A 57,671-nucleotide genomic window follows, 5' to 3' on the forward strand; every position below is an offset into this window, starting at 1 on the left:
TGCCGGTATCGGCTACATCCTGTGAGGAACCGACCATGAACCAAGTCGCATTGGTAACCGGCGCCGGCCAGGGCTTGGGCCAGCGCTTCTGCGCGCAACTGCTTGCCGCAGGCTTTGACGTGGTGGTCTCGGACCGTGACCTGGCGCTCGCTCAGGCCAGCGCCGAACAACTGCAGCAAGCCCGGCAAGGGCAGGGCGGCCGTACCCTCGCGGTCAAGCTCGATGTCGCCAGCAAGGCCGATTTCGAGCAGGCGCTGGCCCAGGTGCTGGAGCACTTTGGCGCCCTGCACGTGGTGGTCAACAACGCTGCGGTGACCAAGACCACGCCGCTGATGCAGATCAGCCCAGAAGAATTCGACGCCGTGGTTGGCTTGAACCTGCGCAGCGTGTTCCTCGGTTGCCAGGTGTTCGGCGCGTACCTGGCCGAGGCCGGTTACGGGCGGATCATCAACATGGCCTCGCTGGCCGGGCAGAACGGCGGCACCGCGACCGGCGCGCACTACGCGGCAAGCAAGGGCGCGATCGTCACCCTGACCAAGATCTTCGCCAAGGAGTTCGCTGCCCGTGGCGTCACGGTCAACGCCATCGCCCCCGGCCCGATCGATTCGCCGGCGGTGCATGCCGCGGTGCCCGCCGAGCGCCTGCCAGGGTTACTGGCGAACATCCCGGTGCAGCGCCTGGGGGACGCCGGTTTTCTGGGCGACCTGATCGTGCAACTGGCGCGGCCCGAAGCCTACTTCACCACCGGGGCGACCTGGGACGTGAACGGCGGCCTGTTCATGCGTTGATTTTTTTTGCGGGGCGCTGCGCGCCTCCTGTCGTTACATGGGACACCGGCCATGAATGAACAATTGTTGAACGTAGTCGTGCGCAAGCGCGAGATCCAAGGGGCCGACGTGGTCGTCCTCGACCTGGGGCGCGCTGATGGCGCGGCGTTGCCGGCCTTCGAGGCGGGCGCGCATGTCGATATCCACGTCGCGCCCGGCGTGGTGCGCCAGTATTCGCTGTGCAGTGACCCGGCCGATGCTTCGGTGTATCGCTTAGGCGTGCTGAAAGACCCGGCTTCACGCGGCGGCTCGGTGGGCGTGCACGAGACCTTGCTGGAAGGGCGCGAGCTGCAGATCAGCGCGCCGCGCAACCTGTTCCCGCTGGCGCCGCAGGCCAGCCGTTCGATCCTGCTGGGCGGTGGTATCGGCATCACGCCGATGATCGCCATGGCCCACGCCCTGCACCAGCAGGGCGCGGATTTTGAACTGCATTATTGCGGGCGCTCGCGCAGCCGCAGTGCGTTTCTCGAGGCGCTGGCGGCGGCGCCGTTCGCCGCGCGGGTGGTCACTCACTTCGATGATGAAGACCCGGCACAGCGGCTGAACCTGGAGGCGGTGCTGGGCGCTGCCAGCCAGGGCACCCACCTGTATACCTGCGGCCCGTCCGGCTTCATGGACTGGGTGATTGAGGGCGCGCGTCGGCAGGGTTATGCCGAAGACCACATCCACAAGGAGTACTTCCAGGTCGAGGTCGACGCCAGTGGCCAAGGTTTTGAAGTGGTGGCGGCGCGCAGCAACAAGACCGTGCAGGTGGCCGAGGGGCAGACCATCCTCGAAGCGCTTGCCCAGGTTGGCATCAAGATCGACATTTCTTGCGAGCAGGGCGTCTGCGGGACCTGCATGTGCGAAGTGCTCGAAGGCGAGCCGGACCACCGCGATGTGTACCTGACCGATGAAGAAAAAGCCGCGAACGACCAGATCCTGGTGTGCTGCTCGCGGGCCAAGTCCAACAAGCTGGTGCTGGATATCTGAGGAGCATGACCATGGTAGATGTAAGCCAGTTTCGCAATGCAATGGCGCTGCTCGGTGGCGCCGTATCGGTCATCACCACCGATGGCCCCGCAGGCCGTTTCGGTTTTACCGCGTCGGCGGTGTGCAGCGTGACCGACGCGCCGCCCACGTTGTTGGTGTGCATGAACCGCGCCTCGTATTCGAATGAGCAATTCAAGGCCAACGGCGCGCTGTGCGTGAACGTGCTGGCCGGTACCCATCAGGAGCTGTCGGGGGCGTTTGCCAACCGCAACCTGAGCACGGAAGAGCGCTTTGCGACCACGCACTGGACCGTGCTGGAGAGCGGCGCGCCGGTGATGCAGGAGGCGCTGGTCAACTTCGACTGCCGCATTGCCCAGGTGCATGAGGTGGGTTCGCACAGCATTTTCTACTGCGAGATCCAGGACATCCGCCATGGTGGGGCGGACGATGGGCTGGTGTATTTCAACCGCGCCTATCACCGGGTATGCGAGGCCTCGAAGGCGTGCTGAGCAGCTTGCGCTGACCCTGTGTAGGAGCAGCCTTGTGCTGCGAAGAGGCCGGTGAAAGCACCGGCGATGTGTGCTCTCGAAGGCGTGCTGAGCAGCTTGCGCTGACCCTGTGTAGGAGCAGCCTTGTGCTGCGAAGAGGCCGGTGAAAGTACCGGCGCTGTGTGCCGTTTGCACTGGCCTCTTCGCAGCACAAGGCTGCTCCTACAGCTGCGAAGTGGCCGGTGAAAGTACGCGCGCTGTGTGCCGTTTGCACTGGCCTCTTCGCAGCACAAGGCTGCTCCTACAGCTGCGAAGAGGCCGGTGAAAGTACCGGCGCTGTGTGCCGTTTGCACTGGCCTCTTCGCAGCACAAGGCTGCTCCTACAGGAAGGGAATTGGGCGTTAAGGGGTTTCGAGGTTATGGAACACCACTTCCAGCATCCGGTTCAGGCGCTGCACCTGCGCTTCGGTCAGCCCCTTGAAACTGCGCTGGAACAGTTCGCGCGTCACGTCCTGCATGCGCTCGATGTTCTGCAGGCCGACTTCGGTGATCCGCACCTGGGTCACGCGCCCATCCTCCGGGCTTGGCGCGGTATCGACCAGGCCGTCGTCCTTCATGCGGTAGACGATCTTGGTGATGGTCGACAGCTTGGCGATGGCGTGGGTGGAGATCTCGGAAATGCTCGATTCACCGTTCTCGTTGAGGATCCACAGCACGCGCCAGCGCGGCACGTCGAGGTCGATCTTCTTGAGCAGACGTTCCATGTTCTGGGTGTAGCGGCCATGCACGCGCGCCAGCCAGTAGAAGGGGAAATCTTCCTTGCGAAATTCATCGCTGGCCGGGTCGTGGTGGCTGTGGCCTGTGTTTTTCGAGTTGCTCATCGATTCACTACTTGTGCGGAAATAGTCGCGACATCATAGACGTTTCCGCGCATTTGGCTACCGTAAAGCGGGCGCATAATACTGGAATGTTCAGTTGACATTTCAAGTAATCGGCACGCATTTTATCGGCTGGGCCCAGGCCCGGCATCCATTCTTGAAGAGGGCTGCACAACAATGACAATCATCGTAGAAACCCTTGATCTGGGCGGCACCGGCCCCCGGGTCGTGGTCAAGGACACCATCGATGTCGCCGGTACCGCGACCCGCGCCAGCAGCCAGGCGTTAGAGGATGCGCCGTTGGCCGAGCGGCATGCCGACGTGGTCAGCCAGTTGCTGGCGGGCGGTGCCCGGCTGACCGGCAAGGTGAGCCTGCACGAACTGGCGTTCGGCACGACCGGCATCAACCGCTATACCGGCACGGCCGCCAACCCGCGCTTTCCGGGGCGCATACCCGGTGGCTCGTCCAGCGGCTCGGCTGCTGCGGTGGCCGCTGGCCTGGCGGATTTCAGCCTGGGCACCGACACCGGTGGCTCGGTGCGTGTCCCGGCCTGTTGCTGTGGCGTGTTCGGCCTCAAGCCGACGTTTGGCCGGGTAAGCCGTAAAGGCGTGATGCCGGCCCGCACCAGCCTCGACTGCGTTGGCCCGTTCGCCGCGAGCCTGCCGATGCTGGTACGCGCCATGAGCATGATCGACCCCAGTTTCGTCCCCGCCCAGGTACCGGCCAAGGCGCGCATCGGCGTATTGCGGGTGACCGCCGAGGCCGCCATCCACAAAGTGGTGCACGGGGCCCTGAGCGCCAGTGGCTTGCCGTTGGGCAATGTCGAACTCAAACACTTTGGCGCCGCCTATGACGCCGGCATGGTCGTGATCAACCGCGAGACGTTCGAAGGCTGTGGCCACCTTCTGCAAACCGGCAAGGTCGGCAGCGATATCGCCGGGCGCCTGGCGGCAGCGGGGCAGACCACTGACACGGCGCTGGCCGAGGCGGAGGAAGTGCGTCGACGCTTTACTGAAGAAGTCGACCAGGCCCTGGCCAACTTCGATGTCCTGGCCCTGCCGACCATGCCGGACTTCCCACTGCGCCTGGAGGACGCCGCCGATACCCGCGCGGTGCTGGGCATGACCTCGCTGGTGCGGCCGTTCAACCTGTCGGGGCACCCGGCATTGAGCATTCCGCTGGGCAGCGAGGCCGGTTTGCCGGTCGGCCTGCAACTGGTGGCGGCCAAAGGCGCCGACGAGAAATTGCTGGCAGTGGCCGAGCGCTTGCTGCTGAACCTGTACGCCGGCAACGATCATTGAGGCCACGATTGCGATGACCGATATCCTCGAACTCCAGGCCCGCCTGCGCAGCTTTGAACACCAGCAGGCCATCCGCGTCTGCATCAACCGCTACATGGCGTTGTGCGACCAACTGGACGCGCAATCCCCGCTCGATGAACTGGCGCAGCTGTTTTGCCGTGACGCGGTGTGGGAGGGCAAGGGCGCCAAGTACGCCGAGAGCTTTGGCGGCTACCGCGGGCGCGAAGCGATCCGGGCGATGTTCGCCACCTACATGAAGACCCCGGCGCATTTCGCCTTGAATGTGCACTTTCTGACCAGTGAGGTTATCGAGGTGGCCGGCGAGGAAGGGCTGGGGCGCTGGGTGATGTTGCAGACCAGTACCTTTGCCGACGGCGCTTCGCACCTCAATGCTGCCCGGCTGACCGTGCGCTTTGCGCTGGAAGAGGGCCAGTGGCGCATGGCGCATTTCCAGACCGAGAACCTGTTCAGCCGACCAGTGACGGCGTGGAACAGCGACGCGCCTTTGCCGGTGCCAGAGCGGTAGTCACTGTTGCTGGGGCTGCAAAGCAGCCCCAGATCTTCAGCTCAGAAGGTACTGACGAACACCACCTGGCCATACAGGTTGTCGTGGTTGTTGCCCAACTGCGTCCCCCCTTGCTCCACGCTACGATCCGGCTGATACAACCCCACCAGCGGCACGATCATCAGGTGATCATTGAGGGTCCACTCGGCATAGATATCCAGCTCGCGTCCGTCCACATTGCCCAGGTTGCGATCGATGGTGTCGAAATGGAACCCCATCACGCCAAGGTTCAACGTCGGCGTCGGGCTGACCGTCAGGCCGACCTTCTGCACCCGCGCATTGCTGTTGAACGGCCCGGCATAGTTACCGGCCACCTCACCCTGGAACCAGGTACCCAACCCGCGCCCGAGGCCATAGAACAGCGTGTCGTACTGCTCGGAAAAGCGGCTGTAGCGGTAGCTCAGGTTCGGTTGCCAGGGCAGGTCGGCGAAGGTCCAGCCGGCTTCCAGGTACCAGGCGTCCTCGGTGGCGGTATGGGGTTTGTCCTGTTTGGCGTATTCCCCGGACAAAAACAGGTTTTCTACCCCGGCATTGCCCTGGCCACGCAGGCTGTAAGTCTTCATGCCATCGCGTTCCAGTTGCAGCGGTGAGGCGTACTGCTCGTCGACATGGGTAGTGCCGATATAGGTCAGGCCGACGGTGCCGGCGTCCGCCACGTGCTCAAGGGTGGCCACGTGCAGTTCGGTGTTGGCCTGGGCGCGGTTGTCTGACTGCAGCCACATCAGGTCGCCGCGCCAACCACTGCTGCCGCCCAGGCGCAGCACGGCGGTCTTGTCGAAGCTCTTGCGAGCGGCGAGGTAGTACGCACCGCCCCGGTTGAACTGACCATCGGCAAGGCCATGGCCGACGTTCAGCGAGTCACCCTGAAGCAGAAACCCATCGCCCACGGCGACCATCTGCTTGCCGAACGACAGGTCGATACCGTCCTCGCCCAGGATCGGCACCAGGTTGCCGGACTTCCAGCCCACGTAGGCATCCTCGATCTTGCTGGTGCGTTCGCTGCCATCGCTGAAGCCGGCAGCATCACCGTCGCCCCAAGTCGCCGAGCTGAGCATGGCGAAGGCGCCGTACAGCGAACCGACGCTGCCCAGGGCCTGGTCGGCGCTCAAGCCATACTTGATATAGCCTTCCCGCCACGAGGTGGAGCCGGGTTGGTCGCGGGCGATGGCGTAGCTGCGTTCGCTGTGGAATGCACCGAACACGGCTTCCACATTGGCGTTCAGATGGCGTTCGGCATCGCTGTACAGCTCGTGCGCGGACGCACTCAGCGAAGCCCCGGCCAGGAGTGCGGCCAAGGTTAGGCGGAACGGGCGGTGGTGCATGGTCTGGCTTCCTTTGTCATGGTTTTGGCAGAAGTTCCGAAGACGTGCCAATGATCATGAAGCAAGCCCAGCCTTGGGCTTTTGCCCTGGCTGCCAGTTGACTTTGGCGGTGTGCCAAGCTGATGGGGCGGGCGTTGAAAACGCAGAAGGCCCCATTGCGGGGCCTTCGTGGGTAAACGTGGTTACTTGAGGCCGGCGAGGAAACACGTCACCGACTGGCGTTCGCCCGCGTCCGGCAACCCTGCATAAGGCATGTAGGTGCCGGGTACTGCCGCCTGTGGCTGGGCAATGAAGGCGCCGATGCTTTGTGCCGTCCAGGCCGCCTGGCGGGTTTTCATGGCCTGAGAGTAATTGGCCCCTGGCACGGTACCGGGGGTACGGCCCACCACGTCGTGCAGGTTGGGGCCCATCATCACTGGGCCATCCTTTTGCGCCGAATGGCACGCGGCGCAGTCACGCGCGAACACCTGTTCGCCCTGTTGGCGCTGCGGGGCCGCGCAGTCTTCGGCCAGGGCCAGCGGGCTGGCCAGCGCGGCAAGGAGGAAGGGCATTACGAACTTGCTGGATACGACGGTCGACATCACGCACGGTTCCTGGGTAGGGCAGCGCGGGGCTGCTTCTTGTTGGTGTTCTGCTTGATTGTGTGCGAGTACAGGCGGGCGGGTTTTGTTGTGCCTGCCAGGGTGTTTGCTGGGCTTGTCAGTTGGCGTGACGCTTGCGGTACTCGCCTGGGGTCATGCCAAACCGGCCTTTGAATGCGGTGCTGAAGTAACTCGAATCGGAAAACCCCCAGGCATACCCCAGCGACGACACCTTCTGATCCATCGACGGGTTGCGCAGGCTTTCGGCGCAGAAGTCGAGGCGGCGGTTGCGGATGTACTGGGCGATGACCAGGTCGTGTTTGGCGAAGATGCGGTACAGGCTGCGCATGGAGATGCCTACTTCGCGGGCAATGAACTCAGGTGTCAGGCTTTCGCAGGTGATGCGCTGGTCAATCAGTGCCAGGGCCTTGCGGAACATCCGCTCGTGGCTGCCGGGCACCGAGTCCTGGGTGATGGCGGGGCGCAGCAAGGCGATCAGCGCCTCCAGTACGGCCTGGCTTTCGTTGTTGGCCATGTGCTGGGTGCGGCCGGCTTCGAGCATCATCTGGCGGGCCATGCTGGCCAATGGGGTTTGCGCTTCGATGCGTTTGGCGCAGGCCACGTTGACGCCGCGGGTGCCGCTTTCGACCTGAGTGCGCGGCAAAATCAGCGACAACTGGCGCGAGCGCTGGTGGAAGTGCATGTCCAGCGGGGCACTGGCGTCGATCAGGGTCAGGTCGCCGGGCCGCAGCTCTATGCGTGCATCCTGGTGCTCGATATGCGAGGTGCCGGCCATCTGCAAGACGGCATAGTAGTTGTCGGCACCGCTGGAGCGTATTTCCCGCGGGCCGCGGAACAGGTTGACGTGGGTCATGTCGACGATGCTCATGGAAATCTGGCCTACCTGGCACTTTTCGAGCTGGCCGACGAAGCCTGCGTCGAGCTTGCGGGCGTTGAAGTGGCCGCAGGCATCGTTGACCTGGCTGAGCCAGGCCTGGAAGTGATCGTCGGTAACACGGGTTGCTGGTGTCATGGGGGCCTCGCGCGGTAAGACGTGGAACGGTTCGCTTGGGCGAACTCTTGGATGGGTGCCTTAAAGCATTACAATTCACTTGAATTTTCAAGCAAAAAACGGGCCTGAGAGGTGGGGGTGTAGCAGGGGGTATTAGCTAGTGCATTGTTTTAATTGAGATTAATTTTATTTTTGATGAGTGTGTTGGCAGTGGTAGTGGTGTGATTAGTGCGCTGGAATGCGCTGCGATGTAGCCAATTGATACAGGTTTGTTTCCAGATGTTGCACTTTGGCAGGTTGAGTGAGGGCGACGAGGTGCCTGCCTCAGGTTGTGAGGTGGGGCGTAGATCGAGCGCCGCCCGCGCGGCGCTTCGCAGCACAAGGCTGCTCCTACATCTGTTTCGGGCCAGTCATTCCTGTTCCATGGGCGCGCGGCCCCTTAGCGCCCACCTCAATATCGAGGTGGACCAACAAGGCGGTCGCGCGCAAATATCACAGGCCGCACTGGCCCGAAACAGATGTGGAGCAGCCTTGTGCTGCGAAGCGCCGCGCGGGCGGCGCTCGATCTCACAGGCGCCGAAAATCCTGCGACGAACACCCCCAACCCCCACCCGACAACCAAAAAAAAGCCCGCTGACAGGGCGGGCTGAAGGCACAACGCTTGCGTGATTCAGTGGCCAAGCCCATCGCTGATGGCAATGCCCTTGGCCTGCATCGCTTCGATCAACCCGGCGCGCACATGCGGCAGGTTGAGCATGCTGTTCTGACGTACTCGATGTACTTCCTCGCCGCTGTACGGCGGCCATTGCTCGGGTGAGCTGTTGCCGGCCATCCCATCCCGCGCCAGCAGCCAATTAAGCAAATCGGCAATCTGCTGATCATTAAGCGCCGACTGGGAAATCCCCGGCACCCGCACCAGAAACTCGCGCCCGCCCGGCACCCGCAGGAAGTTGCCGACAAACCCCTGCATGCGCGGCGTGTCGTTGGCCGCCGAGCCTTCGCCGTTGTCGCGGTGGCAGCCGGCGCATTGCAACTGATAATTCACCGGCACCGAGTAACCGGCCTGGGCAATCGGCACCGGTGGCACCTCGTTGCCCGGCGCCGGGCGCTGGTTGGGGTTGGGCAGGGTCCTGGCCTGGGCGACAGGCGCCAGCAGGCACAGGATCAACACCGCGGTCAGGGCCTTCACGGCGCTAGACCGCCACACCGCGGATGATGGTAACGGTGCAGTTGTAGATCTTCGACTCAGCCCCCAGGCACCAGTTGATGTCGTTGTTGTTGAACGGGCGATACAAGGGTTGTTCATCGTCGTTGCGCGAGCAGGCGCACTGGCCGCACGCGTGCTTACCGCAGCAGTCGTTGTACGAGATGATGTAGTTCTTGCCATCTGCCGGGTTGCGGCAGGTGCCGATCCAGGTCACCAGCGAGGCATCGGTGCCGGGCGGGCAGGAGGTAATCGAACCGCCGCAGCACGAGCACAGGAAACCGTCGATCGAGCAGTTGCGCCAGTAGTCACAGCTGGTCGGGTCGCCTGGGTCGCCCATTTTCGGCTGCTCGGCAGCCAGCGCCTTGGCGGTGCGGTCGATCGGCAGCAGCACCGGCAGGGCAGCGCCAGCGACGATCAGCGAGCCCAGGCGCGCCAGCACCTTGCGCCGTGAAGTGGTGTCGGCGACATGACGGCTGGAGCGTTCAAACAGTTTGTCGAGAAAACTCATGGTGTGCTCCGCGATCAGTGTTGCGCGCTGTGTGGGTGGGCATGGTCATGGTCATGGTCGTGAGCATGGCCGTGCGCGTGGTTGCCGTGCAGGTACTGCTGCAGGCTCGCGCTGCCCAGGTGCACGGTCTCGAACAGGCTGTCCAGGTGCTCGCGGGAGTTGACCAGGCCCTTGGCGCGCAGGGTGCCGGCCTGGTCGATCAACACGGCGTACGGCAGCTTGCCAATCTGGTAGGTCATGCCGATCTCGGGGCCGACCACGTAGGTGGCTTGCTGCAAGTCGTTGGCGTCGATCAGGGCCTGCTGTTCGGCAAAATCACCGTCGCTGACATAGATCACGTCCAGCTCGCCGCTGTTGTCCTTGGCGATCGACTTGATCGCAGGCAGCAGCGATTTGCACACCGGGCAGCCGGGCGCGAGGAAGAACAGCAGTTGCGAGCGTTCGCCGCGGTAGCCGATGTTAACCGGGCGGCCATGGCGGTCGGCGGCGGTGACCTGTGGGGCGGGGTCGTTGACCGTCACGCCTTTGTCTACCATCAGCGCACCGGCAGGCGCGATGCGGCCATGCAGCACGCCGATCTGGCGCACCAGGGCCATGACCGTGAACGCCACCGCGATCAGCAGCAGCCAGAGCAGAATGTTCGATGCGATAAGCAGTTGCATGGGTTATCTCCCAGTCAATTTGGCAAGACGCGGCTGGTTGGCCAGCAGGCCATCCACCGCCACATGAATCAGCAGCGCCACGGCACTGGCCGCAATCACCACGAAAATATCCAGGGCACCGAGTGCACGCTCGGCCATGGGCAGCGCCGCCAGGCCGGCTAACAGGGCGATCACCAGGTTGCGCAGCAACAGCACTGGGCGCAGTGGCTGGGCAGCGCCGGGGCCTGAACAGCCGCAATCGATGTCGCGGCGGCCACGCCACAGGTTGATGCCGATGGCGCTGGCATACAGCGCCATCAACAGCACCACCGCCAACGCCGCGCTGGCTCGCCCACCGGGTAGCAGCAAGGCCAGCGCCAGGGCCAGTTCGGCCAGTGCAAGGCTTGCCGTGGCTACCGGTGCCAGGGGTGCTGGCAGCAGTTGGTAGGCGCGCACGATGGCGCTGAACGCGCGCAGGTCACGTAGCTTGTGGCTGGCGGCACTGGCCAGCAGCGTCGCCAAAGCGGTACTGCTGGCAATCACGAGAACAGGGTCGAGCATGGTCGGGTCTCCTGTTTACCAAGGGGCCAAGGTGAGCACGGGCGTGTCGGCGATCTGGTCCATGGCACCACTGTGCTTGCCGGTGGCCAGGTCGAAGAACTGCACGCCGCCTTCCAGGTCGGTGGCCACCAGAATGGGCGCCTTGTCATGGCTGGCCTGCAGGCTCCAGACCGGCTTGGGCGAGTCGAGCGTGCCGAGTTTCTTGCCCGTCTTCAGGTCGAACGCCCAGATGGTGGTGCTCGGGTCTTCCCATTTGCCATCGGTATGCTGGTCATGCATCAGCGCATACAGCCGGTTCAGGCCTGGCGCCAAGGCCAGGGCTTGCCAGCCACCCGGCGCCCAGCCTTGCTTGCGTTCTTCGTCGCTGACCAGCGACCAGGTGGGCTGCGGCTTGGCCTTGCCCCCTTCGAAACTTACCGGGTACACCTCGCCATGGGTGGTGGTGAAATAGTAGGTGTCGCCGTTGGCGATGGCGCGCTCGTTGAGGCGGACCTTGTTTGGGTCGAAGAACGGCGTCTGGGTGCGCGAGACTTCCTTGCCGTCATCATCCAGTGTCACCACTAGCAGTTGGCCGTCACCGCACAGTGACGCGAAGCTGCGTTTGCCGACTGGGTAGTTGAGCACGCAGCCGCTGATGGCGACTTCGCTGGCGACCGTGTGCGTCTGAGTATTGACCACGGTCACCGATGTCGACGGCGTCAGGTTGAAGACATACGCCAGTTTGCTGTCGGCGCTGACACCCATCGCGTACTTCTCGGTGAGCGTGGAGGCGCGCTTGGCGGGCAGTACCACTTCCCATTGCGGGCGCAGGGTCTGGGTGTCCCAGGCCACCAGCACATCGGTGCGTTCGCCGTAGGTGCCACGCGAGTAGAACAGGTTGGCCGAGTACAGGGTGCGGTTGTCCGGGCTCAACGCTGTTGGGGCGACGAAGGCGTTGGTGGTCATGCCGAGCATGCGCTTGGCCTTGGGGTCGACCACCACCACCTTGCCGGCGATGGGGTTCTTGAAGTCCACATCGAGGATGTAGACACGGTGGGGGTCCGGCGGGAACGGCAGGTTGTTCTGGCCGATCTCTTCGGCGGGCAGGTCGGCCCGCACCGCGCTTGTGCTCGCAGCCAGGGCCAAGGCCAGGGCTGCCGAGATGCTAAGCCTGTCTACGCGACGCATTGGCTATCTCCGATGTTGTTATGGGTTATGCAGATATCGCAGTGATCGCAGTGTGCCGCCTGGGCCGGCGTGGTGATTTGGCCAGCGTGACATTCTCTTGAGGCTCCCTGACAAAACGCCAGTCGGGGCTGGCAGGCAAGTAGGCAGGGGCCTGAAGATCGGCCCGCACACACTTTTGCGCTGCCTTCCAGGAGTCATGTCATGAGCGATATCCAGCTGTTACCTGCCGTGGTCGAGTTCCTCGCCAGGCCCCATGGCCATTTCATCGAGGGCCAATACCAGGCGGGTGAGGCGGGGCCGTCAGTCGATATCCACGACCCCTCCAGTGGCACAGTCATCAGCCGGGTTGCCGAGGCCAGCGAGGCGGAAGTAGCACGTGCGGTGCACAGTGCCCGGCAGGCCTTCAAGGGCAGTTGGGCTGAGGTTTCGCCCTATCAGAAAGGCGTGGTGCTCAACCGCTTGGCTGACCTGATCGAGGCCAATGCCGAAGAGCTGGCACAGCTCGAGACCCTGTGTTCCGGCAAGTCGATCAACCTCTCGCGGGGGTTGGAGATCGCTCAAAGTGTAGTCTTCCTGCGTTACTTCGCGGGTTGGGCGACCAAGATCACTGGGCAGACCATGACCCCGTCGCTGCCTTCATTCGGTGGCGAGCGCTACACCGCCTTTACCCTGCGTGAGCCGGTGGGCGTGGTCGCGGGGATCGTGCCGTGGAATTTCTCGGTGATGATCGGTATCTGGAAGATCGCCTCTGCCTTGGTAACCGGTTGCACCATCGTGATCAAACCCAGCGAATTCACGCCGCTGACGCTGCTGCGCATCGCCGAACTGGCGGTCGAGGCAGGGGTGCCGGCGGGGGCGTTCAACGTAGTCAATGGGCGCGGGCAGGCGGGCCAGCTGTTGATTGAGCACCCGCTCGTGGCCAAGGTCGCGTTCACAGGCTCGGTGCCGACCGGTATCGCCGTCGGCAAGGCCGCGATGGCAGCGAACCTGACCCGCGCCACGCTGGAACTGGGGGGCAAGAACCCGGCAGCCTTGCTGGCCGATGTGGACGTGGACGGCGCCGTGGCAGGCATCCTGCAGACGGCCTTTGTGCACCAGGGGCAAGTGTGCGCATCGCCGGAGCGGGTGTATGTGCACCGCAGCAAGGTTCAGGAATTTACCCGCAAGCTGGGTGAAGCGCTGGGGCAGTTGAAGATTGGTTCGGCGCTGGACCCCGACGCCCAGTTCGGCCCTTTGGCCAATGCTGCGCACCTGCAGAAGATTCTCGGCTTCTTCGAGCGTGCCCGGGCCAGCAACACGGTGGTCTGTGGGGCGAAGGCGCTCGACCGGCCGGGCTACTTCGTCGAGCCTACGGTGGTGCTGGCCAATGACCCCAGTGACCCCTTGCTGCACGAGGAAACGTTCGGCCCGATCGTCTGTGTGCTGCCGTTCGACGATGAAGAGCAGTTGCTGGCGTTGATGAACGACAGTCCTTATGGCCTGACCGCCAGCCTGTGGACCAACGACCTGTCCAAGGCGCTGCGGCTGATCCCGCAGATCGAAGCGGGCACGGTGTGGGTGAACATGCACACCTTCCTCGACCCGGCGGTGCCGTTTGGTGGGTCGAAGGCATCGGGGGTAGGGCGGGAGTTTGGCAGTGCGTTCATCGAGGATTACACCGAGCTCAAATCGGTGATGATCAGGTACTGAGCAAAGCTAGCAATCGTTTAATCGTGTAGGAGCAGCCTTGTGCTGCGAAGAGGCCGGTGACACCAGCAAATGCTCACTGTGTTATCACCGGCCTCTTCGCAGCACAAGGCTGCTCCTACAACGCGGGGGCTCTAGAATGGTCGTTTTACCCGAGCCCGCAACGCCATGTTGCCCATCGAACTGCTGCCGACCACCGCTGATCAGGCCCCTCTGATCCGCAACTGGCTACTGCGTTGCTATGCGCAAGACTCGCCCGCCTTCATTCGGCAAAGGACAGTGCAGCAAAATTTTGTGAACCACTTCACAAAATCCGAGTGACCGGCATAATGCCATCACCTCTGTACAAGACCCGGTCGCGCAGCGCCGGGGTCCTTTTCGTGCCCGTCGAAGGTCCAGGTTAATTTCATGTCGCTAGTCGCAAGCCCCGACATCATGTATCGGCTGTTGATCCAGAGCGTGGTGGACTATGCCATCTACCTGCTCACCCCCGAAGGCATTGTTGCCAACTGGAACCCCGGCGCCCAGCGGGCCAAGGGGTACCTTGCCGACGAGATCGTCGGCCAGCATTACTCGTTGTTCTACAGCGAGGCCGAACGGGCTGCTGGGCTGCCCGCGCATAACCTTGAGCAGGCGCGTTGCACGGGGCGCTTCGAAGAGGTGGGTGTGCGGCTGCGCAAGGATGGCTCGGCCTTCCATGCGCATGTGGTGATCGACGCGGTGCATGACGATGACGGCCGCCTGGTGGGGTTCGCCAAGGTCACCCGCGACATCTCCGAACGCCACCAGCAGGAGCTGGAGCTGCTCAAAGCCAAGGAACTGGCCGAACAGTACAGCCAAGAGATGGCCAAGCTGTCGCAGTTTCTCGACTCGGTCATTGCCAACATCCCGGCCAGTGTCATGGTCCAGGACCTGGAGAGCCAGCGCATCCTGCTGGCCAACCAGCAGGCCGAACGCCTGTTTGGTGTGCCGGGTTCGAGCATGATTGGGCAACTGCCTGCCCAAAGCCTGGCGCCGGCTGCAGCCGATTACCTGGAGCAACAGCTCGCTCGCGGGGCACGCAGCACCAAGGGCTATGCCGCGGAAACCCGGGTCGACACCCAGTGCGGGCCACGCACCCTGCGCAGCCGTACGCTGCTCAGCCAGCACCGCGAGGGCCAGGCCGACTATGTGCTGTTCGTGGCCGAAGATGCCACTGAAGAGTTGGCGGCCCACGCGCAGATCCACCATATGGCGCACCACGATGCCCTCACCGGGCTGCCCAACCGCACGCTGTTCCATGAGCGTTTGCGCCAAGCCTTGGTACGCGGTGATGAGAACGCCAAGCTGACCGCTGCCCTGTGCCTGGACCTGGACAATTTCAAGAACATCAACGATTCGTTAGGTCACGCGTTCGGCGACAAGCTGCTGCGTGAGCTAGGCAAGCGCTTGCGCCGCGAACTGCGCGAGCACGACACGTTGGCCCGCCTGGGCGGTGACGAGTTTGCCATCGTGCTCACGGGGCTGGATGGCCGTGATGCCGCGTGCAATACCGCGCAGCGCCTGATCAATGCCATTTGCCCGCCGTTTCAGATCGAGGGGCATCAGTTCACGGTGGGTGTGAGTATCGGCGTGGCGATCGCCCCGGATGACAACGACCAGGCCGAGCAACTGCTGGGCTATGCCGACATGGCGTTGTACGAAGCCAAGCGCAATGGCCGCAACCGGTACGAGTGCTTCAATGTCGAGCTGGATGTCGCCGCCCGCCAACGCCGCCTGGTCGAAACCGACCTGCGTACGGCGCTGCACCTTGGTCAACTGCAGTTGCACTACCAGCCGGTGGTCGACCAGCAGACCAGCAGTGTGACGGGGTATGAGGCGTTGTTGCGCTGGGAGCATCCGACCCGCGGCATGGTCATGCCCATGGACTTCATCCCCATCGCCGAAGAGACCGGGCTGATTCACGAGCTCGGCATCCGCGCGCTGAACCTCGCGTGCCAGGAGGCGGCCAGCTGGGACAGCGAACAGACAGTGTCGGTCAACCTGTCCCCGGTGCAGTTCAAGAATGCCAACCTGGTTCACACCGTGGCTTTGGCCCTGTCTGATTCGGGCTTGCCGGCGCGGCGCCTGGAGCTGGAGATCACCGAGTCGGTGTTGTTGGGCAACAGTGAGGAGAACGTGCGCACCTTGCGGGCGTTGAAAGACCTGGGTGTGTCGATTTCGCTGGACGACTTCGGTACCGGGTATTCGTCGCTGGGGTATTTGCGTTCGTTCCCGTTCGACCGGATCAAGATCGACAAGTCGTTCGTGCATGACATGTGCGACAGCCGCGAAGCCATGTCGATCATCCGCGCCATTACCGACCTGTCCAACAGCCTGATGATCAAGACCACGGCCGAGGGTGTGGAGTCAGAAGAGCAGATGCGGCGCCTGGCGGCAGAGGGGTGCTCGCACTTCCAGGGCTACCTGTATGGGCGGCCTGTGCCGGCGAGTGAGCGGTTGAAGCAGGTGGCGTTGCTGTGGGGCTAGGTGATGCCCGGCGCCCCCGCGCGATCCCTGTAGGAGCAGCCTTGTGCTGCGAAGAGGCCGGTGATAACACAGTGAATCTTTAGTGCCATCACCGGCCTCTTCGCAGCACAAGGCTGCTCCTACACAGTGGGCCAGTATCAGCTATTCCAGTCAGGCGCAAAGTCGGGGCTGACCACGCGCTGATCTTTCGGCAAACCCGCAATCAATGCCCGGTCTTCATCATCCAGCCGCACGTCCAGCGCCGCCAAATTCGCCAACTGGTTCTCGCGGCTGCTGGCCTTGGGAATCACTGCGACGCCGTCCTGGTCGAGCAACCACTTCAGTGCCACCTGGCTCGGCAGGACGCCATGCTTGCGGGCAATCGCCTGGATCACCTCTTGTTGCGCCGCCTGCCCGCGTGCCAGCGGGGTGTAGGCCGTGAGCAGCAAGTCGTGGCGGCGTGCATAGTCGAGCAACGGCTGCTGGTCGAGCAGCACGTGGTACTCCACCTGAATGGCCGACAACGGCGCGCCCAGCGTCTCGACCACTTGGCGCAGCAGGCCAAGCGGGAAGTTGGCGACACCAATGCTGCGCGCCTTGCCTTCGTCACGCAGGGCTACCAGGGTCTCGATGCTGCGGGCCAGGTCCCAGTCCTTGCCCGGCCAGTGGATGTGGAACAGGTCGACCTGCTCGGTGCCCAGCACGCGCAGGCTGTCTTCCAGCGACTGACGCATGGCCTTGGGGTCCAGGCGGTCCCACCAGACCTTGGTGGTCAGGTGGATCTGCTCGCGTGGCACGTCGCTCTCGCGCAGGGCTTGGCCCACGGCCGCTTCATTGTTGTAGGCGGTGGCGGTGTCGATGTGTCGGTAGCCCAGGTCCAGGGCCTGGCGCACAGCCTGGGTGCACTCGCTGCCGGTCATCGGCCAGGTGCCCAGGCCGATGCAGGGCAGGTCCAGGCCGTTAGGGGTGGTGAGCCTTCGCATGACAGTTCCTTGTAGTGGTTACAGAGTCCGTAGGGGATGGTCTTCGATCAGCCCGGCGCGGACCATGCGCGGCGGGGCGAAAGTGGTCGATCAGCGAACGGAAATTGCGTTTGGCCTGGACAAGCGCCAATTGAACTTCCTTATCCTCGTCTATCTCTTCTAGAATTCGAGCTGTTTCATCCGCCAGGCCAGCCCTGTGCGGCTTTCCCTGGGCGCAGCATCCGGCCGCGCCGCCGTCGAGAACGCCATGAGTTCCAGCACACCGCTGTCCGGAGTCAACCAACCGCTGCGTGGCATCGCCCTGGTGGTGGTGGCGACGTTCCTGTTCGCCAGCCACGATGCCCTGTCCAAGTTCCTCGGCGGCCTGTACCCGATCATCATGGTGGTGTGGGCGCGTTATGTGGTGCACACCCTGCTGATGGCCGGGATCTTCCTGCCCAAGTCTGGCCTCAATGTACTGCGCACCCGTCGCCCGCTGTTGCAGACCCTGCGTGCCCTGAGCCTGCTCAGCACCAGCCTGCTGTTCACCACCGGCCTGCAGTACCTGCCGCTGGCGGAGGCCACGGCGGTCAACTTCCTCGCGCCCGTGCTGGTCACGGCCTTGTCGGCACCCCTGCTCAAGGAGCGGGTGACGGTGGGGCAGTGGGTGGCGGTGGTGATGGGCTTTATCGGGGTACTGGTGGTGGTGCACCCCGGTGGTGCGATGTTCACGCCGGCGATCCTGTACCCCTTCGGCTCGGCGCTGGGCTTCTGCTTCTATCAGTTGCTGACGCGAATTCTGGCTGCCCATGACAGCCCCACCACCAGCAACTTCTATGCAGGGCTGTGCAACACCCTGGCGATGAGTGCGCTGGTGCCGTTTTTCTGGGAGGTGCCGCGCTGGGACCACGCGCTGTTGATGCTGGCGCTGGGTGGTTTCGGCATGACTGCCCACCTGCTGCTGACCCAGGCGTTTCGCCATGCTGCACCGGCGCTGCTGGCGCCGTTCAGCTACTGCCAGATCGTGTTTGCCGGGCTGCTTGGGCTGCTGTTCTACAGCCAGGTGCCAGACAGCCTGAGCCTGGTGGGGATCTCGATCATCTGCATCAGTGGCCTGGGCGCGGCGTGGATGCAGCGGAGCAAGTGACACGGCCTGGGTTCATGGCGATGCCATGAACTGCAGGATCCGCTCGCGCAACCAGCGCTCGGCCGGGTCGTTGTCCTGGGCGCCACTCCAGACCATCGACAATTCTGCCTCGGTGATTTCGAAGGGCGCTGGGTCGGCGCGCAAGCTGCCGTCATCGGCCAGGGCGCAAGCGGCGTAGTCCGGTACTGTGGCGATCAGTTCGGTGTTGCGCAGCAGCGCGCGCAGGCTGCCGAACTGCGGCACGGCCAGCACCACCTTGCGGCATCGGCCGATACGCGCCAGGTCCAGGTCGATGTTGCCGCTCATGTCGCCAGAAAACGACACCATCACATGCGGGCGGGCGCAGTACTCGTCGAGGGTCAGTGGCCCCGGTCGATCGTCGGCGCGTAGCACGCGCACGCCAATGTCGCGCAACTTGCGGCGCTTGGCGTTGGCCGGCAGGTCGGTGGTGTAGCTCACGCCCACCGAAATCTCGCCGCTGGAGAGCAGGCCTGGCATCAACAGGAAGTTGGCCCGCCGCACCACCACGCTGATTTCGGGTGCCTCTTCGCGCAAGGCTTGAAGCAGGGCAGGGAGCAGGCCGAACTCGGCGTCGTCCGAAAGCCCGAGGCGGAATACGTTGCAGCTGTTGGCGGGGTCGAACGCCCGCGCACGGCTGATGGCGGAAGAAATCACATCCATGGCCGGCCCCAGCTCGGTGAAAATCTGCATCGCCCGTGGCGTGGGCTCCATGGCCCGACCGTTGCGGATCAGCAGCGGGTCGTCGAACAGCTCGCGCAGGCGGGCGAGGGCGGCGCTGACGGTGGACTGGGTGATGAACAGTTTTTCGCCGACGCGGGTCAGGTTGCGTTCGATCATCAGGGCTTCGAACAGCACCAGCAGGTTCATGTCGACGCGGCGCAGGTCGTTGCGGTTCATGGGGGTTGGCTCACGGGGTCTGAGGGGATTGGCGGTGTATTGAAGCACGGAGCTGGCCCGATGGCCTTGTATGGATGTGCGGGCCTCTTCGCGGGGCAAGCCCGCTCCCACAGGTTTGGTACGGGGCTCGATCTACCTGTGGGAGCGGGCTTGCCCCGCGAAGAGGCCGGCACGGCAAAACGCTGACAGAGCCAGCCTATTACCCCGTAATACTCGCTCTATTAGAAGTCTGCCCAAGCTCGGCTAGTCTTTCCCCTGGCCCTGTGAATTCCGCGGCCGGGGCGCGCCTGAGCACCTGTGTTCAAGACCGTAGCGCTCCGCCGTGACAGCTTCGCAAGCCCCGTGTCGGCAAGACACCGACCAGACCTGATGAGGGGTAGGCACGAGCCCAAGCGCTCGGCTGATAGAACACCTGGCATAGACCGGAAATCTGGATAACCGACCCAAAGGTACCCACAGATGTCGAACGAATCGAAATGCCCGTTCCATCAAACCGCAGGTGGCGGCACCACCAACCGTGACTGGTGGCCTGACCAGCTCAACCTGAGAATCCTTCACCAACATACCGCCAAATCCGATCCGATGGACCCGGATTTCGACTACGCCAACGCCTTCAAGAGCCTCGATTTCCAGGCCCTGAAGCAAGACCTGACGGCCCTGATGACCGACTCCCAGGACTGGTGGCCCGCCGACTTCGGCCACTACGGCCCGCTGTTCATCCGTATGGCCTGGCACAGCGCCGGGACCTACCGCATTGGCGATGGCCGCGGCGGCGCCGGTTCCGGTCAGCAGCGATTCGCCCCGCTCAACAGCTGGCCGGACAACGTCAGCCTGGACAAGGCCCGGCGTCTGCTGTGGCCGATCAAGCAGAAGTACGGCAACAAGATTTCCTGGGCTGACCTGATCGTCCTCACCGGCAACGTCGCGCTGGAGTCCATGGGCTTCAAGACCTTTGGTTTCTCTGGCGGGCGTGCCGATGTGTGGGAGCCGGATGAAGACGTGTACTGGGGCTCGGAAAAGGTCTGGCTGGGCGGCGATACCCGCTACGGCAAGGAGCAGGTCAAGGCCCAGGAACCCGGCCAGGGTGACTTGGTGGCCGAACCCGCCAAGCACGGTGAAGAACAGAGCCGCAACCTGCAGGCAGAGCGCAACCTGGAAAACCCGCTGGCCGCCGTGCAGATGGGCCTGATCTACGTCAACCCGGAGGGCCCGGAAGGCAACCCTGACCCGGTCGCTTCGGGCAAAGACATCCGCGAAACCTTCGGCCGCATGGCCATGAACGATGAGGAGACCGTGGCGCTGATCGCCGGGGGCCATGCGTTCGGCAAGACCCATGGCGCAGGCCCCGCCGACAATGTGGGGGCCGAGCCCGAGGCTGCGGGCCTGGAGATGCAGGGCCTGGGTTGGGCCAACAAGTTCGGCTCCGGTAAAGGCCCCGACACCATCACCAGCGGCCTGGAAGTGACCTGGACCTCAACCCCGACCAAATGGAGCAACGAGTACCTCAACAACCTGTTCAATTTCGAGTGGGAGCTGACCAAGAGCCCGGCCGGTGCGCACCAGTGGCGGCCGAAGGAAGGCAAAGGCGCAGGCACCGTGCCGGATGCCCATGACCCCAGCAAAACCCATGCGCCGTCCATGCTCACCTCCGACCTGGCGCTGCGCTTTGACCCGATCTACGAGCCGATTGCCCGCCGCTTCAAGGACAACCCCGACCAATTGGCGGACGCCTTTGCCCGTGCCTGGTACAAGCTGATCCACCGCGACATGGGCCCGCTGGCGCGCTATCTCGGGCCAGAAATGCCCAACGAGGAATTGCTGTGGCAAGACCCGCTGCCTAAAGCCGACCCGGCGTCGCTGGGCGAGCAGGATGTCGCTGCGCTCAAAGCCAAGATCTTGGCTTCAGGCTTGAGCGTGGGCGAGTTGGTATCGACCGCTTGGGCTTCAGCTTCGACCTTCCGTGGGTCTGACAAGCGCGGTGGTGCCAACGGTGCACGCTTGCGTCTGGCACCGCAGAAAGACTGGGCTGCGAACCAGGGCGTAGGCAAGGTCTTGGCAGCGCTGGAGAAGATCCAGGGCGAGTTCAGCAACGGTGGCAAGAAGGTCTCCCTGGCCGACCTGATCGTGCTGGCAGGTACCGCCGCCGTCGAGAAGGCTGCCAAGGATGCGGGTTACAGTGGCAGCGTCGGCTTCCGCCCCGGCCGCGTCGATGCGTCTCAGGAGCAGACCGATGTCGAGTCGTTCGCCGTGCTGGAACCGTTGGCCGATGGCTTCCGCAACTTCACCAAGGACCGCTACAGCGTCAAAGCCGAGAAGCTGCTGTTGGACAAGGCCCAACTGCTGACCCTGACGGCGCCCGAGCTGACCGCGCTGATCGGCGGCCTGCGTGTGCTGGGCGCCAACCATGGCGGCAGCAAGGACGGGGTGTTCACCGACAAGCCGGGTACGTTGAGCAACGACTTCTTCCGCAACCTGCTGGACATGGGCGTGGAATGGACGCCGACGTCAGCCGACAACGAGCGCTTTGAAGGCCGGGACCGCAAGACCGGGCAGGTTAAATGGACGGGCAGCCGTGTTGACCTGGTGTTCGGTTCGCATGCCCAGTTGCGGGCGTTGAGCGAGGTGTATGGCAGCAGCGATGGCAAGGACAGGTTTGTGAAGGCCTTCGTTGCAGCTTGGGTAAAAGTGATGGAGCTGGACCGCTTTGATCTGAAATAAAGCGTGCCTGAAACCCCACAGCCTGTGTAGGAGCAGCCTTGTGCTGCGAAGAGGCCGGTACAGATAGCCGCAATTCGGGCTGCCTGTGCCGGCCTCTTCGCAGCACAAGGCTGCTCCTACACGTCGGTGGCCATCCCGCCAATTCCAGGTCGGATAGATACAAAAGCGTCCTCGTTCGTTCTGTTGCAATGCTTCTCAGGCGGCCGGCCTGAAACAGCGTGCTCACAACGACAAGGAACCCGACCATGCACATGCCAAAAACCCTGAAGATCCGCAACGGCGACAAGGTCAAAGCGACCTTCTCCGCTCAGGAATACGCAGCCCGCCACGCCCGCCTGCGGGCCTACATGGCCGAGCAGGACATCGAAGCGGCGATCTTTACCTCGTACCACAACGTCAATTACTACAGTGATTTCCTCTACTGCTCGTTTGGCCGCCCCTATGCACTGGTGGTGACCCAGGACAAGGTCGTCTCGATCAGCGCCAACATCGATGGCGGCCAGCCTTGGCGGCGCACGGTCGGCACCGACAACATCGTCTACACCGACTGGCAACGCGACAACTTCTTCGTCGCCATTCAACAAGCGCTGCCGCTGGCCTCACGCATCGGCGTGGAATACGACCACCTCAACCTGCAAAACCACGCCAAGCTCGCCGCCTGCTACCCCAAGGCCGAGTTGCTGGACATCGGCGCCCCGTGCATGCGCATGCGCATGATCAAGTCCGCAGAAGAGCAGGCGTTGATCCGGCACGGCGCGCGGGTGGCCGATATCGGCGGCGCGGCAGTGGTCGAGGCCCTGCGTGAGCATGTGCCCGAGTACGAAGTGGCGCTGCATGCCACCCAGGCGATGGTTCGCGAGATCGCCAAGTCTTTCCCCGACGGCGAGCTGATGGACACCTGGACCTGGTTCCAGTCCGGGCTCAACACCGACGGCGCGCACAACCCGGTCACCAGCCGCACGGTGGGCAAGGGTGAGATCCTCAGCCTCAATTGCTTCCCGATGATCGCCGGCTATTACACCGCCCTTGAGCGCACCTTGTTCCTCGACCATTGCCCGGATGATCACCTGCGCCTGTGGCAGGCCAACGTCGAGGTGCATGAGGCTGGGCTGAAACTGGTGCGCCCGGGCATGCGCTGCAGTGACATTGCCCGTGAGCTGAACGAGATCTTCCTGCGTCACGACCTGCTGCAGTACCGCACGTTTGGCTATGGCCACTCGTTTGGGACGTTGAGCCACTACTACGGTCGCGAGGCGGGGCTTGAGCTGCGCGAAGACATCGACACCGTGCTGGAGCCGGGCATGGTGGTGTCGATCGAGCCGATGATCATGCTGCCCGAAGGGCGGCCGGGTGCTGGCGGCTACCGCGAGCACGATATCCTCATCGTCAACGACAGCGGCACCGAAAACATCACCAAGTTCCCGTACGGGCCGGAGCACAACATCATCCACAAATGATGCTCGGTGCCGGCCCCTGTAGGAGCGGGTTTACCCGCGAAGAGGCCGGCACCAACAACAATAAAATCACTGTATGACCACCAGACCCTGCCTCCAATTAGAAGAACCAGAGGGTACCCGTCATGTCCAGCACCACCCTGAACGCCTCAACCCTCGGCAACGTTGCGCACAGCGCCGAACGCCAGGCCCTGCGCAAGGCCGCGCGCGCCAGTTTCATGGGCAACTTCGTCGAATGGTTCGACTACGCCGCCTACGGCTACCTCGCCACCATCATTGCCGCCACGTTTTTCCCGCAAACCGACAAAACTACCGGCCTGCTGGCGACCTTCGCGGTGTTCGCCCTGTCGTTTCTCGTTCGCCCGCTGGGCGGCGTGGTCTGGGGCCACTTTGGTGATCGCCATGGGCGACGCAATGCGCTGTCGTTGTCGATCCTGATCATGTCGATCTCGACCTTCTGCATCGGGCTGCTGCCCGGCTACGCGCAGATCGGCCTATGGGCACCGTGCCTGTTGCTGGTGATACGCCTGGTGCAGGGCTTTTCGGCGTCGGGCGAATACGCGGGGGCATCGGCCTTCCTGGCCGAATACGCGCCCCAGGGCCGGCGTGGCCTGTACACCAGTATCGTGCCGGCCAGCACGGCAGCGGGGTTGCTGTTCGGTGCGGCGTTTGTGGCGGTGCTGCATGAGCTACTCAGCACCGAGGACCTGCACAGCTGGGGCTGGCGCCTGCCGTTCCTGCTGGCTGCACCGTTCGGGCTGGTGGGCCGTTACATCCGCATGAGCCTGCAGGACACCCCCAAGTTTCTGGAGATGGAGCAGCGTCTTGAGAACAAGGCCTGCATGACCCCGGCACCGATTCGCGAGTTGCTGACCCAGCATCGCCGCAGCCTAGGCATCGGTATCGGCGTCACGTGCCTTAACGCGGTGGCGTTCTACCTGCTGCTCAGCTATATGCCGACGTACCTGTCTACTGAGCTGGGCATGACCGAGCGAGATGCCTTCATTGCCTCGACGGTTTCATTGGCCACTTACATCGGCCTGATTTTCCTGATGGGGCGGCTGTCGGATCAGTTTGGCCGCAAGACCATGCTGGTGATCGCCTCGCTGCTGTTTTTGGGGCTCACCGTGCCCTTGTTCACGTTGCTCGATGGGCAACCGCTGCTGGTGATTCTGGCCATCCAGATTCTGTTTGGCGCGATGCTGGCGATGAACGATGGGACCTTGCCGTGCCTGTTGGCCGAGATCTTCCCGACGCGGGTGCGCTTCAGTGGTTTCGCCCTGAGCTTCAACGTGGCCAATGCCTTGTTTGGCGGGACGGCGCCGTTCATTGCCACCTGGCTGATACAGGTGACCGGCAGCAAGCTGGCGCCGGCGGGGTACCTGTTGGCCGCAGCACTGGTGGCGCTGGTGGCGATGCTGATGTGCCGGGAGACGGCGTATGCGGCCCTGAAGGACTGATTCAATCTGGGCCGGCCTCTTCGCGGGCAAGCCCGCTCCCACCGGTCCCCCACCGCGCTCAAGGTGAGTGGGAATCCTGTGGGAGCGGGCTTGCCCGCGAAGAGGCCAGCACTGTTTGATATCAGTGCAACGAAGCCTGCCGCCGCTCCCCCAGCGGCGACAGCCCAAAAAACCGGCTGTAACTCTTGGAAAAATGCGCCGGCGAGCTGAACCCACAGGCCAGCGCCACTTCACGCACCTGCACATCGCTACGCAACAACAGCTCCCGCGCCCGCGACAGCCGCAACTCCAGGTAATACTGGCTGGGCGTGCGCTGCAGGTATTTATGAAACAACCGCTCCAATTGGCGCACGGTCACTTCATTGAGGCTGGCCAGCTCCTCCAGCGCCAGTGGCTCCTCCAGGTTGGCTTCCATGATCGCCACCACTTGGCTCAACTTGGGCTGGGCGCTGCCGAGCAGGGTGCGCAGGGGCACCCGCTGGCGTTCGCGCTCGCCACGCACACGGTCGCACAGCAGCAGTTCGGCGGCCTTGGCGGCGATGTCTTGGCCGCCTTCTTCCCGGGCCACCAGTTGCAGCATCATGTCCATGGCCGCCACACCACCCGAGCAGGTGTAGCGGTCGCGGTCCAGTTCGAACAGCTGGCCAGAAATGACGATACCGGGAAACTGCTCCTGCAACGTCTGCATGTCTTCCCAGTGGATGGTGCAGCGGTAGCCCTTGAGCAACTCGGCCTTGGCCAGCAGGTAACTGCCCGTGCAGATGCCGCCCAACGGCAGGCGTTGACGGGCCAGCTGGCGTAGCCAGTCGATCAAGGGCCGGTTGCCACGGCTGCGATCGATCGGGTTGGCCCCGACCACCAGCAGGGCGTCCAGCGCCGGGGCGTTGCCGATGCTGTAGTCAGGCAACACGCGCATGCCGTTGCTGGCCGCCACCGGTTCATCGCTGGCGGCGATCAGCACGCTGCGGTACATCGGCCGGCGGGCCGCCAGGTTGGCCATGCGCAGGGTCTCCACCGCCGACGCCAGGCCGATGGTGGTGAAATTGGGCAAGATCAGAAAACCGAAGGTCTTGGCGGGCGAAGGCGTTACGATTGCAGAAACGGGGTGGACCATTGCGATCTTCCTGTGCAAGCTGAGGCGTGATTCGTCGGGGGCAGTGAGAAAAACAGGCCTCGCATGATTCTTGTTGTTATAGGTCGTTACCCGGTCGATCTTACACCCCGGGCTGGTGGCCAGGAATGGACCTGAATGCAGACAGAAGGTGAACCTACGTGAACCCCGAATCCATGCTGGCGGCGCTGCCAGGTTTTGCCCTCGCGCCTGAGGCGATCCAGGTATTGCCCGATGCCGCGGCGTACCGTCGCTGCCTGCTCGAGCGCATCGCGGCGGCGACCCGACGCATCGTCATCGTCGCCCTGTACCTGCAGGAAGACGAGGCCGGGCAGGAAGTGCTCGATGCCCTGTACCAGGCCAAGGCCGCGCGGCCAGGCCTGGAAATCACCATTGTGGTTGACTGGTTCCGTGCCCGCCGTGGCCTGCTGGGGGGCGGGCGGCAGCCGGGTAATGCGGCCTGGTACCAGGCCCAGCGCCAATTGCGGGGGCTGGATGTAGTGATCCACGGCGTTCCGGTGCAAACCCGCGAGCTGTTTGGTGTGTTGCACTTGAAAGGCAGCATCATCGACGACTGTGTGATCTACACCGGTGCCAGCCTCAATAACGTGTACCTGCACCGTTTCGACCGCTATCGCCTGGATCGCTATCACCTGTTCCAGTCGCCTGCGCTGGCCGATGCCATGGTCGACCTGGTTCGACGTTTGCTGCACCACACCGCCACACCGCGGCTGGACTTGCCGGCACCACCCGCGACCCGCAGCTTGCGCGGTGACATCCGGCGTTTGCGCGCGCGGCTGCGGCGCATGGTCTATGAGGTACCCGCCGGCGAAGCGGGGCAGGGCTTGCGGGTCATCCCGCTGCTTGGCGTTGGGCGGGGCAACCCGCTCAACAAAGCACTTTGCGCACTGCTGGCCGCTGCACGCACGCAGATCATCATCAGCACGCCTTATTTCAACCCGCCTCGGGTATTGATGCGCGAAATCGACCACGCGCTGGACCGTGGCGTGCGCGTGGAGTTGATCGTCGGCGATCGCACGGCCAATGACTTCTATATAGCCCCGGGTGAGCCGTTCAGTGCTAGCGGCGCGTTGCCCTACTTGTACGAGGACAACCTGCGCGCCTTTGCCCGCCGTCGCCAGGCCGCGCTTGCCAATGGCCAGCTCGAGGTGCGGATTTGGAACGACCCCGGGCACACCTTCCATGCCAAGGGGCTGTGGATCGACCAGCGTTATTCGCTGCTGACCGGTAACAACCTCAACCCGCGTGGGTTCAACCTGGACCTTGAGAATGGCTTGCTTATCGATGACCCAGCAGGGCAGTGGTTGGTACCTCGAGACGTGGAATTGACGGGGATACGCCAGCACGCACGGAAAATCGATTCAGCGGCCGAGCTTGGGGTCAAGGCCGAGCACCCCAAGGAGGTGCGCAAGCTCTTGCGGCGGTTGCGCTATAGCCGCCTGGAACCGTTGATCAAACGGGTGCTTTAACGGTGTGGGAGGGGCTCTGAAAAAGTGTGGCAAGCGCATACAATCAGCCCATTTCCCACGTTAACCAGATAGGCCAAACCGTCTATGGCGCTTGATCCACCCACGATGCTGACGATTACGATCGCCCTGGCAGCCGCTGCTGCTTTGTACCTGGCGATCGAATGGCGCAGCGTTCGCGAGGCTTCACTCCTGTTTTGGAGCGCGGGCTTCGCCACTATTACCGTTGGCTCCACTCTGGCCCTGTTGCGTGGCATTGGCTTGCTGTTGATCGGCATCTGGTTCGCCAACGGGTTGCTGGTGGTGGCGCATGCGTTTTTCCTGATGGGGGTGTTGCGCTTTACCCAGAACCGCCTGTCGCGCACCTGGCTGCTGATGGTGCCGGTGTGGTTCGCCTTACTGCTGCTGCCCGCGGGGCCGGAGTGGTCGAAGGTGATGCTGATGGTCAACTCGTTGCTGGTGGCGCTGTTGACCCTCAAGGCCAGCTTTTTGTTGAAGCCCCACGGCAGGTCGCTGAGCGTGGGCGCGGTGCAATTGCGCTATGTGTTGCTGATCCATGGGCTGTTCTATGTGGCGAAGGCGATCATTGCGATCACGCCGGGCACCTTGATTGACCTGGCGACCTTTGGCGGGCTGATCATTCAGATTTCCCTGGTCGAGGGGGCGATGGCGATCATGTTGATTGCGCTGTCGATGACGGGGACGGTGCGTTATCGCCGTGAAGAACGTATCGCCAGGCTGGCGGCGCGCGATCCGTTGACGGCGCTGTACAACCGGCGGGCGCTGGAAGTGCGGGCGCCGCACTTTTTCAAAGAGGTCAGCCCGGCGCGGCCGGGGGCCTTGCTGTTGATCGATATCGACAACTTCAAGCTGGTCAACGATTTGCACGGGCACATTGCGGGGGATCGGCTGTTGATCGCCTTGAGCGAGATGATTCGTGCGGTGTTGCCGGAGCGGTCGCTGGCGGCGCGGCTTGGGGGGGATGAGTTTGTGATTCTGCTCAGTGAGGCGACGCGGGAGCGGGTGGTGGAGCTGGGTAGCCAGTTGCGTGAGCGGTTTCAGCTGTTTGCTGGGCAGACGGTGCCTACGCCGCAGGCGGTTACGTTGAGTATTGGGGCTAATGTGTTTGATCAGCCGCCGGTGAGTTTGGCGGCGTTGATTGAGCAGGGGGATGTGGCGTTGTATGAGTCGAAGCGCGGGGGGCGTGACAGTATTCGGCTGGTTGAGCGGGAGGGTTTGGTTTCTTGATCGTTGGTGTGGGTGTTGGTGTTGGTTTTGAGGGGGTGGTTGATCCAGCATTGGGGCGACGCTTAGTCACCTTTCCGCCCTTACGGCGGGTCACTTTTTGGCAAACGCCCCAAAAAGTAACCAAAAAGGGCTGCGCTCCATCATACGGCCCCTACGCTGCGCTTCGGGGTCCCCTCGCTACGGCCTTGCTCCCGGGAGGACCGCGCTGCAGGGCCCATCCTGGGCCCCAGCGCTTGACGGGCATCCTTGCCCGTCACCTCCCTCCGCAAGGCCTGCGCTCGGCCTCCTGAGTCGCTGAAGGTCAAAAGCCAGATCAAGATCAAGATCAAGATCAACAGCCAGATCAAGATCAAAAGCCAGCTCGAGAGCTGGCGCTAGACATCGTTTTCAGGTCACTACCTGGTAGCACGGCACATAGGCGGCACCACCCGGCAACTTCATGCGGTGCTGGTCGACGAATGCTTGTAACAATCGCCCCAGTGGCTCCAATACTGCGCTGTCGCCGCGGATCTGGTAGGGGCCGTGTTCTTCGATCAGGCGGATGCCTTTGTCCTTGACGTTGCCGGCAACGATGCCGGAAAACGCTCGGCGCAGGTTGGCGGCCAGTTCATGGGGCGGTAGCTCGCGGCGCAGGGCGAGTTCGGCCATGTTGGCGTGGGTCGGGTCGAACGGGTGCTGGAAGCCCTCGTCGATCTTCAGCAGCCAGTTGAAGTGGAAGGCGTCGTTGCGTTCGCGGCGGAACTGTTTGACCTCCTTGAGGCCTTCGACCATGTGGCGCGCGACTTCGGCTGGGTCATCGATGATGATCTGGTAGTGGCTTTGCGCGGCTTCACCGAGGGTGGCGCCGACGAAGGCGTGCAGTTGCAGCAGGAACTGCTCGGCACTGCGCGGGCCAGTGAGCACGACCGGGAAGGGCAGGCCTTGGTTGTCCGGGTGCATGAGGATGCCGAGCAGGTAGAGGAACTCTTCGGCAGTACCGGCGCCGCCCGGGAAGATGATGATGCCGTGGCCGACACGCACGAAGGCTTCCAAGCGCTTCTCGATGTCCGGCAAGATCACCAGCTCGTTGACGATCGGGTTGGGCGCTTCGGCGGCGATGATGCCCGGCTCGGTCAGGCCCAGGTAACGGCTGCCGTGCATACGCTGCTTGGCGTGGGCGATGGTGGCGCCTTTCATCGGGCCTTTCATTACGCCAGGGCCGCAGCCGGTGCAGACGTCCAGCTTGCGCAGGCCCAGTTCGTGGCCGACCTTTTTGGTGTATTGGTATTCCTCGCTGCTGATCGAGTGGCCGCCCCAGCACACCACCATCTTCGGCTCCACGCCTGGGCGTAGGGTGCGGGCGTTGCGCAGCAGGTGGAACACGTAATCGGTGATGCCCTGGGAGCTTTCCAGGTCGATGCGCTGGCTGGCCAGCTCGCTTTCGGTATAAACGATGTCGCGCAGGGCGCTGAACAGCATTTCACGGGTGCTGGCGATCATTTCGCCATCGACGAAGGCATCGGCGGGGGCATTCAGCAGCTCAAGGCGTACGCCCCGGTCTTGCTGGTGGATACGCACCTCGAAGTCCTTGTAGGCCTCGAGAATGGTTTTGGCGTTGTCGACATGCGCGCCGGTGTTGAGGATGGCCAGCGCGCACTGGCGGAACAGGGTGTAGAGGCTACCGGTACCGACTTCGCTCAGTTGCTGGACTTCACGTTGCGACAGCGTCTCCAGGCTGCCTTTGGGGCTGACGGATGCATTTATGACATGGCGTTGGGGCATCTAAGTCTTTCCTGTGCAGGTAAAACATCCTTCTTAGACAACACCATAAGTCATGCGAAGAGCTTTTGCACACCCAGCGTAATTGCCAGCCCGCCCCCCACCAGCCAAAGGTTCAGTATCGCCCCGGTCAGCAGCGCCCGTGGCCCTGCCTGGCGGATCTGGCTGAAGCGTGTCTCCATCCCCAGCGCCGTCATGGCCATGGTCAGGGCAAAGGTGTCGAGGCTATTGATCGCCTGGGTCACACTGCCAGGCAGCACCTGCAGCGAGTTCACCAGCACCAGCGCCAGGAAGCCGAAAGCGAACCAGGGCATGGCGATGCGGCCGTTGCCTTGCGCCTGGCCCGGCTGGCGCGAGCGGCTGATCCACAGGCCCACCACCAGCAGCACCGGCACCAGCAGCATCACCCGGGTCATCTTGACGATGGTGGCGATGTGCGTCGCCTCGGGGCTGACGTTGCTGGCTGCACCTACCACCTGGGCCACTTCGTGGATCGTGCCGCCCAGGAACAGGCCCGCGCCCAGGGTATCCAGGTGCAGCCAGCCGGCATTGATCGCCAAGGGGTAAAGGAACATCGACAGGGTGCCGAACAGCACCACGCTGCCAACGGCCATGGCACTCTTGTGCGGGGCGCTGCGCAGCGCCGACTCGAACGCAAGTACTGCAGCGGCGCCGCAAATGGCACTGCCAGCAGCGGTGAGCAGCGCGGTGTCGCGGTCCAGCTTGAGCAGTTTCATGCCGCACCAGAGCCCGATCAGCAGGGTGCTGACCACCACCAGCAGCGAAACCGTCAGGCCCGACCAGCCGACTTCGGCGATTTCCTGCAGGCTGACCCGCAGGCCGAAAAAGGCCACGGCGATGCGCAGCAGCCCGCGGGCCGAGAAGTTGATGCCCGCCGCCCAGCTCGCCGGCACGCCATCGCGCAGCGCGTTGCCGTACAGGGCACCGGCAACGATACCGACGATCAGCGGGCTGATGCCCAGGTTGGCTATGGCGGGCAAAGCTGCCAGTTGGGTGACAGCAAGCGCGAACAGCGCCACGAACAAAATGCCATTGAGCCGCCCTCGGGTAGAGAGGGTAGGCGCGTAGGCGGGGTGGGATGGAACCGTGGCCATGTGAGTCCTCCGGGAAAAGTATTTCGACAAGGCCTACGTTAATCTGGTTATAAGCTTATAAAAAATCGTAATTTGGGATGTGAAGTATCCGTTTAGCTGATATTTTGAATTCATGACCCCAGAACAGCTGATAACATTCGCCACCGTCGCCGAGCATGGCAACATCAGCCACGCGGCCCAGGCGTTGCACCTGTCGCAGCCCGCCGTATCCGGGCAGCTCAAGTTGCTGCAGGAGGCTTTTGGTGAGCCCCTTTACCAACGCGCGGGGCGCGGCGTGCGCCTCACCGCTGCAGGTGAGCAGTTGTTGGCCCATGCCGAGCGCCTGCGCGATACCTTCCGCCAGGCCCAGGCCCTGCGCGAGGCCATGCGCGGCCTGGAGCGCGGCACCTTGCGCATCGGCGCCAGTACCACGCCGGCCAGCTACCTACTGCCGTACCTGATCGCCGACTTCCACGCTCGCTACCCGGACGTGTCGGTGAGCACCTCCAATGGCAACACGGCTGAAATTGTCGCCGCGCTGGGCAGTGTCGATATCGCCTTGATCGAAGGGCCTCCCGGGCAGGAGTTGCCGTTGGGCACCGGGGTCACGCCGTGGCGGGAGGATGAGATCGTCGCGATCGTGCCCAGTACTCATCCGTTGGCCGGTGACGAGGCGCAGACCTTGGAATCCTTGGGGGCCTACCCACTGGTGCTGCGCGAGAGTGGCTCCGGGGTGAGGCAGATTGTCGAGCGGGCGTTTGCCCGCAGTGGCGTGGCAATGCGCGTCGCGATGGAAATCGCCGGGGTGGAAGGGGTAAAGGAAGCGGTGCGGGCAGGTATGGGGATTGGCTTTGTGTCGGCCATGTCGATTCGCCATGAGGATGGCGTGTTGCGGCGGCTGCGCATTACGCCGCAGCCGTTGGTCAGGCGCTTTTCCATCTTGATGCCCCATGCCGCCACGCCGTCGCGGGCGGCGGCGCGGTTCATGGAGTTGTGTGTGGGCGAGCCGAAAGAGGGTTAGCAGAGCTGGTCTCTAGCGGTGGTATTAACCCACATTCAACACGTGCTGCGTAACAACCGGCTCCGAGTAGTAATGAGCGCGAGCTCTATAGTGTTTTGGTGTCAAGCAATCACTGCTGAAAGGCAGGCATGATGTCTGGTCAGAAATCTAGGAGCTAGACATGTGTATCCTGTACATGGCCGAGCCCAGCAGCGCAGCTGAATGGCGTCAGGTTTTTTCTCAACAGGCCCCAGAACTTGATTTTCGTCTGTGGCCAGATGCGGGTAATCCAGATGAGGTTCAGTACATCATCGCCTGGGAGCCGATTCCGGATCTCATGCAGCGTTTCCCAAACCTCAAGGCGCTGTACTCAGCCGGCGCCGGTGTCGATCAGTTCGACCTGTCCCAGCTGCCAGAGCATGTCTCGATGGTGCGCCTCATCGAAACGTCGATGGCCGACATCATGGCCGAGTATGTAGTGTTTAGCGTGCTCGCCCTGCATCGTGACATTTTTGATTACCAGATCAGTCAGCGGGAGAGATGCTGGACGCCCATGCCCATCATTCCAGCCAGCGAGCGCCGCGTTGGCATCATGGGAGCAGGTAATTTGGGGCTAGTCGCTCTCGACCGATTGCGACCCTTCGGCTTTAGGTTGAGCGCATGGAATCGCTCCTACAAAGAGGTGCCGGATGGGCGGTGTTATGTCGGACGAGAAGAGCTGTATGACTTCTTGGAGCAATGCGACATTTTGGTCAACCTTCTGCCTTTAACTCCTGAAACTCAGGGCATTCTGAATGCCGCCACATTGAATCGGTTACCGCAGGGCGCTGGGCTTGTGAATGTCGCTAGAGGTGCGCATATAGCTGAAGAAGATCTTCTTCAGGCATTGAATGGAGGGAGGCTCGGAGGCGCGGTTCTGGATGTTTTCGATCAAGAGCCGCCTTCGCCTGATCATCCATTTTGGTGCCACCCTCGAGTTTTAATGACGCCGCATATCGCCAGCAACGTGCAGGTCAAAGGCGCTGTGGCTGTGATCACGGCGAATGTGGAGCGGGAGCAGCGTGGGTTGCCACTGCTCAACGTTGTTGATCGTTCAAAGGGCTATTGATGCGCTTGGGGGAGGGAGGCGTGTGAGGAGCCTCCCTCTCTTCATCTAGTGTCCGCCCAGATACGCCTCGCGCACCTCTTGGTTGCCGAGCAGTTCCTCGCCAGTCCCTGTCATCCTGATTTCGCCGGTCACCATGACATAAGCCCTGTCACTTAGGCGCAGGGCATGGTTGGCGTTTTGCTCCACCAGGAAGATGGTCATGCCTGACTTCGCGAGCTCTCTTAGAGTGGCAAAGATTTGCTTCACTACGATAGGTGCCAGTCCGAGTGAGGGCTCGTCGAGTAGCAGGAGTTTGGGTCGGCTCATGAGTGCTCTGGCAATGGCAAGCATTTGCTGCTCGCCACCCGACATTGTCATTGCTCGTTGATTGCGCCGCTCCCTGAGGCGAGGGAAAAGGTTGAACATCTGCTCTCGATCCTCCTCGGCGTGACTCATGCCGACAGGAATGGTACCCATAAGAAGATTTTCTTCGACTGTCATGTCCGGAAAGACGCGCCGTCCCTCGGGCGACTGAGCGATACCGTTAGACGCCACGAAGTGGGTGCTCTTGCGCGTGATGTCCTGCCCTTGATAGAGGATCTGCCCGCTAGTGGCTCGTGGCTGTCCAAATATCGACATTAACAGCGTCGACTTGCCCGCTCCGTTAGCCCCGATCAGGCTTACAGTTTCTCCGGTGTTGATGTGGAGGTTCACCTTTCGCAGAGCCTGGATAGGGCCATAGTGAACGTCGACGTCTTTGAACGCGAGAATGGGTGTGCTCATGCTACTTCCTCTTCTTCTGCACCGAGGTAAGCAGCGATTACCTTCTGGTCATCTTTGATCGCGCTTGGTGCGCCTTGAGCGATGACCAGGCCATGATCCAGCACGATAACGTGATCAGAAATGCTCATGACCATACCCATGTCATGCTCAATCAACAGTACGGTCAGCTGATGATCATCCCGAAGCTTGCGGATGATAGCGCTCAGAACAATTGTCTCGGCAGGATTGAGGCCGGCAGCGGGTTCGTCAAGGCATATCAGCTCCGGCCCGGTACACATCGCTCGGGCGATCTCCAAGCGTCGCTGCTGGCCATAAGAGAGCTCACCTGCCAGTCTGTTGCAGTGCTCGACCAGGTCGACTACTTCCAACCAGTAGAAGGCCGTATCGAGTAGCTTGCTCTCCGTTTTTCGATAAGCGGGGGTGTTCAGGATGCCAGTCAGCAGGTTGCGTTGAGCCAGCATGTGCTGAGCGACCAGCAGGTTTTCCAGGACAGTCATTTCCTTGAATAGACGGATGTTTTGAAAGGTACGCGCAAGTCCTGCCCGGTTAACCAGATGCGTTCCGCCGAACATCTTGTACCAGAGCCGTGACCCGAACTGTCCAGGCTTGATAAAGTCCTGAGCTTTGAAGGGTTCACCCAACACTTGGATGACGTCCGTCTGTTTACCTTGTGCATTGAGCAGGATCTTGCCGCCAGTGGCTGAGTAGAATCCCGTCAGGCAATTGAACACGGTGGTCTTGCCGGCGCCGTTGGGGCCTATCAACGCTGAGATCGAATGCCGCTTGATTGAGAAATTGACATCGTTGAGTGCTTTGATGCCCCCAAAGTGCATCATGAGGCTGTCCACGGTGAGGATATTGTCTTTCATGGAGCTACTCCTTTGCGCGGGGCGATGCCGATTCGATTAATGCGAATCAGCCCGCGCGGACGCCAGATCATCATGAGCACCATCAGGATGCCGAACATCAGCACACGGTAGTCGGCGAAGCTACGCAAAAGCTCCGGCGCAATCGTCAGGACAAATGCTGCAATTACCACTCCGACGGTTGATCCCATGCCTCCAAGTACCACGATGGCGAGAATCAGTGCCGACTCGAAGAAGGTGAACGAGGTCGGGTTCACAAAGCCTTGATAAGTTGCGAAAAATACGCCCGCTATCCCGGCAGTTGATGCGCCAATCATGAACGCGGAAAGCTTCACCAAAACATGGTTGAGGCCCATCGAACGGCAAGCAATTTCGTCCTCTCGCAGCGCTTCCCAAGCGCGCCCGACTGGCATACGGGTCAAGCGATGCTTGATGTACAGCACTGCGAGAACGATCAACAACAGGACGGTGTAGATGAAGATAAACTTCATGTTCGAGTTGTAGGTGATTCCGAAAAACTCGTGATACGGAACGCCACCATCCTTGGCGCGGCGAGCGAATTCGAGACCGAAGAATGTGGGGGACGGTGCCGTCATCCCATTGGGGCCGTTGGTGAACGAAACCCAGTTGGTAAGAACAAGCCTGATGATTTCACCGAAGCCCAGGGTGACGATCGCCAAGTAGTCGCCATGCATCCTCAGCACCGGGAATCCGAGAAGCATCCCTGCAAAAGCAGCGAGCAGGGCGGCCAGCGGCAGCATGCTCCAAAAGCCCAGACCAAGATATTCGTATCCTAAGGTCAACCCGTAGGCACCAATCGCATAGAATCCGACAAAGCCGAGGTCGAGCAGTCCTGCCAGCCCCACGACGATGTTGAGGCCTAGCCCGAGCAAGACGTAGATCAGGCCCAGGATCACAACTGTCAGCAGATACTTGTTGGCGTAAAACGGCAGCACGAGCGCCATCAAAATCAGCACAGGGAGAACCCAGCGCATGATCGATGCGTGTCCCGGCGGCTTTACTCCAACGCCACCGCCTGCTCGGTCGAAGCGCTCCATGAGTTTATGGCCGCTGGCGGTCTGCAGAAACAAGCTCAGCACGAATCGGCCAGCCATCACTGTCCCAACGATCCAGCCAACACGGTCAAATCGCGGGGTGAAATCGTAACCCTGCAAAACCACACCGACGATGGGCCCAAACACGATCAGAGCGATCAGCCCGGCCATCACGGTATCGATCAAGGCTTTCTTGAGATTGATACTTTTCATTTTATCGCTCATGACTTCATACCTTGGTTACTTGAGGTCGGCCAAGGAGGCCTTGGGGCCGGAAGATGAGGATCAGTACGAGAAGGGAGAAGCTGAAGACGTCTTTGTAGTCAGCGTTCACCATCCCAGAGAACTGAGCTTCGGACACGCCAAGGATCAGGCCGCCCAGCATTGCGCCCGGGAGTGACCCGATGCCGCCGAGGACAGCAGCTGTAAAGGCTTTGATCCCGATGATGAACCCTGCATAGAAATCGAAGGTTCCGTAGTTGAGTGTGATAAGCACGCCCGCCAACGCACCCATCGAGGAGCCTATGACGAACACACAGGAGATGATTCGGTCAGTGTTGATGCCAAGAATTTGCGACATCTTTCGGTCTTGCTGAGTCGCCCGACACATCCGGCCCAGGCGGGTACTTTTGATCATGAACGTCAGTGCAAGCATGCCGATGATGGCCGCAGCCAAGATGAACAGCTTGGTATGCGTGATCATGACGAAGCCATCACCCACCGAGATGCGAAGCGTGCCCTCCAGTAGTGTCGGGATACCCTGCTGTCGAGCGCCCTGGCTGATCTGTACGTAATTTTGTAAAACGAGTGATATGCCGATGGCCGAGATCAGAGGAGCCAAGCGCGTAGAGTTACGCAATGGTTTGTAGGCAACCCGCTCGATTGCCAGGCCGTAAACCCCGGTTACGACGATTGTGAAGATCAAGGTACCAAGAATGATAAGTGGGAATGAATCAACGCCCCAGAAACTCAGTACGGCTATCGAGATCGCGGCCAGGTAGGCGGAGATCATATAAACTTCGCCATGGGCGAAGTTAATCATGCCGATGATGCCATACACCATGGTGTAGCCGATCGCTATGAGGCCATACACCGAGCCCAGCGTTAGTCCATTGACTAGCTGTTGAATAAATGTATCCACGAGAATTTCCCCAAACGGGCAGAAGGGGTGCAGACTGGATTCAATCTGCACGCTGCAAAGGAGAAGTTAGAGCTGTCCGAACTTTCCGTCTGCGTCCCATTTGTACATTACATAGGGAGACTCTTTGAGGTCGCCTTTTTCGTTCCAGCTCTTGGTGCCCAGAACAGTATCGACTGAGTGACTTTTCAGCCATTCGCTTGCCTTGTTGCCATCTGTAGTGCCGGTCGCGCTGAAAGCGGCGGCAAGCGCCTGCAAGGATGCATAGGAGAAAAGTGTGTAGCTCTCCGGTTCATACCCGGTGTCTCTAAACTCCTTAACGACAGCTTTACCTGTTTCCAGATTGCGTGGATCTGGGTAGAAGGTCATCAGCACGCCATCGGTATACTTCTTGCCGCCAGCGGTGGTGACCAGTTGATCGGTTACCGTGCAGTCGGTGGTCACGAAGGGAATGGTGAGACCTTGTTCGCGCATCTGCCGTACCAAGGGGCCCGCCTCTGGGTGGCAGCCGCCGAAGTACACCACTTCGGCCTTCGACGAGCGGATTTTGGTGACGACTGCGTTGAAGTCCTTCTCACCCCGCGTCAGACCTTCATAAAGCACTGTCTCGACGCCTTCAGCCTTGAGTGCGGCCTTAGTGGTGTCTGCTACGCCTTGGCCGAAAGTATCCTTATCGTGAATGACCGCTACGGTTTTGGCTTTGAGGTTCTTTGCGATGTAGTCAGCGGCGACTTGTCCTTGTTGATCATCGCGACCGGCCATGCGGAAGACACCAACCAACCCTCGCTCGGTGATGCTTGGTGCTGAGGATGCGGGGGTAATGGAGACGATCTGTGCTTCGTCGTAGATTTCCGAGGCTGGAATTGTGGAGGAAGAGCAGTAGTGACCAATGACTGCAACTACTTTGGCGCTATCAACCATTTGGTTGGCTGCAGCGACTGCTTGCTTGGGTTCACATGCGTCATCGCCTTTGACCAGGGCGATCTGCTGACCGTTGATGCCGCCCTTGGCGTTGATGTCTTTGGCTGCTTGTTCTGCGCCTCGCCATATCTGCTCGCCGAAGGCAGCATTGGGGCCAGTCAGTGGGGCTCCAACACCAATTTTGATATCGGCCATGGCGGTCATGGAAAGGGCCATGGAAATGGCGGCGGGGAGTGCAACTGATGCCTTGAAGATCGTTTTCATGCTCTTGCCTCTTTATTATTTGCTTTGATGCTCATTCGGGCAGCGTGAGAGGTATCAATGACGATTCTCACTGGCCGGCCCAGTGCCGGCTTTGGCAGTTTGAGGTTTTAGATTTGGATCTTTTGGGTATTATTATTCTTGTGTGCTATTGGGCATCTTTTCTTAGTGTTTTTTTAATTGCTCCTGTGTGGTTTTTAGATTGGAAATTCCTGTTTTGGTAGTGTTGCGAGAAATTTCGCGCAATCAGCTCGGCTTTGTAGCTGATCATTTATCGCTCACTTTTTGAATGCTAACGACGATCGAACTGTGCTGCTATCTACCTCGGATAGAGTTTTAAAAGCCCAGATTCCACTCCGTGGTAGGAGGATTAGGCTCAGCGAGTTCGGCACAGAGGAATTGGTTGCAGATGGGTAAGGTGGTCGCGAAATTTGACTCCCTGATCCGATCCAGGGAGTCATTCAGAGCTATTTGGCTTCGTCTAACCAGGTGACGGCGAATGCACTGGGAATCTGCTTGAGCTCAAGTAAATCGCAGTCTTGGGTGATGAAGATGGCGACAGATCGTTCACCGTGCTGTTTTTGCAGCACGCGTGGAGCCGAGAAAGCTGTGCCAACAGTCTGCATCAGCAGATCACGCTCAGGAGCGCAGATGAGCGTTTTGCATCGCAGGAGCTTTTCCCCTAGGTAGCCCGTGATGTTTTCTAGCCAATCAATGGCGTCACCTGGGTCTGGGTCGGTCAGCAGGGCTTGGTAGACATGAATACGAGGATGGGCGGCAGCGAGTACCAGCTTAAGTTGGGGGCGTGCGGTATCCGGGGGGCGCTGTGAGGAATTCAGGAATGCCCTTTGACTGCGCACAGATGGAGATTCCTGCTCGATAATTACTGCGAAGGGGTTGATGCGCTGGACGGTGGCGCGAGCATCGATCAACGCTTGCTCAACAACTTCATCAATCTTTGTCAGCACTACCGTGTGCGCTGCGCTTAGCTGCGCTGCTACTGCATCAATCTGCGTCTGTCGTAGCGGAGGCCTGGCGCAGTCGTACATGCAAATGATCGACACGGCCATTTGTAGATGAGCAAGGCCCGTCATGGTGCGCACTACTTCGCCTGGCATTGAGAGCCCGCTGCACTCCAAGATGATCCGCTCGAATGGAGGCAAATTCATTCGGGCTCTGGTTTCGATCAGGCTTAGCACTGTGCTAACCAGGTCATTGCCAAGACTGCAACAGACGCAGCCATTGCTCAGCGTTTCGATCACCATCCCATCAGCCGAATCCATGAGCACAGCGCCGTCAATGTTGACGGCACCTGCGTCATTGACGATTACCGCCGTTCCGGTGCTGTCCTGTAACGTGTAGAGGAGGTGCTCCAGCAAGGTGGTTTTGCCGCTGCCCAGCGGCCCGGTCAAAATGAAGAAATCGATGCCCTTGGAAGGAGGAATCATGTGTGCCTCCTAAATGCTTGACCTGTGGTCGCTGCTCCAGGTTTCACCAACCATTTCTCTCACATCGGCGAGCAGTTCCTCGGTATCAAAAATGACGCCGCCCTTGATTGTGTAATCAAGGCAACGTTTGCGCTCGGCCACATTGGTGTCGTCATTAAGCCGGACGGCGCCAGTCCCGTAGAGAAGCTTGAAGTCGGCCATGGGATTTTGATTGTGAATGAGAATATCGGCTTCTTTGCCGACCTCCAGCGTACCGGTTTTGTGCTCAATACCCAGTAGTTCAGCGCCCTGCATAGTGGCTGCACGCAAGACCTCTTGCGGCGTGAAGCCTGCCTCCTGCAGGAGTTCGAGCTCGCGGATGTAGCCGAAGCCGTAAACCTGAAACATGAACCCGGAGTCACTGCCAGGGCACACTCGGCCTCCTCGATTTTTGTACTCATTCAGAAACTGCATCCAGATCCTGAAGCTTTCCTTCCATTCCAACTCGTTCTTGGTTGACCAGCGGAAAAAGTAGGCCCCGTGCCCACCACGTTGAGGTTGGAAGTAGTTCCAGGACGTGGCGTCGGTGTACTCCTCATGCCAATCGGCGCGGCGGGCGCGCATGACGTCACGGTTGCTGTCGTAGACGTTCATGGTCGGAACAAAGGTGTGGCCCGCTTCGAGGAATGCCTCAAGCACCTCATTCCATTTGCCGCTCCCGGGTTTTGTTGCCTGGAGGAACGTTTTGCCGGCGGTGGCGAAGCGTATGTATTCGTCGTTGTAGTTGTAGTCGTCGTCAATGAACTGGAGGGTGCTGCCTTCCATGAGCGCCTCGGGAAGGCCGTAAGAATGTTCCGTGCTGGTCAGTCCCCACATCGCTGTTTTTAGCGCGTTCATTCGCCCAACTGAGAGCTGAGCGTGATGGCAGCAAGTCTTGAGGCCGAGCTTTTTGCACTCGTCCAGAGCGGCTTCCATGATGGCCGGCGGAGATCCAAAAAACTTCACGCCACATGCGCCTTTCTCGCGAACCTGTCGCAGCCACTCACGCCCTTGCTCAGGGCTGTAGATCACCTTCAGGTAGTCGTTCACTGCAGGGAAGTAAACGTAAGGGTATAGGTTCGGGGCGCCGATGGCGTTATCGGCTGCTGCGCGTTGCTGTTCGCATGTCCAGGCAAGCCCGTTCATGCAGCCTGCTTCCCGCACGGATGTGACGCCGTGAGCGAGCCAGAGCTTGTATACGTAATCTGCTGGGAGCATTTCTCCGCTTTCTGCGTGGAAGGGCGTACCAACATGGGCGTGGCAATCGATAAAGCCTGGCGTGGCGAATTTGCCATGGCAGTCAATTTCACGGGTGCCTTTGGCGGGGCGCCTGGCGGGATTTATCGGAAGCCCAGGAACGCCTACTGCCGCGATCTCAGTGATGATGCCATTTTCGATAACGATATCGGCAGGCCCCCAGGGCGGGGCTCCGGTGCCATCGATAACTGTGATGCCTCGAAGAACCAGTCGGACGAATGGCCCGGTACCGCGTTCATTGCTGGTGGCGGGTTTGACTTGGCCAAGACCTTTCTTGGCGAAGCCAGCGACCATTTCTTCGCCTACATCGATGGGGGTATCTGCGCTCGACTTCACGTTGTCTCCCATTATTCTAGTGAGCACTCAGCAACGGCTTTGTGCTGGAGCTATTGGAGCTGAGGGCTCAGCCAGCACGGTGTCGAGCCACTCAGGTTGGGACTGTGGCATTGGGCAGTCCCTAGGCAGATGGGCAGTAATCAAATTGGCCTGAATCGAATGTGCTGCTCAGGCTCGTGATGGGCTATCTCAGCTGCCCCGTTGGCGCGGCTTGAATGCACGGCTGGAGCAATTGCCCTTCAATCATCCTAGCTGGGCGATGCCTCAGATTCTTAGTGTTTGGAGTGCAAATGGTTGAGTGGAAAATCCATTTCGAGGTAGGTGGAAATGTGTGAAATAGGATTTTCTTAGTCTGAATTCCTATTTTTGTGCGGTAGAAACGAGCCGTTCTCGGGCGCTCAATGATCGAACCCTACTACAACGACAAAAGGCGCGGCTTTCACAGAAAGCTCGAAGGGGATTTGAAAATGAGTGCAGTAAGCGTGGGTGTAGGTCATGCAGTGGACGCGAATTCGATGCGGCGCAAAGCCATCATCGCCACTGTTCTAGGGAATGGATTCGAGTGGTTTGACTTCATGGTGTATGGCTTCTTCGCCATAATCATCGGGAAGTTATTTTTCCCTACCGGAGATGACTTAACGTCACTGATGCTATCGGCGGCGACCTTTGGTGTCGGTTTTTTAGTCCGGCCCATAGGTGGCGTTCTCATTGGTATCTACTCTGATCGTTATGGTCGCAAGGGTGCGCTGTCGCTCACCATCATTTTGATGGGTGTCGGCACCGCCATGATTGGCCTGGCGCCGACCTACGAACAGGCAGGTCTTTTGGCGCCGTGCATCATTGTCTTTGCTCGTCTGCTGCAGGGTGTTTCTGCAGGCGGTGAAATGGGGGCGGCTACTGCCTATCTCACCGAGCAGGCGCCAGAGGGCAAGAAGGCTTACTATTCCAGTTGGATTCAAACCAGTATCGGTTTTGCCGTGCTGCTGGGGGCTTGTTTCGGTACTGGTATCACCCTGGGTCTTAGTCCTGAAGAGGTTGAAAGCTGGGGGTGGCGGATTCCTTTCCTGTTCGGCATCTTGATCGGCCCGATCGGGTACTTCATCCGTCGAAATCTGCATGAGTCGCCCGTCTTTGAGGAGTCTTCGGATCTTACTGAGACGCCGCTGCGCGATGTGCTTCGTGATTACCCATGGCAAGCAGTTGCCAGCTTCTCCATGATCGTGCTGTGGACGGTGTGCATCTATGTGATCCTATTCTACATGCCCACCTATTCAGTGAAGGTGCTCAAGCTTCCTCAGTCGGCATCGTTCATTGCGGCAATGGTAGGGGGTGGCGTGATCACCCTATGCTCACCAATTACCGGTTGGATTTCTGACAAGATCGGACGCAAGTATCTGTTGGTGGGGGCTTCCGCGTCGATGCTGCTGCTGGCTTGGCCCATGTTCAACATGATCGCTAGCGCTCCATCGCTGTACACGCTGTGCGTGTTTCAGGCTGTATTCGGTGTGCTGATTGCGGTCTACACCGGCCCTATCTTGGCGGCTCTGTCCGAGACGTTCCCGGCCAAAGTGCTTTCCACTGGCCTGTCCCTGGCCTACAACCTCGCGGTGATGACTTTCGGTGGATTTGCCTCGCTGATTCTGACTTGGCTGATCAGTGCAACAGGCACCGTCACGGCGCCTGCCTTCTACGTAATGATTGCTGCTGCATTCAGCCTGGTGGGTGTCATGTTTGGCTATAGGCAGCCGGGCCGTCGATAACCGAGAAAATCCCAGGCCCTCGGTGAGTCAGGGGTTTGGGATTTTGATGCAGTCAAATGGGTTCAGCGCCAATTGTCGTTCCTTCTTAGGGGTGGAAAACAGCGCTGCTACTTCCTATTTTGAGTGGGTAGAGCGGCGTCTGCTCTCGGCTTACAGTTGTTATCGTCCGTCGCTCTACCTCTATCAGCCGTTGTAGAGCGCCTCGTTGCAACCGTGCTGCTGATCGAGACCAGGCTTTTCCAAATGACAAAAAATAATCCTATCCCGTTCGACCTTAACCTCCTGTTGAGCCTGCGCTCAAAGCTTGAGGCGCAGACCTCGGCTGAGGTTCGATTTGATGCCGCCACTCGCGCCATCTATGCCTCTGAGGCTTCGAACTATCGTCAGTTGCCCATTGGTATCGTAATTCCGAGAAGCATTGCCGATATCGAGGCCACGGTTCGCCTCTGCCGTGAGGTCAGCATCCCCATTCTGCCGCGTGGTGCTGGCACTTCCATGTGTGGCCAGGCCGTGAACGCGGCAGTCGTTATCGACGCATCAAAGTACCTTCATGCCATCCATGAAATTAATCCTGAAAAGCGATTGGCTCGCGTTGAGCCTGGGGTGATTTGCGATCAGTTGAAAGGTGAGGCTGCGAAAGTCGGCCTTACATTCGGCCCAGATCCGGCAACGCATAGCCGTTGCACCTTGGGCGGGATGATCGGCAACAACTCCTGCGGTGCGCACTCAGTGATGGCGGGCAAAACCGTAGAGAACGTCGAGCGTTTGGAGGTGCTGACTTACGACGGTGAGCGTTTCTGGGTGGGGCCGACTGATGAGGCGGCTTATCAGGAGCATATTGAGGCTGGTGGCCGGCGGGCAGAGATCGTTCGGGCGCTGAAGGATTTGGTTGATCGTAACGAGGAGCAGATTCGACAGGGCTTCCCCAAACTCAAGCGTCGTGTGTCCGGCTACAACCTTGATCAGTTGCTGCCTGAAAACGGGTTCAACATTGCACGGGCGTTAGTGGGTGTCGAAGGAACCTGTGTGACCGTTCTGCAAGCCGAAACCATTCTGGTGAAGAATCCGACTCACCGGGTACTGGTGGTTCTGGGTTACGAAGAAATCTATTACGCTGCTGACTCAGTGCCGCAGCTGCTGCCTCTGAATCCGATTGCTATGGAAGGTCTGGACGACGGCATCATTGATGGTTTGAAAGTACGCGGTATGAAGCTGGCTGACATTGCCGAACTGCCAGCAGGTAATGCCTGGTTGATGATCGAGTTCGGTGCATTATCCACTGAAGAGGCAACGGCCTTTGCTCAGAAAGCAGTCGACATCGCTCCTGATTTGCCGGGGCGACCTAGTGTCCGATTGGTTACCGACTCAGGGTTGATGAATCGGATTTGGACAATACGCGAGACCGGCGCGTCTGCTACTTCGCTGGGCTTGGATCCGAACGAGCCTGATCCAGTTGTGGGTTGGGAGGATGCTGCAGTTGAGCCAGAACACCTGGGTAAATACCTGCGAGAATTCAAGAGCCTGGTCAGCAGCTATGGCTACAAGACAAATCTTTACGGTCACTTTGGTGACGGGTGCATTCACTCCCGTATCACGTTCGATTTGAAGTCTCGGGATGGCGTGGATAACTGGCGTGCGTTCTTGGATGAAGCGGCGCATCTGGTCGTACGGTACGGCGGATCGCTCTCTGGCGAGCATGGTGATGGGCAAGCTAAGGGTGAGTATCTGCGCATCATGTACTCCGACGAGATCATGAATGCCTTTGCAGAATTCAAGTCCATCTGGGATCCGCTGAACAAGATGAACCCAGGCAAGCTCATCCACGCCATGCCGGTCGATGCCAATCTGCGGTTGGGCCCGGATTACCAGCGCCGTGAAATCCCCAGTCAATTTACCTACGACGCACGGTTAGGTGACAAGGGCCTGGCCCGTGAGACCGAGCGCTGCATCGGAATGGGCAAGTGCCGCTCCCTCGATGGCGGCACCATGTGCCCGAGTTTCAGGGCAACCCGCGAGGAGAAATACTCCACCCGTGGTCGTGCGCGTTTGTTCTTCGAGCTTTTGAAGGGTGAGGTTATCGAGGATGCCTGGCAGAACGAGGAGGTCAAAGACTCCCTCGATCTTTGTCTTAGCTGCAAGGGCTGTAAAACGGACTGCCCGACCAATGTGAACATTGCCAGGTACAAGACGGAATTCCTCAGCCGTTATTACAGTGAAAAACGCCGCCCTGTGATGGACGCTATGATCGGGCGTATTGGTGAGTGGTTGCCTCATGCGACCAAGCTCTCGCCTGTCCTCAACTACGCTATGGGCAATCCGCTGGTGCGCACGGCTGGAGCCTATTTCGGGTTGGCACGGCAAGCCAAATTTCCAAAAATCGCTTCCAAAAGCTTCCGAAGCACCGCCACCGCCAAGCGCATCCTGCAGAATGAAGGCATCAGGGCCGGTAACGATGTGCTCTTGTGGGTAGATAGCTTTAACAATGGCTTCACACCCAAGGTGCTTGAAGCAGGGGTAACCGTACTCGAAGCACTTGGCTTCACTGTGAAGTTGATGAAGCGGCACGTCTGCTGCGGACGGCCTTATTACGACGTCGGCATGATCGATGAGGCCAAATCTAATCTTGAACAGATCCTTACTCAGCTGGAGCCGGTGCTCGAAGACGGACTGCCCGTCATCGTACTTGAGCCAAGCTGTCTGTCTGTGTTCCGAGATGAGATGCCAGGCCTTTTCCCGAATGATAAGCGTGCCAAGCAGCTTGAGAAGTCGATCATGACCTTGAGCGAGTTCATCAAGAGCCGAGCTCTGGAGCTACCTTCCATCAACGAGGATGTGCGTATTCACGGTCATTGCCATCAGAAATCCTGTGGTGGAATGGGGGGAGAGCAGGGCGTTCTGGAGAAGCTGGGTGGCAAGGGGCAGGTCATCGCCGCTGGCTGTTGTGGCGTTGCAGGTGCATACGCTTACCACAGCAAAACTGCTCCGATTGCGAAGATCATCGGTGAAAATGAGTTCAAGCCTCACATCGACAAGATTCCGCAGGAGGCAGCGGTAGTTGCGGATGGCTTCAGCTGTCGAGGGCAGATTCGAAATGTGAGCGGCAGGGAGGCAATGCATTTGGCGGAATACCTCGCAAAAATTCTGGGCTAGATGCGCCAGGGACTGCATTCTCAAAGCGTTAGGCTGCTGTGGCCATTACACCTAGGCAGCCCCCGAATGCAGTCGTATGTATTTTTTTGAGTGAGATAGGTAGGTCATGAAACTCGATGCAGCGGTAGAAAACACTGTCCTACGCGAGGCCTCTGTAGTGGCGGGGGAAACCGCCATGGATCGCGAAATTACGTGGGTTCACATCGTCGACCATCCTGAAATCACCAATTGGCTCAAGCCTGGCGAGCTACTGTTGACCACGGGCTACAACTGGCCCGTGGACGACGAAGAGTGTCGCGTCATGGTGCGGAGGCTGGCCGAAATCGGTTTGGCTGGCGTAGTACTGGCTGTCCCGCATTTCCGTGAGCATTTCACACAGGCAGCTATTGATGAAGCGAACCGATGTGACCTACCGCTGCTTGAGTTGCCGTGGGACATTCAGTTCAGCGAAATCATGCACGATGTGTTGGCACGTATCATCAATATCCAGGCCGAGACCATTCGCCGCTCCGACCATATTCACCGGACGCTGACTGAGGCAGCCCTTGAGGGGAACAACCTGGAGGGCTTGGCGAGAGCGTTGAAATCGGCTTTAGACAAGGATGCAACGGTCGTCTCCATGGATGGGACTGTGTTGGGTGCGTCTGACTCCGCAGTTGACGAGGTGGCGGAGCGCGCCCTCATAAAGAAAATCACCGAGCTGGATACACTGGCCGGGTTCTTCGACTTCAGTACTGCAAAAGTCGTGACGGAGAGTGTAGGGCGGCCCCGATTAGGCGGTGCCATTAGGCTACGCGGCGAGGTGGTTGGTGTTGTCTGGTTGCACAGTGACGAGGGCGTTTTTGAGGAGCTGGAATCCCGTGCTCTCGAACATGCGGCGGTGATTGCAGCGCTTCATCTGGCCTACCAGCGTCAGCTATCAGATCAGGAGACCCGTCTTGGTTACGCATTCGTCGCAGGTCTGTTGGAGGGCAAGTTTTCCGCCACTCCAAGTGCGATAGAGCGAGCACAGGCATCTGGTTGGGGTGAAAACAGGGACTACAGAGTTTGCTTGGTGCTGCTGAATGAACCCATCCCGCTTTCTGTGGAAGGTTTCAATCGCCGCTCAAAAACGGCTGACCGAATTGCTCAGTCGATGCGCGGGCTGGGGATTGCTCCACTGGTGTCTGTGTCGCTGAATCAGATCAGTTTTCTGCTGCCGGCAGAGAACTCTCCGGACACGATTTGGAGGTCAGTGCGCACCGAGGGCAGTGCGATGGCTGTTAGTCGTGTGCATCAAGGCGTGACCGGTATGGCTCTGGGTGCAGAAGATGTATTCGCACTGGTACCACTGCTTAAACCGGGCAAGCTGCATGACTTCGATGAAGTTCTGTTCCCTCGGGCTCTGATGGGCGATGCGGATGCTCGACGCTTGCTGATGGAAAAGCTGATTGCGCCATTGGGTAATCCTAAGCGAGGCAATGCCCTGATTGAGACTGTGCTGACCTTGGCCAGGGAGGGCTTTCAACTGCTCAATACAGCCAAAGCATTGGAAATCCATATCAGCACCCTGCGATACCGGGTCGAGCGAATCGAGTCGATGCTGAACATCTCACTCGATAATCCAGATGACAAATTCAAGCTGCAGGTGGCTGCTCAGATGTATGTATTGGCAGCCGATGAAAAATGAGATTGCTTGGACACATGGCGCGACTTTAATGATGCGGTCGCACTGTGTTCGCAGGGGAGAGTTACCGTGACAAGGCGGGTTTTAAAGACCTCATGTGGGTTGCATCTGGTTTCTCAATCGGAAAGCACTCTTATTGATCCCATGGGTAAAGTGATTGATCACGAGCTTGAGGGTCTGGCCCGAACTGCAATCGGTCTGAAGCTGGCGGGACATCGCGTCGTGGTGGCGATCGGTGAACCTCCTACAACGAGAAATGATTTCCCTGGCAACCAGGTCTATCGAACCGGGTATGCAGCCATGGTGGTATCGCAGACAAAGCTGATGGCTGAATGGAAAAAATGCTTCGATGGCTGCAATGAGCTGTCGGCCCAAGTGCTGGTGGACGCGGTGGTCTTTCACAATAAACACAGGGCACAGCAGCTGGTGGGGGTTCTTACCGAACTGATCGATATGAGTGTCATCCCGGTGGTGGGGCTTAGCGCTGCAGGGAGGGGGGTTGGGAGCTCGTTATTGGATGCTTTCCTGGTAAACCTATTGGATGTGAGGGGGAGTGGATCCCGTTCCAAGGTGGCAGTCTAGGGCCCGGTAAAGTAGGTAGCCTGATAGAGGGGGAGGAAAAAAATCTCTTCAATTTGTTCCTTGAGTAGGTAGTTCGGTGCTCGGCTCATCCGGTTCAATGACGACCGTTAAGACCCATGGATAGGGCCTGCCGGTCGCGCTACAGCCGATTAGTCAGTTACATGAATGTTTGCCTGCCTAATAATAACTCGAGGCTTGAATTGATGTCCCATGCTCCCCAGACGACCCATTCAGCGAATGCTGATGGTTCGAACCTCGCCACAGGGTTGAAACAGCGCCACGTCACGATGCTCTCCATTGCAGGTGTCATCGGTGCTGGTCTTTTTGTCGGCTCTGGCCATGCAATTGCTGCAGCCGGCCCAGCTGTCCTGCTTTCCTACATGGCCGCCGGTACGCTCGTCGTATTGGTCATGCGCATGCTAGGGGAGATGGCTGTCGCTTCGCCTGATACCGGTTCGTTTTCCACCTACGCCAACAGAGCCATCGGCCCATGGGCTGGCTTCTCCATCGGCTGGCTTTACTGGTGGTTCTGGGTGCTTGTCATCCCGCTTGAGGCCATTGCGGCAGCCGCCATTCTAAACTCGTGGTTCCCAGGGATTGAAACGTGGGCATTTGCCTTGGCGATCACAGCCCTGCTTACAATCTCAAACCTGTTCAGTGTGGCCAAGTACGGAGAGTTCGAATTCTGGTTTGCGTTGTCAAAGGTTGTAGCCATCATGGCGTTCATCGTCCTGGCTGCCGTCGCTCTGGTAGGTGGTCTGCCAGGTCGGGAGGTTGATGGCTTCATCGCGACCATGAACGCGAATGGTGGTTTCGCTCCAAATGGCTATGGCCCGGTTCTCGGGGCATTGCTGACTACCATGTTCAGCTTCATGGGCACTGAGATCGTCACCATTGCAGCAGCAGAATCCAAGAACCCCTCGCAGCAGATCGCTCGGGCCACCAACTCGGTTATCTGGCGGATCGGCATTTTCTACGTCGTATCCATCTTCATGGTCGTCTCCATCGTTCCATGGAATGACGCTCAGCTATCGGTCGTGGGTTCATACCAGCGGGCCTTGGAGCTGCTGCAGATTCCTTACGCAAAGCTCATCGTTGATATCGTAGTGCTTGTAGCCGTAGCGAGCTGCCTTAACTCTGCAATCTACACCGCTTCTCGCATGCTCTTTGCGTTGGCTAAGCGGGGTGATGCCCCGCAGGGATTGAAAAAAACCACAGCTTCCAATGTGCCCCTCAAGGCCGTGTTGGCCAGTACTGCGATCGGCTTCCTCACAACTGCAATCAATTACTTCGCACCCGAGAAGGTCTTTGCCTTCCTGCTTGCAACCTCGGGTGCGGTAGCGCTCCTGGTTTATCTTGTCATCGCTGTTTCGCAGTTGCGTATGCGTAAGCAGTTGATCGCCAGTGGGCAGAAGCTCGACTTCAAAATGTGGCTCTATCCATGGTTGACCTGGCTGGTGATCATTTTCATCACCGGCGCGCTGGCTCTGATGTTGACGCTGCCAAAGCACACGGGTGAGGTGGCTGCTACTGCAGTGCTCGCAGCCGCGATCGTTGCCACTGGGCTGTACACCAAGCGTCGTTCCAAGGCAGCCTCTTGGTCTCGAAGGGCAGTAGTCGATCAGTAGTTCGATTGTCGAATCTTATTCGATGCGGGGGTGATACCTAAGGTAGTCACCCCTTTTCTCATTCCGGTGCTTACGGCACCGCTGTGGCCCGACATCTATGTGCAGGATGCGGAGCGCCGTCATGATATGACCGCCGCGCTAGTCGAGTTTGAGCGATTACAGTGCACTTATCCGCTCTGAGCTATGCGGTATCGCTATTGCCCAAAGTCAGTGTGGCGCAGCGCGCCGACGTTGTATTGGCGACTCTCGCTGCCTTACGGCATCCCCGGTGCGCTTTATGTCTCGTAGCCGATTTACCGCCGGTGCCCTTTGCCGTATTGCATTCTCCACCTGGTTGCGGTCGGTAAGGTGCAGACCTCCTGATAAGGCTTGAACGACCAGGATCGCCCACGAATGCGCGGATTGGTGAGCTCGCCAAGCGTTTATGCCTTCCGACGCTTAATCCGGCAGACTGCGGGCTCAGGTGGGATCCTATTTCAGGAAGTATTTTCTTGCGGTTTCTTCCTGTTTGAAGTGCGTAGTTCGAGGGTGTGGGTATGGGTAGCATTTCCAAACTGACACACAAAGGTGAATGCCATGTCTTCTCAACAAAAACTGTCTGTATCGCCTCGCGCACAACACGTATCAAACGGTATTGCGGTTGCTCACCCGATCACTGTGAGCCGCGCTGCAGGTGCTTATCTTTGGGATGACCAAGGAAAGAAATACTTGGACTTCGTAGGTGGTATCGGCGTGCTGAACGTAGGTCACAACCATCCACGCGTAGTCGAAGCGGTACGTAAGCAGTTGGATACCTTCTCGCACATCTGCTTCCAGGTGGCAGCTTACGACCAGTACACCGACCTCGCTGCGAAGCTGAACAACCTGGTGGGCGGCCCGGAGCACTACAAGTCGGTGTTCCTGACTACCGGTGCTGAAGCCGTTGAGAACGCCATCAAGATCGCGCGTGGTTACACCAATCGTCCGGGGGTGATCGCATTCCGTGGCGGTTTCCACGGGCGTACCTTGATGGGTATGACCCTGACTGGCATGAGCCAACCTTATCGCCAGAATTTCGGCCCATACGCCCCGGATATTTACCACACCCCGTACCCGAACGAGTACCGTGGCGTGACCACCGAGAAAGCGCTTGCCGCCTTGCAAGAAGTCTTCGACACGCAGATTGCTGCCGACCGCGTGGCGGCAATCATCATTGAGCCTGTTCAGGGTGACGGCGGTTTCATTCAAGCACCGGTTGAATTCATGCGTGCTCTGCGCAAGAAAACCGAAGAGCTGGGCATCGTTCTGATCTGCGACGAGATCCAGACCGGCTTCGGTCGTACTGGCAAAATGTTTGGCTTCGAGCACTCGGGCATCCAGCCCGACCTGGTAACTGTTGCCAAGAGCCTGGCCGGTGGTTTGCCAATTTCGGGTGTTGTAGGTCGTGCCGCGATCATGGACGCACCTCTGCCTGGTGGTCTGGGTGGTACCTACGGCGGTAACCCGCTGGGCTGCGCAGCAGCACTGGAAGTCATCAAGATTTTCGAGTCCGAGAACCTGACCGAGCGCAGCCGTGCCATTGGTGCGCAGCTCCTGGAAGGCTTCAAGCCTCTGGAAGGTCGTTTCAAGGGCATTGGTCACGTACGTGCCACCGGCGCCATGGCCGCCGTAGAGTTCGTTACCGATCGCGATACCAAAGAGCCCGATGCCGCCACTGCCCAGCGCGTGATTGATGCTGCCCGTGAAGAAGGTCTGCTGGTCATCAAGTGTGGCGTTTACCGTAACGTCGTTCGCTTCATCTGCCCTCTGGTGATTTCCGAGCAGGATGTTGCTGAGGCGCTGGGTATGTTCGAGCGTGCGCTGGTTGCCGCCAAGGCCTGAGCCTGACGGTCTATCGTTTTAGCACCGCAATTATTCTGGAGTGGTTATGACCCCGTTTGAAGCGTTCAATGAGGTTGATATTCGTGTCGGCGAAGTCGTGCGAGTAGAGCTCAATGAAAAAGCAAACAAGCCAGCTTATAAGTTCTGGATCAATTTTGGTGAGCTGGGTGAGAAGACCACCAGCGCTCAGTACACCAAGCTCTACAGCCCCGAAGAACTTGTCGGTAAGCAGGTGGTTTGCGCCGTCAATCTGGGCTCAAGGAAGATTGCAGGCTTCACCTCCGAGGTGTTGATGCTGGGCGTGGATCGCGAGCCGGGTGAGGTGGTTTACCTGACCACTGAACGCCAAGTGCCAATCGGAAGCAAAATTTTCTAACCCTTAGTTGCTGAGCTTCTGTTTGGCGACTAACCCAAAACAAGTAAACCTAAAAGTAGGATATCAAGATGCAACTGACCGACTTCAAAGCGCTGACCTTCGATTGCTACGGCACCCTGATTGACTGGGAAACCGGTATTGTCAACGCTCTCCAGCCGCTGGCAAAGCGCACCGGCAAAACTTTCACTTCCGATGAACTGCTGGAAGTGTTCGGTCGTAACGAGTCGCCTCAGCAGACCGAGACTCCAGGTGCTCTGTATCAGGACATCCTGCGCGCTGTGTACGATCGCATTGCCAAAGAGTGGGGCCTGGAGCCCGACGCCGCTGAGCGCGAAGAGTTCGGCACCTCTGTCAAAAACTGGCCTGCTTTCCCAGACACCGTTGAGGCTCTTCAGTACCTGAAGAACCACTACAAGCTGGTGATCCTGTCCAACATCGATCGCAACGAGTTCAAGCTGAGCAATGCCAAACTGGGTGTTGAGTTCGACCATATCATTACCGCCCAGGATGTTGGTTCGTATAAGCCAAATCCAAACAACTTCACCTTCATGATCGATGCTCTGGGTGAAGCTGGAATCGAGAAGGGCGATATTCTGCACACTGCAGAGAGCCTGTATCACGACCACATCCCTGCCAACGACGCAGGCTTGGCGTCGGCCTGGATCTACCGTCGTCACGGTAAAGAAGGCTATGGTGCTACCCATGTGCCGTCGCGTATGCCAAATATCGATTTCCGTTTCAACAGCATGGGCGAGATGGCTGAAGCCCATAAGAAAGCCCTGAAAGGCTGAGTCAAGAGCCGGTAGCCTTAGGGCTGCCGGCTTTTTCACTTCAATGGTACAAAAGCTATGAATTCACTCGATACGGCAGCAACTAAAACTGGTTTTGGTATGTTGCCTGCCATAGCGGCGGTCATTATCTGGAGTACTCTGGCCGTAAGCGTAACGTTTTGTAGTAATGTTTCGCCCATGTTTATTACGGGTGCTGCGCTTTTCATTGGTGGTGTGATTGGCCTTCCTTGGCTTAAGTTCTGGAAGATGCCTCGCGAATTGTTTTTGATTGGTACGTTTTGCATGTTGACGTACCATGTTATCTATTTTTATGCCTTGCAGCTTGCCGATCCAATCGGCGTTAGTCTGCTTCACTATCTTTGGCCTGTCTTCATTGTTTTGCTGGGCCCATTGTTTGTTCGCGGCGGCAAACTAACAGTCAAATCTGTTCTCGCAGGTCTTATTGGCTTTGTAGGTGCTATGATTAGCTGTAACCCTGATCACTCGATCAGCGTTGGCGACTCTTCTAACACCTGGCTGGGCTACACCCTTGCTTTTGTTTCTGCAATCTTCTGGGCTGTATACTCGCTATTAGCGAAGAAGTACCCTCATGTGCCTAGCGCCTCTGTTGGCTTGTATTGTCTTGTTTCTGGAGCTGTTTGCTTAGCGCTTTATCGTACGGGTGCACAGTGGCCGACATTAACCACTAACGAAATCTGGGCGATCTTGTACATGGGCATTGGCCCGATGGGTGGGGCATTCTACCTCTGGGACTATGCGATGAAGAAAGCAAACCATGAACAAGTCGCCGTGCTCAGCTATGCCACGCCTGTGCTATCAACAGCCTTTTTGGCGCTTTACCTGAATGTAGGCATGCAGTGGTATATCTGGGTGGGGGCAGCGTTGGTTGTTGTATCGATGGTCATGTCCAAGAAGACTGAGGCCCCGGCTCTCAAGTAACGAATCAGGAATCTTCGTACTGCGCAGTAATGGTAGAAAGGATTGAATTGGTCACTCGGTTCTGGTCTCTACCTTTTTGTTGTACTTGCCCCCTCCACACTGGGGGCTTTTTTTTGAGCGTATGTAGCCACCGATCGCTGTGGGCCGAATATCAGTGCGTTGTACTTCTCTCCTGGATGGCTATTTCACATGAGGGGATTCGACCTGCCCGTGATTGATACTTGATTAAAATAAAATGAGGAAAGCAGTTGTGGATACAGTTACAGCAAACAGCAAGGTACAGAGTCAGGAGGGTCAGCTCAAAGCTGGCCTTAAGTCCCGACATTTGACAATGATGTCCATCGCGGGTGTTATCGGAGGATCCCTATTCGTCGGCTCCGGAAGCGTTATCCATAGTGCAGGCCCCGCAGCGTTCCTAGCGTTTCTGGTCGGTGGGGTCTTGATGATGCTCATCATGCGAATGCTTGGTGAAATGGCCACGTCCTCCCCCGACACAGGTTCATTTTCAACGTATGCCGATCGCGCTATTGGCCGCTGGGCAGGATTCACCATTGGCTGGTTGTACTGGGGATATTGGGTGAGTTTAATGGCTTGGGAGGCCTATGTAGCTGGCAAGATTTTAAACGGTTGGTTCCCAAGTATTAGTGTCAACGTCTTTGTGCTGGCAACGACACTCCTATTGATCAGTATCAACTTTTTCAACGTAAAAAACTATGGCGAGTTTGAGTTTTGGTTTGCGCTAATTAAAGTAGTGGCGATTTTTTGCTTCCTAATCGTTTGCTGCCTGGCAGTCACTAACATCTGGACGCTAGGGGAGGTGAGAGGCATCAGCAACCTGACTGCGCACGGCTTCATGCCAAATGGAATAGATCCTGTCGTAGGTGCCATGCTTGGTGTGATGTTTGCGTTCCTGGGCGCTGAAATTGCGACTATTGCAGCGTCCGAGTCTGCAAATCCAGCGCAGCAGATCGTCAAAACGACTAAGTCAGTCGTTTGGCGCGTAGGCTTATTTTACGTCGGGTCAATCTTCCTTATCGTGTGCTTGGTGCCGTGGAATGACCCTATGCTTGGCGAGTCGGGTTATGGCTCATACCGGCGTACACTCGAGCTGTTGGGAGTACCGGGTGCCGAAATTCTGATGAACTTTGTAGTATTGACGTCGGTTAGTAGCTGTCTGATTTCAGCTCACTACACGGCCTCACGCATGCTTTATTCTTTGGCGACACGTGGCGATGCACCATCGTTCTTCAAGTTCACTAAAGCAGAAACGGGAATTCCGTTGTATGCGATCATCGGCTCTTGCGTCGTGGCGGTTGTGTTAGCGTTGATCAATTTCAGCGAAGTGCTGCGCCCTAAGGATATTCTTGATACGCTGATGAACATGACGGGAACCATCGCCCTCTTGGTTTATCTCGTTATCGCGTGTTCACAGTTGAAGATGCGTCGCAAGCTTGAGGCGAGTGGCAGTGACATTCCGTTAAGAATGTGGCTTTTCCCTTGGCTGACATGGGCAGTAATAATCTTCATCGTAGTTTGTCTGGGGGTGATGTCGTTCATGCCTGAGTATCAGGTTCTGGTCATCTCTACTGGTACTGCAGCAATGGCGTTGGTGATCATTGGTGTTGTGCATCAGATACGATGCAGTCGCGCGAGGCTTTGAGAGTACCTACGCTGTGATCTGGGCGTGGTCACATTGAGTTGTACAACCTGGATCAATTCTGGTGGGTGGTGCCAGCGGCTGCCGTCGGCTTACCACCTGCCTTCATTCTGTTCCTAAAGTCTGTGACGTCGGCTCCTATTCAAAGGGCCTGTTTATGCGGGCGGGAACTGGTGGGTGCAGCCGAATGTGTTCAGATGAATTCATTGCATGACGATCGTCCGACCCTGCAACACAAGCTGGGTGCTAGGCGTTTCACTAGATACGAGCGCGAAGCTGAAATTCCTACTCAGAAGTCTCATTCAGCACATGTTCATCCTATTTCGGGTAGGTAGAAGGTTCCAGCCTCGGCGCATAGCATTTACTTTAAATCAATGGTTAAAGCTAGGTCGCATCAGGCTCAACTGCGGGCACATCAAATGGGTGTTCACTGCGCGTTAATCATCGTTGCTATCGGGTAACGCATGCCTTCTTTGTATTCGAATGAAGGCACTACGTTTGCCTACTTTTTTGCATTTCTCTGGAGGTTTTATGAGCTTTAAGCTGCAGCGCGAGGAGTTGATTCTCACCAAGAACTACATCGCTGGTGTGTGGCAGGACGCAGCATCTGGCGCAACCCTCCCAGTGAACAATCCAGCCTCTGGGGAGCGCGTTACCCTGGTTCCAGACAGCAACGAGAAGGACGCAAAGGCAGCGGTCGAAGCGGCAGTTGATGCGTTTGAAGCTTGGCGCTCGACGCCTGCCAAGCAGCGAGCGGTAATCTTGAAGCGTTGGAATGATTTGATCATGGCCAACGCTGAAGACCTGGGTAAGATCATTTCTACTGAGCAAGGTAAACCGCTTGCTGAAGCCGTAGGCGAAATTGCCTACGCCGCGAGCTATGTCGAGTGGTTTGCTGAGGAAGCAACTCGGGCAAATGGTGACATCATTCCTCAAGCCGTACATGGCCGCAAAATGGCGGCCTACAGGGAGCCAGTCGGTGTTGTGGCGGCCATCACACCCTGGAACTTCCCGGCGGCGATGATCGCTCGGAAAATCGCTCCAGCATTGGCTGCAGGCTGTACTGTTGTATGTAAGCCTGCGGCGGAAACGCCGCTCACTGCTTTGGCACTGGTCAAGCTTGCCGAAGAGGCTGGCGTCCCGGCTGGCGTCCTTAACATCGTTAATACTTCTGCGTCCAAGACGGTTGCGGATGTGTGGTTAGATGATCCACGTGTTCGCAAAATTACCTTCACTGGCTCGACGCCTGTCGGTAAGCACCTGGCCCACGAATCCTCGCGTACCTTGAAAAAGCTGGCATTGGAGCTGGGCGGCAATGCGCCGTTCATCGTGTTTGAGGACGCTGACATTGATGCCGCCGTAGAAGGCTTGATGGTGGCTAAATTCCGGAACGGCGGGCAGACCTGCGTGTGCCCTAACCGCGTATACGTCCAGTCCAAGGTCTACGGTAATTTCCTGGAAAAACTCACTGCTCGTGTGTCGGCCCTGGTAGTTGGCCCGGCCAGCGATTCGAAGTCGCAGATTGGCCCGA

47 protein-coding genes (1 of these 47 running past the window's edge) are annotated in these 57,671 nt (G+C 59.4%); 26 read left to right on the forward strand and 21 right to left on the reverse strand.

The window, feature by feature from the left end:
- Window positions 1-35: 35 nt before the first annotated feature.
- From AC5PZ0_RS25145 to AC5PZ0_RS25155, 3 genes are read left to right on the forward strand one after another with little or no spacing between them, the layout of a single operon-like run.
- On the forward strand, window positions 36-788 hold the full coding sequence (locus AC5PZ0_RS25145; RefSeq protein WP_027595329.1) for an SDR family NAD(P)-dependent oxidoreductase: 753 nt from the start codon (window positions 36-38) through the stop codon (window positions 786-788).
- 51 nt (window positions 789-839) lie between these two features.
- Window positions 840-1,799 (forward strand): PDR/VanB family oxidoreductase, encoded by a 960-nt coding sequence (locus AC5PZ0_RS25150; protein WP_238216803.1) that lies wholly within the window; start codon window positions 840-842, stop codon window positions 1,797-1,799.
- 11 nt (window positions 1,800-1,810) lie between these two features.
- Window positions 1,811-2,308 carry a flavin reductase gene (locus AC5PZ0_RS25155; protein ID WP_027595331.1) on the forward strand — a complete coding sequence of 166 codons (498 nt, stop codon included), beginning with the start codon at window positions 1,811-1,813 and terminating at the stop codon, window positions 2,306-2,308.
- 380 nt (window positions 2,309-2,688) lie between these two features.
- On the opposite strand, the gene AC5PZ0_RS25160 is transcribed toward AC5PZ0_RS25155, so the two are convergent.
- Window positions 2,689-3,168, reverse strand: a complete 480-nt coding sequence (locus AC5PZ0_RS25160; RefSeq protein WP_027595332.1) for a MarR family winged helix-turn-helix transcriptional regulator — start codon at window positions 3,166-3,168, stop codon at window positions 2,689-2,691.
- Between the two features lie 174 nt (window positions 3,169-3,342).
- Between AC5PZ0_RS25160 and AC5PZ0_RS25165 the strand changes: the two genes are divergently transcribed.
- Window positions 3,343-4,467, forward strand: coding sequence for an amidase (locus AC5PZ0_RS25165; RefSeq protein ID WP_493855966.1), 1,125 nt, complete (start codon window positions 3,343-3,345; stop codon window positions 4,465-4,467).
- 13 nt (window positions 4,468-4,480) lie between these two features.
- Window positions 4,481-4,993 (forward strand): nuclear transport factor 2 family protein, encoded by a 513-nt coding sequence (locus AC5PZ0_RS25170; RefSeq protein ID WP_186682552.1) that lies wholly within the window; start codon window positions 4,481-4,483, stop codon window positions 4,991-4,993.
- Window positions 4,994-5,034: 41 nt separating this feature from the next.
- Here the strand turns inward: AC5PZ0_RS25170 and AC5PZ0_RS25175 are convergent, their stop codons facing one another.
- The 8 genes from AC5PZ0_RS25175 to AC5PZ0_RS25210 all read right to left on the reverse strand — a co-directional run bounded on the left by AC5PZ0_RS25175 (window position 5,035) and on the right by AC5PZ0_RS25210 (window position 12,031).
- A complete protein-coding gene (locus AC5PZ0_RS25175; protein ID WP_493855967.1) occupies window positions 5,035-6,354 on the reverse strand; it encodes an alginate export family protein in 1,320 nt (439 codons plus the stop codon).
- 182 nt (window positions 6,355-6,536) lie between these two features.
- Window positions 6,537-6,935, reverse strand: a complete 399-nt coding sequence (locus AC5PZ0_RS25180; RefSeq protein ID WP_027595336.1) for a c-type cytochrome — start codon at window positions 6,933-6,935, stop codon at window positions 6,537-6,539.
- A 118-nt stretch (window positions 6,936-7,053) separates the two neighbouring features.
- Complete coding sequence (feaR, locus tag AC5PZ0_RS25185; protein WP_493855968.1) at window positions 7,054-7,968, reverse strand: transcriptional regulator FeaR; 915 nt, start codon at window positions 7,966-7,968, stop codon at window positions 7,054-7,056.
- A gap of 649 nt (window positions 7,969-8,617) precedes the next feature.
- Window positions 8,618-9,136 (reverse strand): cytochrome c family protein, encoded by a 519-nt coding sequence (locus tag AC5PZ0_RS25190; protein ID WP_275745206.1) that lies wholly within the window; start codon window positions 9,134-9,136, stop codon window positions 8,618-8,620.
- 4 nt (window positions 9,137-9,140) lie between these two features.
- A complete protein-coding gene (locus AC5PZ0_RS25195; RefSeq protein WP_027595339.1) occupies window positions 9,141-9,662 on the reverse strand; it encodes a methylamine dehydrogenase light chain in 522 nt (173 codons plus the stop codon).
- Between the two features lie 14 nt (window positions 9,663-9,676).
- Window positions 9,677-10,324, reverse strand: coding sequence for a methylamine dehydrogenase accessory protein MauD (gene mauD, locus AC5PZ0_RS25200; protein WP_238216793.1), 648 nt, complete (start codon window positions 10,322-10,324; stop codon window positions 9,677-9,679).
- Window positions 10,325-10,327: 3 nt separating this feature from the next.
- Window positions 10,328-10,864, reverse strand: a complete 537-nt coding sequence (locus AC5PZ0_RS25205) for a MauE/DoxX family redox-associated membrane protein (RefSeq protein WP_099429009.1) — start codon at window positions 10,862-10,864, stop codon at window positions 10,328-10,330.
- 15 nt (window positions 10,865-10,879) lie between these two features.
- Window positions 10,880-12,031: an amine dehydrogenase large subunit gene (locus AC5PZ0_RS25210; RefSeq protein WP_238216791.1), complete on the reverse strand. Its 1,152-nt coding sequence runs from the start codon at window positions 12,029-12,031 to the stop codon at window positions 10,880-10,882.
- Between the two features lie 201 nt (window positions 12,032-12,232).
- Here AC5PZ0_RS25210 and AC5PZ0_RS25215 point away from each other — a divergent pair, with 201 nt between their 5' ends.
- Together AC5PZ0_RS25215 and AC5PZ0_RS25220 are read left to right on the forward strand one after the other, a co-directional pair.
- Window positions 12,233-13,720: an aldehyde dehydrogenase family protein gene (locus AC5PZ0_RS25215; protein ID WP_493855969.1), complete on the forward strand. Its 1,488-nt coding sequence runs from the start codon at window positions 12,233-12,235 to the stop codon at window positions 13,718-13,720.
- Between the two features lie 405 nt (window positions 13,721-14,125).
- Window positions 14,126-16,225 (forward strand): putative bifunctional diguanylate cyclase/phosphodiesterase, encoded by a 2,100-nt coding sequence (locus tag AC5PZ0_RS25220; RefSeq protein ID WP_186682566.1) that lies wholly within the window; start codon window positions 14,126-14,128, stop codon window positions 16,223-16,225.
- A 137-nt stretch (window positions 16,226-16,362) separates the two neighbouring features.
- Here the strand turns inward: AC5PZ0_RS25220 and AC5PZ0_RS25225 are convergent, their stop codons facing one another.
- Window positions 16,363-17,187 (reverse strand): aldo/keto reductase, encoded by an 825-nt coding sequence (locus AC5PZ0_RS25225; RefSeq protein ID WP_099453760.1) that lies wholly within the window; start codon window positions 17,185-17,187, stop codon window positions 16,363-16,365.
- A gap of 247 nt (window positions 17,188-17,434) precedes the next feature.
- On the opposite strand from AC5PZ0_RS25225, the gene AC5PZ0_RS25230 reads away from it, so the two are divergent.
- On the forward strand, window positions 17,435-18,313 hold the full coding sequence (locus AC5PZ0_RS25230; protein WP_027595346.1) for a DMT family transporter: 879 nt from the start codon (window positions 17,435-17,437) through the stop codon (window positions 18,311-18,313).
- 12 nt (window positions 18,314-18,325) lie between these two features.
- Here AC5PZ0_RS25230 and AC5PZ0_RS25235 read toward each other — a convergent pair whose 3' ends face one another.
- Window positions 18,326-19,231 carry a LysR family transcriptional regulator gene (locus AC5PZ0_RS25235; protein ID WP_027595347.1) on the reverse strand — a complete coding sequence of 302 codons (906 nt, stop codon included), beginning with the start codon at window positions 19,229-19,231 and terminating at the stop codon, window positions 18,326-18,328.
- A 459-nt stretch (window positions 19,232-19,690) separates the two neighbouring features.
- Between AC5PZ0_RS25235 and katG the strand changes: the two genes are divergently transcribed.
- The 3 genes from katG to AC5PZ0_RS25250 all read left to right on the forward strand — a co-directional run bounded on the left by katG (window position 19,691) and on the right by AC5PZ0_RS25250 (window position 24,863).
- A complete protein-coding gene (katG, locus tag AC5PZ0_RS25240) occupies window positions 19,691-21,949 on the forward strand; it encodes a catalase/peroxidase HPI (protein WP_493855970.1) in 2,259 nt (752 codons plus the stop codon).
- Window positions 21,950-22,194: 245 nt separating this feature from the next.
- Window positions 22,195-23,406 (forward strand): creatinase, encoded by a 1,212-nt coding sequence (creA, locus tag AC5PZ0_RS25245; RefSeq protein ID WP_493855971.1) that lies wholly within the window; start codon window positions 22,195-22,197, stop codon window positions 23,404-23,406.
- Window positions 23,407-23,528: 122 nt separating this feature from the next.
- Entirely contained in the window at window positions 23,529-24,863 is a 1,335-nt protein-coding gene (locus AC5PZ0_RS25250; RefSeq protein ID WP_493855972.1) for an MFS transporter, read from the forward strand.
- A gap of 121 nt (window positions 24,864-24,984) precedes the next feature.
- Here the strand turns inward: AC5PZ0_RS25250 and cahR are convergent, their stop codons facing one another.
- Window positions 24,985-25,977, reverse strand: coding sequence for a transcriptional regulator CahA (gene cahR, locus AC5PZ0_RS25255; protein WP_238216774.1), 993 nt, complete (start codon window positions 25,975-25,977; stop codon window positions 24,985-24,987).
- A gap of 158 nt (window positions 25,978-26,135) precedes the next feature.
- On the opposite strand from cahR, the gene pssA reads away from it, so the two are divergent.
- Both pssA and AC5PZ0_RS25265 read left to right on the forward strand, forming a co-directional pair.
- A complete protein-coding gene (gene pssA, locus AC5PZ0_RS25260) occupies window positions 26,136-27,464 on the forward strand; it encodes a CDP-diacylglycerol--serine O-phosphatidyltransferase (RefSeq protein ID WP_493855973.1) in 1,329 nt (442 codons plus the stop codon).
- 84 nt (window positions 27,465-27,548) lie between these two features.
- Window positions 27,549-28,709 carry a GGDEF domain-containing protein gene (locus AC5PZ0_RS25265; RefSeq protein WP_027595353.1) on the forward strand — a complete coding sequence of 387 codons (1,161 nt, stop codon included), beginning with the start codon at window positions 27,549-27,551 and terminating at the stop codon, window positions 28,707-28,709.
- A gap of 387 nt (window positions 28,710-29,096) precedes the next feature.
- Here the strand turns inward: AC5PZ0_RS25265 and ppnN are convergent, their stop codons facing one another.
- Window positions 29,097-30,470, reverse strand: a complete 1,374-nt coding sequence (gene ppnN, locus AC5PZ0_RS25270; protein ID WP_085274328.1) for a nucleotide 5'-monophosphate nucleosidase PpnN — start codon at window positions 30,468-30,470, stop codon at window positions 29,097-29,099.
- 50 nt (window positions 30,471-30,520) lie between these two features.
- The gene (locus AC5PZ0_RS25275) at window positions 30,521-31,582 is read right to left on the reverse strand and encodes a YeiH family protein (protein WP_027595355.1); all 1,062 of its coding nucleotides are present in this window, start codon (window positions 31,580-31,582) and stop codon (window positions 30,521-30,523) included.
- Between the two features lie 112 nt (window positions 31,583-31,694).
- Between AC5PZ0_RS25275 and AC5PZ0_RS25280 the strand changes: the two genes are divergently transcribed.
- Both AC5PZ0_RS25280 and AC5PZ0_RS25285 read left to right on the forward strand, forming a co-directional pair.
- Window positions 31,695-32,582, forward strand: coding sequence for a LysR family transcriptional regulator (locus AC5PZ0_RS25280; protein WP_493855974.1), 888 nt, complete (start codon window positions 31,695-31,697; stop codon window positions 32,580-32,582).
- A gap of 160 nt (window positions 32,583-32,742) precedes the next feature.
- Window positions 32,743-33,669, forward strand: a complete 927-nt coding sequence (locus tag AC5PZ0_RS25285) for a 2-hydroxyacid dehydrogenase (RefSeq protein WP_493855975.1) — start codon at window positions 32,743-32,745, stop codon at window positions 33,667-33,669.
- A gap of 45 nt (window positions 33,670-33,714) precedes the next feature.
- On the opposite strand, the gene AC5PZ0_RS25290 is transcribed toward AC5PZ0_RS25285, so the two are convergent.
- The 7 genes from AC5PZ0_RS25290 to AC5PZ0_RS25320 form a co-directional block, all read right to left on the reverse strand.
- Complete coding sequence (locus tag AC5PZ0_RS25290; RefSeq protein WP_063427187.1) at window positions 33,715-34,431, reverse strand: ABC transporter ATP-binding protein; 717 nt, start codon at window positions 34,429-34,431, stop codon at window positions 33,715-33,717.
- Window positions 34,428-35,300, reverse strand: a complete 873-nt coding sequence (locus AC5PZ0_RS25295; RefSeq protein WP_493855976.1) for an ABC transporter ATP-binding protein — start codon at window positions 35,298-35,300, stop codon at window positions 34,428-34,430. The genes AC5PZ0_RS25290 and AC5PZ0_RS25295 overlap by 4 nt, the downstream gene beginning before the upstream one ends.
- The gene (gene livM / locus AC5PZ0_RS25300) at window positions 35,297-36,577 is read right to left on the reverse strand and encodes a high-affinity branched-chain amino acid ABC transporter permease LivM (RefSeq protein ID WP_493855977.1); all 1,281 of its coding nucleotides are present in this window, start codon (window positions 36,575-36,577) and stop codon (window positions 35,297-35,299) included. Before livM ends, AC5PZ0_RS25295 begins: the two co-directional genes overlap by 4 nt.
- 4 nt (window positions 36,578-36,581) lie before the next feature.
- Window positions 36,582-37,493 (reverse strand): ABC transporter permease subunit, encoded by a 912-nt coding sequence (locus tag AC5PZ0_RS25305; protein WP_493855978.1) that lies wholly within the window; start codon window positions 37,491-37,493, stop codon window positions 36,582-36,584.
- A gap of 66 nt (window positions 37,494-37,559) precedes the next feature.
- On the reverse strand, window positions 37,560-38,675 hold the full coding sequence (locus tag AC5PZ0_RS25310) for a branched-chain amino acid ABC transporter substrate-binding protein (RefSeq protein WP_063427181.1): 1,116 nt from the start codon (window positions 38,673-38,675) through the stop codon (window positions 37,560-37,562).
- 464 nt (window positions 38,676-39,139) lie between these two features.
- Window positions 39,140-40,120, reverse strand: a complete 981-nt coding sequence (locus tag AC5PZ0_RS25315) for a CobW family GTP-binding protein (protein ID WP_493855979.1) — start codon at window positions 40,118-40,120, stop codon at window positions 39,140-39,142.
- Between the two features lie 9 nt (window positions 40,121-40,129).
- Complete coding sequence (locus tag AC5PZ0_RS25320) at window positions 40,130-41,731, reverse strand: amidohydrolase family protein (RefSeq protein WP_265969083.1); 1,602 nt, start codon at window positions 41,729-41,731, stop codon at window positions 40,130-40,132.
- Window positions 41,732-42,246: 515 nt separating this feature from the next.
- Between AC5PZ0_RS25320 and AC5PZ0_RS25325 the strand changes: the two genes are divergently transcribed.
- From AC5PZ0_RS25325 to AC5PZ0_RS25375, 11 genes are all read left to right on the forward strand, one after another.
- Window positions 42,247-43,491, forward strand: a complete 1,245-nt coding sequence (locus tag AC5PZ0_RS25325; protein WP_265969111.1) for an MFS transporter — start codon at window positions 42,247-42,249, stop codon at window positions 43,489-43,491.
- A 243-nt stretch (window positions 43,492-43,734) separates the two neighbouring features.
- On the forward strand, window positions 43,735-46,641 hold the full coding sequence (locus AC5PZ0_RS25330; protein WP_493856001.1) for an FAD-binding and (Fe-S)-binding domain-containing protein: 2,907 nt from the start codon (window positions 43,735-43,737) through the stop codon (window positions 46,639-46,641).
- A 106-nt stretch (window positions 46,642-46,747) separates the two neighbouring features.
- Window positions 46,748-48,310, forward strand: coding sequence for a PucR family transcriptional regulator (locus tag AC5PZ0_RS25335; RefSeq protein ID WP_275750703.1), 1,563 nt, complete (start codon window positions 46,748-46,750; stop codon window positions 48,308-48,310).
- A gap of 6 nt (window positions 48,311-48,316) precedes the next feature.
- Entirely contained in the window at window positions 48,317-48,889 is a 573-nt protein-coding gene (locus tag AC5PZ0_RS25340; RefSeq protein WP_493855980.1) for an amino acid kinase family protein, read from the forward strand.
- Window positions 48,890-49,092: 203 nt separating this feature from the next.
- Window positions 49,093-50,517 (forward strand): GABA permease, encoded by a 1,425-nt coding sequence (gabP, locus tag AC5PZ0_RS25345; protein ID WP_493855981.1) that lies wholly within the window; start codon window positions 49,093-49,095, stop codon window positions 50,515-50,517.
- Between the two features lie 576 nt (window positions 50,518-51,093).
- On the forward strand, window positions 51,094-52,377 hold the full coding sequence (gabT, locus tag AC5PZ0_RS25350) for a 4-aminobutyrate--2-oxoglutarate transaminase (protein WP_099429039.1): 1,284 nt from the start codon (window positions 51,094-51,096) through the stop codon (window positions 52,375-52,377).
- A gap of 46 nt (window positions 52,378-52,423) precedes the next feature.
- Window positions 52,424-52,753, forward strand: coding sequence for a tRNA-binding protein (locus AC5PZ0_RS25355; protein ID WP_099429040.1), 330 nt, complete (start codon window positions 52,424-52,426; stop codon window positions 52,751-52,753).
- A 68-nt stretch (window positions 52,754-52,821) separates the two neighbouring features.
- Window positions 52,822-53,544, forward strand: a complete 723-nt coding sequence (locus AC5PZ0_RS25360) for a haloacid dehalogenase type II (protein ID WP_238217181.1) — start codon at window positions 52,822-52,824, stop codon at window positions 53,542-53,544.
- Between the two features lie 57 nt (window positions 53,545-53,601).
- On the forward strand, window positions 53,602-54,483 hold the full coding sequence (locus tag AC5PZ0_RS25365; RefSeq protein WP_493855982.1) for a DMT family transporter: 882 nt from the start codon (window positions 53,602-53,604) through the stop codon (window positions 54,481-54,483).
- Between the two features lie 250 nt (window positions 54,484-54,733).
- A complete protein-coding gene (locus AC5PZ0_RS25370; RefSeq protein ID WP_493855983.1) occupies window positions 54,734-56,143 on the forward strand; it encodes an amino acid permease in 1,410 nt (469 codons plus the stop codon).
- A gap of 528 nt (window positions 56,144-56,671) precedes the next feature.
- Window positions 56,672-57,671 carry the 5' portion of an NAD-dependent succinate-semialdehyde dehydrogenase gene (locus AC5PZ0_RS25375; protein WP_493855984.1) on the forward strand. Its footprint extends 476 nt past the window's final position, so 1,000 of the gene's 1,476 nt are visible here — the first part of the coding sequence; its start codon is at window positions 56,672-56,674; its stop codon lies beyond the right edge, outside the window.

This window comes from Pseudomonas sp. 5.2 (assembly GCF_059025405.1).

What these genes read in the sequence shown, in the direction of transcription:
- AC5PZ0_RS25195 (WP_027595339.1), bottom strand. Translation starts at nt 9,662, where the DNA reads ATGAGTTTTCTCGACAAACTGTTTGAACGCTCCAGCCGTCATGTCGCC.
- gabP (WP_493855981.1), top strand. Translation starts at nt 49,093, where the DNA reads ATGTCCCATGCTCCCCAGACGACCCATTCAGCGAATGCTGATGGTTCG.
- AC5PZ0_RS25175 (WP_493855967.1), bottom strand. Translation starts at nt 6,354, where the DNA reads ATGCACCACCGCCCGTTCCGCCTAACCTTGGCCGCACTCCTGGCCGGG.
- AC5PZ0_RS25265 (WP_027595353.1), top strand. Translation starts at nt 27,549, where the DNA reads ATGGCGCTTGATCCACCCACGATGCTGACGATTACGATCGCCCTGGCA.
- AC5PZ0_RS25360 (WP_238217181.1), top strand. Translation starts at nt 52,822, where the DNA reads ATGCAACTGACCGACTTCAAAGCGCTGACCTTCGATTGCTACGGCACC.
- AC5PZ0_RS25170 (WP_186682552.1), top strand. Translation starts at nt 4,481, where the DNA reads ATGACCGATATCCTCGAACTCCAGGCCCGCCTGCGCAGCTTTGAACAC.
- AC5PZ0_RS25230 (WP_027595346.1), top strand. Translation starts at nt 17,435, where the DNA reads ATGAGTTCCAGCACACCGCTGTCCGGAGTCAACCAACCGCTGCGTGGC.
- AC5PZ0_RS25215 (WP_493855969.1), top strand. Translation starts at nt 12,233, where the DNA reads ATGAGCGATATCCAGCTGTTACCTGCCGTGGTCGAGTTCCTCGCCAGG.
- AC5PZ0_RS25180 (WP_027595336.1), bottom strand. Translation starts at nt 6,935, where the DNA reads ATGTCGACCGTCGTATCCAGCAAGTTCGTAATGCCCTTCCTCCTTGCC.
- AC5PZ0_RS25150 (WP_238216803.1), top strand. Translation starts at nt 840, where the DNA reads ATGAATGAACAATTGTTGAACGTAGTCGTGCGCAAGCGCGAGATCCAA.
- AC5PZ0_RS25250 (WP_493855972.1), top strand. Translation starts at nt 23,529, where the DNA reads ATGTCCAGCACCACCCTGAACGCCTCAACCCTCGGCAACGTTGCGCAC.
- AC5PZ0_RS25335 (WP_275750703.1), top strand. Translation starts at nt 46,748, where the DNA reads ATGAAACTCGATGCAGCGGTAGAAAACACTGTCCTACGCGAGGCCTCT.
- AC5PZ0_RS25310 (WP_063427181.1), bottom strand. Translation starts at nt 38,675, where the DNA reads ATGAAAACGATCTTCAAGGCATCAGTTGCACTCCCCGCCGCCATTTCC.
- AC5PZ0_RS25355 (WP_099429040.1), top strand. Translation starts at nt 52,424, where the DNA reads ATGACCCCGTTTGAAGCGTTCAATGAGGTTGATATTCGTGTCGGCGAA.
- creA (WP_493855971.1), top strand. Translation starts at nt 22,195, where the DNA reads ATGCACATGCCAAAAACCCTGAAGATCCGCAACGGCGACAAGGTCAAA.
- AC5PZ0_RS25330 (WP_493856001.1), top strand. Translation starts at nt 43,735, where the DNA reads ATGACAAAAAATAATCCTATCCCGTTCGACCTTAACCTCCTGTTGAGC.
- gabT (WP_099429039.1), top strand. Translation starts at nt 51,094, where the DNA reads ATGTCTTCTCAACAAAAACTGTCTGTATCGCCTCGCGCACAACACGTA.
- AC5PZ0_RS25205 (WP_099429009.1), bottom strand. Translation starts at nt 10,864, where the DNA reads ATGCTCGACCCTGTTCTCGTGATTGCCAGCAGTACCGCTTTGGCGACG.
- AC5PZ0_RS25365 (WP_493855982.1), top strand. Translation starts at nt 53,602, where the DNA reads ATGAATTCACTCGATACGGCAGCAACTAAAACTGGTTTTGGTATGTTG.
- cahR (WP_238216774.1), bottom strand. Translation starts at nt 25,977, where the DNA reads ATGGTCCACCCCGTTTCTGCAATCGTAACGCCTTCGCCCGCCAAGACC.
- AC5PZ0_RS25290 (WP_063427187.1), bottom strand. Translation starts at nt 34,431, where the DNA reads ATGAGCACACCCATTCTCGCGTTCAAAGACGTCGACGTTCACTATGGC.
- AC5PZ0_RS25275 (WP_027595355.1), bottom strand. Translation starts at nt 31,582, where the DNA reads ATGGCCACGGTTCCATCCCACCCCGCCTACGCGCCTACCCTCTCTACC.
- AC5PZ0_RS25220 (WP_186682566.1), top strand. Translation starts at nt 14,126, where the DNA reads ATGTCGCTAGTCGCAAGCCCCGACATCATGTATCGGCTGTTGATCCAG.
- AC5PZ0_RS25315 (WP_493855979.1), bottom strand. Translation starts at nt 40,120, where the DNA reads ATGATTCCTCCTTCCAAGGGCATCGATTTCTTCATTTTGACCGGGCCG.
- katG (WP_493855970.1), top strand. Translation starts at nt 19,691, where the DNA reads ATGTCGAACGAATCGAAATGCCCGTTCCATCAAACCGCAGGTGGCGGC.
- AC5PZ0_RS25280 (WP_493855974.1), top strand. Translation starts at nt 31,695, where the DNA reads ATGACCCCAGAACAGCTGATAACATTCGCCACCGTCGCCGAGCATGGC.
- AC5PZ0_RS25160 (WP_027595332.1), bottom strand. Translation starts at nt 3,168, where the DNA reads ATGAGCAACTCGAAAAACACAGGCCACAGCCACCACGACCCGGCCAGC.
- ppnN (WP_085274328.1), bottom strand. Translation starts at nt 30,470, where the DNA reads ATGCCCCAACGCCATGTCATAAATGCATCCGTCAGCCCCAAAGGCAGC.
- feaR (WP_493855968.1), bottom strand. Translation starts at nt 7,968, where the DNA reads ATGACACCAGCAACCCGTGTTACCGACGATCACTTCCAGGCCTGGCTC.
- mauD (WP_238216793.1), bottom strand. Translation starts at nt 10,324, where the DNA reads ATGCAACTGCTTATCGCATCGAACATTCTGCTCTGGCTGCTGCTGATC.
- AC5PZ0_RS25165 (WP_493855966.1), top strand. Translation starts at nt 3,343, where the DNA reads ATGACAATCATCGTAGAAACCCTTGATCTGGGCGGCACCGGCCCCCGG.
- AC5PZ0_RS25235 (WP_027595347.1), bottom strand. Translation starts at nt 19,231, where the DNA reads ATGAACCGCAACGACCTGCGCCGCGTCGACATGAACCTGCTGGTGCTG.
- AC5PZ0_RS25285 (WP_493855975.1), top strand. Translation starts at nt 32,743, where the DNA reads ATGTGTATCCTGTACATGGCCGAGCCCAGCAGCGCAGCTGAATGGCGT.
- AC5PZ0_RS25295 (WP_493855976.1), bottom strand. Translation starts at nt 35,300, where the DNA reads ATGAAAGACAATATCCTCACCGTGGACAGCCTCATGATGCACTTTGGG.
- livM (WP_493855977.1), bottom strand. Translation starts at nt 36,577, where the DNA reads ATGAGCGATAAAATGAAAAGTATCAATCTCAAGAAAGCCTTGATCGAT.
- AC5PZ0_RS25145 (WP_027595329.1), top strand. Translation starts at nt 36, where the DNA reads ATGAACCAAGTCGCATTGGTAACCGGCGCCGGCCAGGGCTTGGGCCAG.
- AC5PZ0_RS25225 (WP_099453760.1), bottom strand. Translation starts at nt 17,187, where the DNA reads ATGCGAAGGCTCACCACCCCTAACGGCCTGGACCTGCCCTGCATCGGC.
- AC5PZ0_RS25155 (WP_027595331.1), top strand. Translation starts at nt 1,811, where the DNA reads ATGGTAGATGTAAGCCAGTTTCGCAATGCAATGGCGCTGCTCGGTGGC.
- AC5PZ0_RS25210 (WP_238216791.1), bottom strand. Translation starts at nt 12,031, where the DNA reads ATGCGTCGCGTAGACAGGCTTAGCATCTCGGCAGCCCTGGCCTTGGCC.
- AC5PZ0_RS25325 (WP_265969111.1), top strand. Translation starts at nt 42,247, where the DNA reads ATGCGGCGCAAAGCCATCATCGCCACTGTTCTAGGGAATGGATTCGAG.